We start from the raw sequence: 56,193 nt of genomic DNA on the forward strand, positions 1-56,193 counted from the left end.
TGGCGCGGGCAGCGAGTACCATTATTTGATGATTACTTTTGAGACACCACACTAGGTTGTTGGTTTTTTATTTTCTGGTGTACCCCAGGCAAGCGCCGGCGTTGGGCATGCCTTTGCATTCGCGGTACAGGCGCTTGTCACGTTGGGCGGGGCTCTCCTCTGACGAGCTTTTGGGGGCTGTGCGCTTGGTGGCTTGGTGTGTTTTTTGTGGCTGTTTGGTCTCTCGAGCTATGGCCAGTGCTGAGTGGCTTTGGGATAGTAAATAGCAGGCGCAAAGCAGTAGAGCTCTCAGTGTGCTGCGACGGGCGTTGTATTGGTTGGTCATGGGTCTGATGTTGCGATGTGTCTGGTTGAGTGCTTTTGGCATTTCTCGGCAGGGTTATAATGCACATGTTTTGCCTAACGCAAGGCGCACGTTCACGGCTAGTTCCGGCTGTTTACGCAAGTCCTCAACCAAACCCAATTTGGGTTCACAGGAAAATCATGATCGCATCCTCCATCAAGGCCGAAGTTGTCAAGGCCAACGCCCGCGCTGCCAACGACACTGGTAGCCCAGAAGTGCAAGTCGCTTTGCTGACTGCACGCATCAACGAATTGACTCCTCACTTCAAGATCCACGCCAAGGACCACCACGGTCGTCGTGGCTTGCTGCGTATGGTCAGCCGTCGTCGCAAGCTGCTGGACTACCTCAAGGCCAAGGACGCTGACCGTTACACCGCGCTGATCGCCAAGTTGGGTCTGCGCAAGTAATCGTTATTGCATGCAAAAACGCCTGGGTTAGTTCGCTAGCTCAGGCGTTTTTTACTTCGGAGTGGCAAAACAGAGCGAAGCTGTGTCATTCCAACGAGATTGCATTTGCTGCCAATGGGGCAGTCTCGCTGGAATGGCATCGTGTTCTGAATTCCGCTCCAGATCAAGCTGGTAAAGCGCTACCAGCTATTAAATTAGGAGCTAATAATGAGCATTTTCAACAAAGTCACCAAGTCTTTCCAGTGGGGTGACAAGACCGTCATCATGGAAACGGGCGAGATCGCCCGCCAGGCCTCCGGCGCCGTGCTGGTGAACATTGACGACACCGTGGTGCTGGCCACCGTGGTGGCTTCCAAGTCCGCCAAGCCTGGTCAGGACTTTTTCCCGCTGACGGTGGACTACATCGAGAAGACGTACGCCGCTGGCAAGATCCCCGGCAGCTTCTTCAAGCGCGAAGCCAAGCCCAGCGAACACGAAACCCTGACCAGCCGCCTGATCGACCGTCCGATCCGCCCGCTGTTCCCCGAAGGTTTCTTCAATGAAGTGCATGTGGTCGTCCACACCATTTCTTTGAACCCCGAAGTGGACGCTGACATCGCGGCGCTGATCGCTACCAGTGCGGCTCTGGCCATTTCTGGCATTCCGTTCAACGGCCCTATTGGCGCCGCTCGCGTGGGTTACATCAACGGCGAATACGTGCTGAACCCCGGCCAGACTGCGCGCAAGAACTCGCAGATGGACTTGGTGGTAGCGGGCACCGAAGCCGCTGTGCTGATGGTGGAATCCGAAGCCCAGCAACTGTCCGAAGAAATCATGCTGGGCGCCGTGGTGTTTGGCCACGAGCAAGGCAATGTGGCCATCAACGCCATCCACGAACTGGTGCGCGATGCTGGCAAGCCCGTGTGGCAGTGGGAAGCCCCCGCCAAGGACGAAGCCCTGATCGCCAAGGTGGTCGCACTGGCCGACGACAAGCTGCGCGCTGCCTACCAGATCCGCAACAAGCAAGCCCGCACCCAAGCGTGCCGCGAAGCCTACGCTGCCGTGATGGCTGGCCTGAAGGCCGACGGCGTGGAGTTCGACTCCGTCAAGGTCGAAGGCATGCTGTTCGACATTGAAGCAGGCATCGTGCGCAGCCAGATCCTGGCAGGTGAGCCCCGTATCGACGGCCGCGACACCCGCACCGTGCGCCCCATCGAAATCCGCAACAGCGTGCTGCCCCGCGCCCACGGTTCGGCCCTGTTCACGCGTGGCGAAACCCAGGCGCTGGTCGTGACCACGCTGGGCACCGAGCGTGATGCACAGCGCATCGACGCGCTGGCTGGCGAGTACGAAGACCGCTTCATGATGCACTACAACATGCCTCCCTTCGCCACCGGCGAAGTGGGCCGCATGGGCTCGACCAAGCGCCGCGAAATCGGCCACGGCCGTCTGGCTAAGCGTGCTCTGGTGGCTGTGCTGCCGACCAAGGAAGAATTCCCCTACACCATGCGTGTGGTGTCGGAAATCACCGAGTCCAACGGTTCCTCGTCCATGGCTTCTGTGTGTGGCGGCTGCCTGTCGCTGATGGACGCCGGTGTGCCCATGAAGGCGCATGTGGCGGGTATCGCCATGGGTCTGATCAAGGACGCCAACCGTTTCGCTGTGCTGACCGACATTCTGGGTGATGAAGATCACCTGGGCGACATGGACTTTAAGGTGGCGGGTACCACGGGTGGTATCACGGCCTTGCAGATGGACATCAAGATCCAGGGCATCACCAAGGAAATCATGCAGGTGGCACTGGCCCAGGCCAAGGAAGCGCGCATGCACATCCTGGGCAAGATGCAGGAAGCCATGGGTGAAGCCAAGGCCGAAGTGTCGAACTTCGCGCCCAAGCTCTACACCATGAAGATCAACCCCGAGAAGATCCGTGACGTGATCGGCAAGGGCGGCGCCGTGATTCGTGCGCTGACCGAAGAAACCGGTTGCCAGATCAATATCGAGGAAGACGGCACTATCACCATCGCTGCGACTGAAGCCGCCAAGGCTGACGAAGCCAAGCGCCGCATCGAGCAGATCACGGCCGAGGTGGAAATTGGCAAGGTGTATGAAGGTCCTGTGACCAAGATCCTGGACTTTGGCGCGCTGATCAACTTGCTGCCCGGCAAGGACGGCCTGCTGCACATCAGCCAGATTGCCCACGAGCGCGTGGAAAAGGTGTCGGACTACTTGGCAGAAGGCCAGATCGTCAAGGTCAAGGTCATGGAAACCGACGAAAAGGGTCGTATCAAACTGTCGATGAAGGCGCTGGCAGAGCGTCCTGCCGGCGGTAGCGATCGCCCTGCGCCTGCAGAGCGTGGTGAGCGTGAGCCACGCCATAGCCGAGAAGGTGGTCGCCAGTCGGCTGACCAGCAACAGCAGCAACAGCAATAAGGTCCGGCGGGTCTGCCGGCCCGCTAGTGGATTAAATTGCTATTGAATTTGTAGCTGCCAGCGCTTTATCCACAAGCGCTGGCAGCTTAAATTGGGCTCTTCTAGCGAATGCTAGTGATGCACTCGATAAATGTCGTACGTCGAAATCGTCGTTTACAGACGTGCGGCGATTTCCATCACTACTATTCGCTAGAAGAGCCTTAAATTGCTTTAAAGAGCTGAGACTTATGACCGAACGTTTGATGCGTGCTGTGGAGATTTCGTCCTTCGGTGCGCCCGACGTGCTCCGCCTCGGACAGCGGCCTGTGCCCCAGCCGGGTGTGGGTGAACTGTTGATCCGTGTGGCGGCGAGCGGAATCAACAGGCCTGACGTATTGCAGCGCGCGGGGCACTATGCTCCACCGCCGGGTGCGTCTGACTTGCCTGGCCTGGAGGTTGCTGGCGTGATTGAGGCTGGCGACACACAGGCCATGGCGTCTGCAGGTTTGAAGGTGGGCGACCGGGTCTGCGCCTTGGTGGCTGGCGGTGGGTATGCGCAGTGGTGTGTCGCGCCCGTCGGGCAGTGCCTGCCGGTTCCTGCGGGGCTCAATGACATCGAAGCGGCTTCTCTGCCGGAAACATTCTTCACCGTGTGGAGCAATGTCTTCGATCGGGGGCGTCTGCAAGCGGGTGAATTTCTCCTGGTGCAAGGCGGGAGCAGCGGGATCGGTGTGACTGCTATCCAACTGGCCCGTGCGTGGGGTGCCACTGTGATTGCTACGGCGGGCAGCGACGAAAAATGCGCAGCGTGCATTGAGCTGGGTGCCTCGCATGCCATCAACTACAAGACACAGGACTTTGTGGCGGAAGTTCAGCGAATCACCAATGGGCGTGGCGTGGATGTGGTGCTGGACATGGTTGCCGGTGACTATGTGGCACGTGAGGTGGAGTGCCTCGCTGAAGATGGGCGGCTGGTCATCATTGCCGTGCAGGGCGGGGTGAAGAGCTCTTTCAATGCAGGGCTTGTGCTGCGCCGCCGGCTCACCATCACGGGCTCTACCCTGCGACCCAGGTCTGTAGAGTTCAAGGCCGCCATAGCGCAGTCTCTCCGTTCCCGGGTCTGGCCGCTCATTGAGCAGGGTAAGGTTCGTCCTGTCATCTACCAGACCTTTGATGCGGGTGATGCTGCGGCTGCTCATGCATTGATGGAATCCAATCAACACACTGGCAAGATTGTTTTGACGTGGTAAACATGAAAAAGAAACTGATCGCAGGCAACTGGAAGATGAATGGCAGCCTTGCTGCCAATGAAGCTCTGCTCAAGGGGCTCCTTGCGGGGCTTGGAACGCCTGCTTGCGATGTGGCCGTGGCGGTGCCTTCGCCCTATTTGGCGCAAGTCCAGGGGTTGCTGTCCGGTGCCAGCATCGCATTGGGTGCGCAAGATGTCTCGGCCTTTGCTTCTGGGGCTTATACCGGTGAAGTGTCGGCGGCGATGCTGAAGGATTTCGGCGTTCGTTACGCACTGGTGGGGCACTCTGAGCGTCGTCAGTACCATGGTGAAACGGATGCGGTCGTTGCAGAAAAAGCCCGCCAGGCCTTGGCATCCGGCATCACGCCCATCGTGTGTGTGGGCGAGACTCTGCAAGAGCGTGAGGCTGGTCAGACGGAGTCTGTGGTCAAGCGCCAGCTGGCTGCCGTGATCCATGTGAATGGCCATTGCATCAGCGAAATCGTTGTGGCCTACGAGCCTGTGTGGGCCATTGGCACGGGTCGTACTGCTTCGCCTGAACAGGCGCAGCAAGTACATGCTGTGCTGCGTGCGCAGTTGGCGGCAGCCACTCCTCACGCGGATCGTGTTCGCGTGCTTTACGGCGGCAGCATGAACGCGGCGAATGCTGCCGAATTGCTTGCTCAGCCAGACATTGATGGCGGCCTCGTGGGAGGCGCCTCGTTGAAGGCGGAAGATTTTCTCAAGATCATCGCTGCAGCCCAGTGAGCTGAGCGCTAATAGCTATTAATTTAGGAGTGAACATGAGTGTTTTGGTGAACGTGATCCTGGCTGTACAAATCTTGGCTGCCTTGGGAATGATCGGTTTGATTCTGGTGCAGCACGGCAAGGGGGCAGACATGGGTGCTGCGTTCGGTAGCGGCTCGTCCGGCAGCTTGTTTGGTGCCAGCGGAAGCGCCAACTTCCTTTCCCGTACTACCGCCGTGCTGGCGGCCGTGTTTTTCATCACGACGCTGGCGCTGGCCTACTTTGGCAATTCGCGCCCGGCCAGCTCGGGCAGTGTTCTGGAAACCCCAGCCGCCGTCATCCCTGCCTCCGGAAGTGCTGCTGACGCAGTGCCTGCTGCCCCTGTCGCTCCAGCTTCTGGTGCTGCCCAGATTCCATCTAAATAATCTGCACTAAATTGGCTACCCTGATGCCTATCGAGGGTTTTCCGGGGTAGAATTCTGGATTGTTTGGAAAGCCAAAACCCTCGCGGTTCCTCATGCCATCCAAACATGCAACATCAGCCGTCGTGGTGAAATTGGTAGACACGCTATCTTGAGGGGGTAGTGGCGAAAGCTGTGCGAGTTCGAGTCTCGCCGACGGCACCAAAACAAAAGCCAGCCTGTGCACTTGTACAAGTCCCGCAGGTTTGGCTACAGCGGTGAGCATCCTCACGATGAACCTCGATCAGTACCTCCCCGTCCTTTTGTTCATCTTGGTTGGCATTGCCGTAGGCGTTGTCCCCTTGGTGCTTGGTTATGTGTTGGGCCCTAATCGCCCAGATGCAGCCAAAAACTCCCCTTATGAATGCGGCTTCGAAGCGTTTGAAGACGCTCGCATGAAGTTCGACGTGCGCTACTACCTGGTAGCCATTTTGTTCATTCTGTTTGATCTGGAAATTGCATTCCTCTTTCCCTGGGCGGTGACCCTGCATGAGGTGGGAATGACAGGCTTCGTAGCGGTCTCGATCTTCCTTGCCATTCTGGTTGTGGGCTTTGTCTACGAGTGGAAAAAAGGCGCGTTGGATTGGGAATGATCGAGCTTCAACAAGGACGAGTGCGATGATTGAAGGCGTGATGAAGGAAGGCTTTATCACCACGAGTTACGACTCGGTGGTGAATTGGGCCAAGACCGGTTCTTTGTGGCCCATGACGTTTGGCTTGGCTTGCTGTGCGGTGGAAATGATGCACGCCGCCGCTGCGCGTTATGACATTGGTCGATTTGGCGCGGAAGTGTTTCGTGCCAGCCCTCGTCAGTCGGATTTGATGATTGTTGCCGGAACCCTCTGCAACAAGATGGCTCCTGCGCTGCGCAAGGTGTACGACCAGATGTCCGAGCCGCGCTGGGTGCTCTCCATGGGCTCGTGTGCCAATGGTGGTGGTTACTACCACTACAGTTATTCAGTGGTGCGTGGCTGTGATCGCATCGTGCCTGTGGATGTTTATGTGCCTGGCTGCCCTCCAACAGCGGAAGCGCTGATTTACGGGATCATCCAGTTGCAGCAAAAAATCCGCCGCACCAATACGATCGCTCGCGCTTGAAGGGTTGATGATGACTGCTGTAGCCATTCGGCCTGAAGAGCTCAAAAAGAACATTGCCGCGGCCTTGGGTGCTAAGGCCCGTCAGGTCACGCTCGCCTTGGATGAGGTGACGGTGACGGTAGCTGCTGCGGACTACCTGGAGTCCATGCGTATCTTGCGTGACTCGGATGCATGCAAATTCGAGCAGTTGATTGACCTGTGTGGTGTGGACTATTCCACCTACGCAGATGCCGTTCAAGAAGGTGCGCGATATGCGGTGGTCTCCCATCTCTTGTCGGTCAGTCTGAACCAGCGTGTACGCGTCAAGGTGTTCTGTGCTGATGACGATTTTCCAATGGTGGCATCGGTGGCTGAGTTGTGGAACTCTGCCAACTGGTACGAGCGCGAGGCTTTCGATCTGTTTGGTATCGTGTTCGATGGTCACAATGACCTGCGTCGCATCTTGACCGACTATGGGTTTATCGGCCACCCCTTCCGCAAGGACTTCCCTTTGTCTGGCCATGTGGAAATGCGGTACGACGCCGAGCAACGCCGCGTGGTTTACGAGCCGGTATCCATCGAGCCGCGTGAAATCACGCCTCGCATCATTCGCGAAGACAAGTACGGAGGCCTGCACTGAGCTGCTTTGCGCTCATGTGAACCATCATGGCTGAAATCAAAAATTATTCCCTGAATTTTGGACCCCAGCACCCTGCGGCGCACGGTGTGTTGCGCTTGGTTCTGGAACTGGATGGTGAGGTTGTTCAGCGTGCTGATCCGCACATCGGCTTGCTGCACCGCGCGACTGAGAAGCTGGCTGAGCATAAGACGTTCATCCAGTCTTTGCCATACATGGACCGTCTGGACTATGTGTCCATGATGTGCAATGAGCACGCGTATTGCCTGGCCATCGAGAAGTTGCTCGGCATTGAGGTGCCTGTGCGTGCGCAGTACATCCGTGTGATGTTCTCGGAAATCACGCGTTTGCTGAATCACCTGATGTGGCTCGGCTCGCATGGTAATGATTGCGGCAGTTCCACCATCCTGATCTACACGTTCCGTGAACGTGAGGATCTTTTTGATATGTACGAGGCCGTTTCGGGTGCGCGCATGCATGCTGCGTACTTCCGTCCTGGTGGTGTGTACCGGGATCTTCCCGATACGATGCCCCAGTACAAAGTCAGCAAGATCAAGAACGCCAAAGCGCTGGAGGCGATGAATCAGAATCGCCAGGGTTCTTTGCTGGACTTCATCGACGATTTCACGAAGCGCTTCCCAGGCTGCGTGGATGAGTACGAAACTCTCCTGACTGACAACCGTATCTGGAAACAGCGTACGGTGGGTATTGGGGTCGTAAAGCCTGAGCGTGCTTTGAATCTGGGCATGACAGGGCCCATGCTGCGTGGCTCTGGTATCGCTTGGGATTTGCGCAAGACGCAGCCCTACGATGCTTACGATCGTGTCGATTTTGATATTCCGGTTGGCAAGACGGGTGACTGCTACGACCGATATCTGGTTCGCGTGCAGGAAATGCGCGAGTCCAATCGCATCATCAAGCAATGCGTGGATTGGTTGCGTGCCAACCCTGGGCCGGTCATCACTGACAACCACAAAGTTGCCGCCCCTTCGCGCGAATCCATGAAGTCCAACATGGAGGAGTTGATTCACCATTTCAAGCTGTTCACTGAAGGTTTCCACGTGCCTGAAGGCGAAGCCTATGCAGCGGTGGAGCATCCAAAGGGAGAGTTTGGTATCTACTTGGTGAGCGATGGCGCGAATAAGCCCTATCGTTTGAAGATCCGTGCCCCTGGTTTTGCGCACCTGGCCACGCTGGATGAAATGGCTCGGGGGCACATGATTGCCGATGCGGTGGCGATCATTGGCACCATGGATATCGTGTTCGGAGAAATTGACCGATGATTACCGAAGCGACGTTGGCGCGATTCGCGCGCGAAGTGGCGAAGTACCCGGCAGACCAGAAGCAGTCTGCCGTGATGGCTTGCCTTTCCATCGTGCAGCAAGAGCAAGGCTATGTGAGTGCCGAGAGCGAAGCCGTGATCGCCGACTACCTGGGCATGCCCCAGATTGCGGTGCATGAAGTCACGACTTTCTACAACATGTACAACCAGCAACCTGTTGGCAAGTACAAGCTCAATGTCTGCACCAATTTGCCATGCCAACTGCGTGATGGTCAAAAGGCCCTGCGCCATCTGGAGCAGAAGCTCGGTGTTTCCATGGGCGAGACGACTGCGGATGGTTTGTTCACTTTGCAGCAGTGCGAGTGCCTGGGCGCTTGTGCCGATGCGCCAGTGATGCTGGTGAATGACCGCACCATGTGCAGTTTTATGGACAACGACAAACTAGACCAGTTGGTGGACGGTTTGCGTGCAGCGGAGGGCAAGCAATGACCACTGCCGCAGAAATTCTTTCGCAATTCAAGGCGACAGGTGTTCAGACCTGTTTCCATGATCGCCATATCAACCCGCAGATTTATGCAGGACTGAATGGCAGCAACTGGAGCATCAAGGATTACGAGGCTCGCGGTGGCTACCAGGCACTTCGTCGCATCCTGGGTAAGGACGGCGGAGAAGGCTTGACGCAAGATCAAGTCATCACAACGGTCAAAGAGTCTGGCTTGCGTGGTCGTGGGGGCGCAGGCTTTCCTACGGGGCTCAAGTGGAGCTTCATGCCGCGCTCTTTCCCTGGTCAGAAGTATCTGGTTTGCAACTCGGACGAGGGTGAGCCTGGAACTTGCAAAGACCGCGATATTCTGCAATTCAATCCGCACATCGTGATTGAAGGCATGATCATTGCCGCCTATGCGATGGGCATCAGCGTGGGTTACAACTACATTCACGGTGAAATTTTCCAGTCTTACGAACGCTTCGAGGCGGCGCTGGAAGAGGCGCGTGCGGCGGGCTATTTGGGCGACGGCATCATGGGAAGCAACTTCAGCTTCCAGCTGCATGCGGCCCACGGTTTTGGAGCTTACATCTGCGGTGAAGAAACTGCGTTGTTGGAGTCCCTGGAAGGCAAGAAGGGACAGCCACGCTTCAAGCCTCCTTTTCCTGCGAGTTTTGGTTTGTACGGCAAGCCGACCACGATCAATAACACCGAGACATTTGCCGCTGTGCCATGGATCATCCGAAACGGCGGCGCAGCCTACTTGGAATGTGGCAAGGCAAACAACGGCGGTACCAAGATTTTCTCGGTGTCTGGCGATGTGGAGAAGCCCGGAAACTACGAGATTCCCCTGGGAACCCCCTTCTCCAAATTGCTGGAGCTGGCGGGCGGCGTTCGTAAGGGACGTCAACTCAAGGCCGTGATTCCTGGTGGATCCTCTTCCCCTGTGCTGCCTGCTTCCATCATCATGGAATGCACGATGGACTATGACTCCATCGCCAAGGCGGGGTCGATGTTGGGTTCTGGCGCCGTGATCGTGATGGATGATTCGCGGAGCATGGTGGAAAGCCTGCTGCGCCTGTCGTATTTCTATTCGCACGAATCCTGTGGCCAATGCACGCCTTGCCGCGAAGGCACGGGCTGGATGTGGCGTGTGATCGACCGCATTCAGCATGGGCAAGGCCGTGATGGCGATCTCGACTTGCTCAACTCTGTTGCCGACAACATCCAGGGTCGAACAATTTGCGCTTTGGGTGATGCCGCAGCAATGCCTGTGCGTGCCATGCTGAAGCATTTCCGTCCTGAGTTTGAGGCATTGATCCGGAACAAAGGCTCGCAAGCTGCCGCATCCGCCTGATTGCGAGAACACATATGGTTGAAATTGAACTGGACGGTCAGAAAGTAGAAGTTGCCGAAGGCTGCATGGTGATGCATGCGGCTGAAAAAGCAGGCACCTACATCCCACATTTCTGCTATCACAAGAAGCTCTCGATTGCTGCCAACTGCCGCATGTGCCTGGTAGACGTTGAGAAGGCTCCAAAGCCGATGCCAGCTTGCGCAACGCCCGTGACGCAAGGCATGGTGGTCCGTACCAAATCCGACAAGGCGATCAAGGCCCAGAAGTCGGTGATGGAGTTTCTCCTGATCAATCACCCGCTGGATTGCCCCATTTGCGATCAAGGTGGTGAATGCCAGTTGCAGGACTTGGCTGTAGGTTATGGCGGCTCTTCTTCGCGTTACGAAGAAGAAAAGCGTGTTGTGCTGCACAAAGACGTGGGCCCATTGATCTCCATGGAGGAGATGAGCCGCTGCATTCATTGCACCCGCTGCGTGCGCTTTGGCCAAGAAGTGGCTGGCGTCATGGAACTGGGCATGATCCATCGTGGTGAGCATTCCGAAATCACCACGGTGAGTGGTGACACGGTGGATTCCGAGTTGTCGGGCAACATGATTGATATCTGTCCCGTCGGCGCATTGACGAGCAAGCCCTTCCGCTACAGCGCGCGCAGCTGGGAGTTGTCCCGCCGCCGCTCTGTGAGCCCACATGACTCTACCGGTGCAAACTTGATCGTCCAGGTCAAAAACCACAAGGTGATGCGCGTCGTTCCGTTTGAGAACGAAGCAGTGAATGAGTGCTGGATCGCGGACCGTGACCGTTTTTCCTATGAAGCGCTCAATGGCGAAGATCGCCTCACTCAGCCCATGCTGAAGCAGGGCGGTGTTTGGAAGGAAGTGGACTGGCAAACAGCACTGGAGTACGTTGCCAACGGCCTCAAGAACATTCGCCATGACCATGGCGCCGAGTCCATCGGCGCGCTGGTGAGTCCGCACAGCACCGTGGAAGAGTTGTATTTGGCAGGTGCATTGGTACGCGGCTTGGGTAGTGACAACATCGACTACCGTCTGCGCAACGCTGAATTCAGCGCTCCAGAAGGTATCCGCTGGTTGGGCACCTCCATTGCATCGCTCTCCACGCTGCAGAGCGTTTTGGTGGTGGGGTCCAATTTGCGTAAGGATCATCCTCTGTTTGCACAACGGATTCGCCAGGCGGCTCGCCATGGTTGCCAAGTCATCGCACTGGATTCGGTTGAGCGTGACTGGGCCATTCCTGTCAAGCACCTCTTGAAGCACGCGGCCTCCCAATGGATGCAGGCACTGGGCGGTATTGCGGCAGCGGTTGCACAAGAAAAGGGTGTGGCGGGGCCCGCCGGTTCGTTTGTTATCGATGACGCTGCTACAGCTGTCGCGCGTTCGCTGATGGCGGGTGAGCGCAAAGCGGTGCTGTTGGGCAACGCCGCAGCACACCATGCCCAAGCTACGCAGTTGCTGGCTCTGGCCAATTGGATTGGTGAGCACACCGGTGCCACGGTTGGCTATTTGACTGAAGCTGCTAACACCGTCGGTGCACAGTTCGTGGGTGCCCATCCCGTCAAGGGTGGTTTGAACGCGGCCCAGATGTTGTCGGGTGGTCTCAAGGCGGTTCTCCTTCTGAACAACGAGCCTGTGCACGACTCTTCGGTCGGCGCACGCGCCACCGACGCGCTCTCAGGCGCCGAAATGGTTGTCACCTTGAGTCCGTTCAAAGCCAACATGGAGTTCAGCGATGTTCTCCTGCCTATCGCCCCATTCACCGAAACCTCGGGTAGCTTCATCAATGCGGAAGGGCGCCTGCAGAGCTTCCATGCAGTCGTGCGTCCTTTGGGCGATACGCGGCCTGCTTGGAAGGTGCTCCGCGTATTGGCCAATATGCTGGAGATTCCTGGCTTTGATTTCGAAACGTCGCAGGATGTCCTGGCTCGCGCCACGAACGCTGCACCTGGCGCGTTCTCCCGGATCGATGCGGCTCAATTGTCCAATGCGGTGACTGGCGGCGTGACTGCTTCGGTCTCCGGTGCTGTAGGTGAACCCGTGGTGGCTTCTATCTACCAGTTGGACGGTCTGGTGCGTCGCTCCCCATCTTTGCAATTGACCGCAGATGCGCGTATGGCACGTGAAGAGGTGGCAGCATGATTGACGCGCTCTATAACGCCGGCCTTGGCCTGCTTCCCTTCGGCTGGTGGACAGCTGCGGCATGGCCTGTTCTTTGGATCTTGCTGAAGATCGTTTGCATTCTGGCTCCCCTGATGGGCGCCGTGGCCTATCTGACGCTGTGGGAGCGCAAGCTCTTGGGTTTCATGCAAGTACGTCATGGCCCCAACCGTGTCGGACCGTTGGGACTGTTGCAGCCGATTGCTGACGCACTGAAGCTTCTGACCAAGGAAATTATTCAGCCCACAGCAGCAAGCAAGGGTTTGTTTGTTCTGGGGCCCGTGATGGCGATCATGCCAGCGTTGGCGGCCTGGGTCGCAATTCCCTTCGGTCCTGATGTGGCTCTGGCCAACGTCAATGCGGGTCTTTTGCTGGTAATGGCCATCACATCGATTGAGGTGTACGGCGTCATCATCGCGGGTTGGGCTTCCAACTCGAAGTACGCCTTCTTGGGTGCGCTGCGTGCGTCTGCGCAGATGGTGAGCTATGAAATTGCGATGGGCTTTTGCTTCCTGATCGTGATCATGGTGTCAGGCAGCATGAACCTGACAGAAATCGTTGCAAGCCAAGCCCGAGGTTGGGCGGCGTCGCACGGTTTTGGGCTGTTGTCCTGGAACTGGTTGCCCCTTCTGCCGATTTTCTTGGTTTATCTGATTTCCGGAGTTGCTGAGACCAATCGCCACCCGTTCGACGTGGTCGAGGGCGAGGCGGAAATTGTGGCCGGACACATGGTTGAATATTCGGGTATGGGTTTCGCCATTTTCTTCTTGGCGGAATACGCGAGCATGTGGCTGGTGTCCATTCTTGCCGTGCTGATGTTCCTGGGCGGATGGCTGCCTCCATTTGACGCCTTGGCCTTCATTCCCGGATGGGTGTGGTTGGCAGCCAAGACGTTCTTGGTCGTCTCGATGTTCATCTGGATCCGTGCCACGTTTCCTCGCTTCCGCTATGACCAGATCATGCGTCTGGGCTGGAAGATTTTCATTCCAGTCACGTTGGTGTGCCTGGTACTGGTGGGCGGGTGGTTGCTCTCGCCCTGGAATATCTGGAAATAAGCGGGGACACAAATGACTGCCGTTGTTGCTGCTGCACCTTTCTCTTTCAAAGACTTCCTCAAGAGCTTCATGCTCGTGGAATTGCTCAAGGGCATGGCCCTTACGGGGCGTTATGCATTCCGCCGCAAGGTGACCGTTCAATTCCCTGAGGAAAAGACACCTCTGTCCCCTCGGTTCCGTGGTCTTCACGCACTGCGTCGCTATGAAAATGGGGAAGAGCGTTGCATTGCTTGCAAGCTCTGCGAAGCTGTCTGCCCTGCGATGGCCATCACGATTGAATCAGACGTCCGTGATGATGGTTCGCGTCGCACCACCCGGTATGACATCGATTTGACGAAGTGCATCTTCTGCGGCTTTTGCGAAGAAAGTTGCCCAGTGGATTCCATTGTGGAAACGCACATTTTCGAATACCACGGCGAGAAGCGGGGCGACCTGTATTTCACGAAGGACATGCTCTTGGCAGTGGGTGACCGCTACGAAGGCGAAATTGCTGCAGCCAAGGCTGCAGACGCCAAATATCGCTGATCGGTGTTGGACTCAGCCTGTTTGCCAGACTTTCTATAAAGACCCGATCCATGGATGCCAAGACTGGTTTCTTTTATCTGTTCTCGGTTGTGCTGCTTTTTGCGGCCTTCCGCGTCATCACCGCACGCAACCCCGTGCATGCGGTGCTGTATCTCATTCTTGCTTTCTCTCAGGCGGCAGCTGTTTGGTTGCTTCTGAAGGCAGAGTTTCTCGCCATCGCACTGGTGCTGGTCTATTTGGGCGCCGTGATGGTGCTATTCCTTTTCGTGGTGATGATGCTGGATATTCACATCGACACTGTGCGCAAGGGTTTCTGGAAGCACTTCCCCTTGGCTGCTACGGTGGGTGCCTTGATTGCGCTGGAGATGGCTGCTGTTCTCATGGGCGGCTTCCGCGGCCTCGAGGAGCCCAAGGCGGCAGCGCCTTTGTTGGATGCTGCAGGGCAGGTCGTCCAATATTCCAACACCAAGGCGCTGGGTAAGCTGCTGTACACACAGTACCTGTACCCCGTTGAAATCGCTGCTGTGATTCTGCTGGTGGCCATGATCGCTGCCATCGCCTTGACGCTGCGTCAGCGCAAGGACAGCAAGGCGATCAACCCTGCGAACCAGGTTCGTGTTCGTGCTCGCGACCGTCTGGAAGTGGTGAAGGTGGCTGCTACGCAGAAACCATCCGAACCCTTGCCAGAAGCGGCGCCAGTCGAGGAGAAAAAAGCATGACTTTGACTTTGGGGCATTTTCTGTCGCTGGGTGCGATGCTGTTTGCTTTGTCGGTCATCGGCATTTTTCTGAACCGCAAGAACCTGATTGTTTTGTTGATGGCGATTGAGCTGATGCTGCTGGCCGTCAACATGAACTTTGTCGCGTTCTCCCATTATCTGGATGACATGCACGGGCAGGTGTTCGTGTTTTTTATCTTGACCGTGGCCGCAGCTGAGTCCGCTATCGGGCTGGCCATTCTGGTGCTGCTGTTCCGAAACAAGACCAGCATCAACGCAGAAGACCTCAACACCCTCAAGGGTTGATGAGCCACCCGTATTCCCTAGGTTCTCAAGAATGAGTCAAACCCTCTCTGCTTCAACGCTCCTGGCTGTTCCGCTGGCTCCGCTGGCGGGCGCTTTGCTGGCTGGCGTATTCGGTACAACCTTTGGCGGCAACTGGATTGGGCGTCGCCTCAGCCACACGCTGACGATCCTGGGTGTGCTGGTTGCCTTTATTCTCTCTGCCATGACGCTCAAGAGCGTTGCATTGGACGGCGCGCGTTTCAACGAGACGCTGTACACATGGATGGTGGTTGGTGGCCTCAAGATGGAAGTGGGCTTTCTGGTTGACAGCCTGACCGCAATGATGATGGTCGTGGTTACTTTTGTGTCGCTGATGGTTCACATCTACACCATCGGTTACATGGAAGAAGACGACGGCTACAACCGCTTCTTTGCCTACATTTCGCTGTTCACTTTCTCCATGCTCATGCTGGTCATGAGCAACAACCTGCTGCAGCTGTTCTTCGGCTGGGAGGCAGTAGGCCTGGTCTCTTATCTTCTGATCGGTTTCTGGTTCAACAAGCCGTCGGCCATTTTTGCCAACATGAAGGCTTTTTTGGTGAATCGGGTTGGTGACTTTGGATTCATTCTGGGTATCGGTTTGATCGCCGCATACACAGGCACCCTGAACTACGGTGAAATCTTCGCGAAATCGAACGAACTTGGCGCTCTGAACTTCCCAGGCACTGGCTGGATGCTGGTCACAGTGATTTGCATCTGCCTGTTCATCGGCGCCATGGGCAAGTCGGCGCAGTTTCCGCTGCATGTGTGGCTGCCTGACTCGATGGAAGGTCCCACTCCCATTTCTGCGTTGATTCACGCGGCCACGATGGTGACTGCTGGCATTTTCATGGTATCGCGCATGTCGCCTTTGTTTGAATTGTCAGACACCGCTCTGAATTTCATCCTGGTGATTGGTTCCATCACAGCGCTGTTCATGGGTTTCCTGGGCATCATCCAAAACGACATCAAGCGCGTGGTCGCTTATTCCACGCTGTCGCAGCTGGGTTACATGACGGTGGCATTGGGCGCTTCTGCTTATTCTGTGGCCGTGTTCCATCTGATGACGCACGCGTTTTTCAAGGCTCTGCTGTTCTTGGGCGCTGGCTCCGTCATCATGGGCATGCACCACAACCAAGATATCCGCTGGATGGGCGGGGTACGCAAGTACATGCCGATCACCTGGATCACTTCGTTGCTTGGTTCCCTGGCGTTGATTGGTACTCCGCTGTTCTCGGGTTTCTACTCCAAGGACAGCATCATTGAGGCCGTGCATTTCAGCCATCTTCCTGCTGCTGGGTTCGCGCATTTCGCGGTGCTGGCTGGCGTCTTCGTGACCGCGTTCTATTCGTTCCGCATGTATTTCTTGGTCTTCCATGGCAAGGAGCGGTTTGACCAGAACCCTGATGCTCACCATGGTGACCACCACGGGCATGATGACCATCATGAGCCCCACGAATCTCCTTGGGTGGTGACGGTTCCTCTCGTGCTACTGGCCATCCCATCGGTGGTGGTGGGTTTCATGTTCATTCAGCCCATGTTGTTTGGCGATTTCTTCAAAGACGTGATTTTTGTGGATGCAGCCAAGCACCCTGCAATGGCCAAACTGGGCGAGATTTTCCACGGCCCCGTGGCGATGGCGTTGCACGGTCTCCAAACTGCACCGTTCTGGCTGGCTTTAGCTGGGGTGGCCTTGTCGTACTACATGTACATGGTCAACCCCGCTTTGCCCGCAGGCATCAAGGCGCGCGTACAGCCTCTGTACCGCCTGCTGGAAAACAAGTACTACCTCGACTGGATCAACGAGAACATCTTGGCTAAGGGAGCTCGTGCCTTGGGTGTTGGCCTCTGGAAGGTCGGCGATCAGGCCATCATCGATGGAGGGGTGGTGAACGGCTCGTGGAAGCTGGTCGGCGCTATTTCTGGCGTGGTGCGCTGGGTTCAGTCGGGCTTTATCTTCCACTACGCCTTGGTGATGATTCTGGGTGTGTTCGCACTGATGACTTGGTTTGTCTGGGGCGACTTCTTCATGCAACTCATCAAATAAGGAAAACAACAAAATGAGTTCGTTGTTGAGTCTCGCAATCTGGACGCCTATCGTTTTTGGTGCCGTTTTGCTCGCTTTGGGGCGCGATGAGCACGCGCGTGCAGTGCGTTGGATTGCATTGATTGGTGCGCTGGCCGGTCTGCTGGTGACCCTGCCTTTGTATGGCGGCTTTCAGACGGGTACTGCTGCCATGCAGTTCGTGGAGAAAGCGGTTTGGATCGAGCGCTTCAATATCAACTACCACCTGGGCGTTGACGGTATTTCGTTTTGGTTCGTGCCCCTGACAGCTTTCATCACAGTGATTGTGGTGTTGGCCTCCTGGGAGTCCATTACAGAGCGCGTCAACCAGTACATGGGCGCTTTCCTGATTTTGTCGGGGCTGATGATTGGCGTGTTCACGGCCTTGGACGGCATGTTGTTCTACGTCTTTTTTGAAGCCACGCTGATCCCGATGTACCTGATCATCGGTATCTGGGGTGGTCCAAACAAGATCTACGCGGCCTTCAAGTTCTTCCTGTACACGCTGCTCGGCTCCCTGTTGATGCTGATCGCGCTGATCTACCTGTACAACCAATCAGGTGGCAGCTTTGATATTGCAGCCTGGCACAAGATGCCACTGAGCAGCACGGCCCAGACACTGTTGTTCTTCGCTTTCTTTGCAGCGTTTGCAGTCAAGGTGCCGATGTGGCCTGTGCACACTTGGTTGCCTGACGTGCACGTGGAGGCTCCTACGGGTGGTTCCGCCGTGCTGGCGGCCATCATGCTGAAGCTGGGCGCCTATGGTTTCCTGCGCTTCTCGTTGCCCATTGCCCCAGATGCCTCGCGCGAATGGGCATGGCTGATGATTGCACTGTCTTTGGTCGCTGTGATCTATGTCGGTTTGGTCGCCATGGTCCAGAAAGACATGAAGAAACTGGTGGCGTACTCTTCGGTCGCACACATGGGCTTTGTCACGCTGGGCTTCTTCATCTTCAATGACCTGGGCGTCTCTGGCGGCTTGGTTCAGATGATTGCGCACGGCTTTGTGTCGGGTGCCATGTTCCTGTCCATTGGTGTGTTGTACGACCGCGTTCACTCGCGTGAGATTGCTGCCTATGGTGGCGTCGTCAACACCATGCCCAACTTCACTGCGTTTGCATTGTTGTTTGCCATGGCCAACTGCGGGCTGCCGGGCACTGCCGGTTTTGTGGGCGAGTGGATGGTGATTCTGGGCGCTGTCAAAGCGAATTTCTGGATTGGCCTGGCTGCTGCAACCGCGTTGATTTTTGGCGCTGCCTACACACTGTGGATGTTCAAGCGTGTCTATCTGGGCCCCGTGGGAAACAGCCACGTCAAGGAACTGACCGATATCGGCAGCCGCGAGTTTCTGATTTTGTCGCTGTTGGCGATTGCCGTCCTGGCAATGGGCTTGTACCCACGCCCCTTCACGGATGTGATGGATGCCTCGGTGGCTGAATTGCTCAAGCATGTGGCCCTGCAAAAGCTGAACTGACCGACAGACAGAACAGAGAGATTTGAGATGATTGACAACATCAGCTGGCTTGCGGTCTACCCCGAGATCGTGCTTCTTGTGATGGCCTGCGTGATCGCGCTGGTTGACCTGTGGGTGAAGAGCCCCCGTCGCACGGCAACCTATGTGCTGACCATGCTGACACTGGCTGTGGTGGCTGCCCTCGAAGGTGTCTACGCCAGCAGTGGCAACACCTTTTATGGTTTCGGCAACATGGTGGTCAGTGACGCCATGGGCAATTGGCTCAAGTGCTTTGCCACGATTGCAGTCATGGTGACCTTGGTCTACTCACGCCCCTACGCTGCAGACCGCGACATGCTGCGCGGCGGCGAAATGTTCACGCTGTCGATGTTTGCCTTGCTGGGCATGTTCATCATGATCTCAGGCAACAACTTCCTGGTCATTTACCTGGGCTTGGAGCTGCTGACGCTGTCCAGCTACGCCCTGGTGGCCTTGCGCCGCGACAATGCGACCGCGACCGAAGCGGCCATGAAGTATTTCGTGCTGGGTGCCATGGCCAGCGGTTTCTTGCTCTACGGCCTGTCCATGCTCTACGGCGCCACAGGTTCTTTGGATATCGGGCAAGTGTTCAAGGCCGTGCTTTCGGGTCAGGTCAAGCACCAGGTGCTGGTGTTCGGTTTGGTGTTTGTCGTGGCTGGCTTGGCCTTCAAGCTGGGTGTGGTTCCCTTCCACATGTGGATTCCTGATGTGTACCAAGGTGCTCCCACAGCCATCACACTGATGATCGGTAGCGCACCCAAGCTGGCTGCGTTCGCCATCACCATGCGCTTGCTGGTAGACGGACTGCTGCCTTTGGCCATCGATTGGCAGCAAATGTTGGCGGTGCTCGCCATCGGCTCGCTGTTGATTGGTAATCTGGCCGCCATCGCGCAGACCAATCTCAAACGGATGCTGGCGTACTCGACCATTTCCCAAATGGGCTTTGTGTTGCTGGGTCTGCTGTCCGGGGTGATCAACGGGCAGGTGAATTCGGCCGTGGCGGAGAACGCATACAGCGCTTCGATGTTCTACGTCGTGACCTACGTGTTGACTACCTTGGCCACCTTCGGTGTCATTCTGCTGTTGGCTCGCGAAGGTTTTGAAAGCGAAGAGATCTCGGATCTGGCGGGTCTCAACCAGCGCAGCCCCTTGTACGCAGGTGTGATGGCTATCTGCCTGTTCTCCATGGCTGGTATTCCTCCACTGGTGGGCTTCTACGCCAAGCTGGCGGTGCTGCAGTCGTTGCTGGCTTCTGGGCAGACCGCTTATATCGCGCTGGCCGTGTTTGCCGTGGTCATGTCGCTGATCGGTGCGTTCTATTACCTGCGCGTCGTGAAGGTGATGTATTTCGACGCGCCATTGACCGCCACCAGCGTATCCGCTCCGCTCGACGTTCGGTTTGTCTTGACTTTGAACGGCGCACTGGTGCTGGTGTTGGGCTTGTTGCCAGGCGGTTTGATGGCACTGTGCGCTGACGCTATCGTCCGCGCCCTGGCGACCTGAGGCGTCTGTGTCACAGACCGGTGCCATTTGGCTGGTGATTTTGGCTGCTCTGGTGGCGGCCAACTTGCCTTTCCTCAACCACCGGGTGGCGTTGGTGGGGCCTGTGGCTTCGCCTCGCAAAGGGTTGCTCATCCGTTTGGTGGAACTGGTCGTCTTGTACTTTCTGGTGGGCGGCTTTGCGATGTTGCTGGAGCGTCGTGCTGGCCAGAATGCTCCCCAGGGGTGGGAGTTCTACGCCATCACCGGTACCTTGTTTCTCACGCTGGCGTTTCCGGGCTTTGTGTACCGGTACCTTTTGCGCCGCCATAGCTAAGCCTGCCGAGCTTTTTCCTTCTGAGCGACTGTCACCATGAAGGTGTTGGATCTGCACTGCCGTAGCGAACATGTCTTTGAAGGCTGGTTTGCGTCAGAGGAAGACTTCCAGTCCCAGCTTGGCAAAGGGCTGGTTCAGTGCCCTCTGTGTGGGGATGACCAGATACAAAAACGCCTCAGCGCTCCGCGCCTGAATTTGCGCGCTTCGGCGTCAGCCAGTGCGCAGGTGCCCACCGCCGAACCTTCGCCACCGCCTCAGCTACCCTCAGACGCTTCGCAGGCTGCGGCGTGGCTGCAGCGGATGCGGCAAGCTGTTGCTCAGTCTGAGGATGTGGGCGAACGCTTCACCGAAGAAGCCCGAAAAATGCATTGGGGTGAAGCTGACCAACGCCCCATTCGTGGGCAAGCAAACATTGATCAAACGCTGCAGCTGCTGGAAGAGGGCATTCCGGTGCTGCCGCTGCCCCCAGCACTGAAAGAGCCACTGCAATAGACGCTTGCCCGGGTCTGCGCCGCTGCTTTCGAGGGGGGAGGGCCGGGCGTGGTGCAAGAGCTCTGCCACTGTGCGTATCCAGCACGGTGGGGTGCTGTCTGCACCGAAGCTGTTCGCGCCATCTCTTCCTTTTATGCCCAGCTTAGGCCCGCCGTTGTGGGGTTTGGCCTTATATCGGTATCTTGCGAGCGGTAGCGTGCCGTCAGATCGGCCGCTCGCATCCGCGCAGCAACCATCCTGAAGTCGTGGAAATGCGTAGATACATGCAGGCGGGGGAACTTCATAATTTGCAAATGCTTACACACTTCAGTTGGTGATGTGTTTCAAACCCTGCGCGCCAGATTGATCGCTATTTGCGTAGCAATCACCGTTTTCTCTCTTTTGACGCTGGCCCTGGCCACCTTTTTCATGGTGCGCAAGGACACGCTGACGCAGCTCGATCACCGGGTGGGGCAGGTCACCCGATCACACGCCAACGAGTTGGCGGAATGGGTGCGTGAGAAGCAACGTATTACGGGCTCCCTGAAACTGGCGGTGGGCCAGTCAGAGCCTTTGCCATTTTTGCGGGCCGCCAAACAGGCCGGCGCGTTCGACGACACGTATTTTGTGTAAGCCGACAAGCGCAATATCTTTGACCACCCCATGCCCGAGGGCTACGACGGCACCGCCCGGCCTTGGTACAAGCAGGCAGCGCAGGCCGGTGCGCCGGTGCTGACGCCTGCCTATGTGGACGCGAGCCTGGCAAGCTCACCATCACCTTCGCTGAACCCGTAGGCCCCGCAGGTCAACCCACGGCTGAGGTGGGTACCGACATGCATCTGGACACGGTGACCAAAAAAGTGGCCGCCATTCGTCCCATCTCCAAGAGCTTTGCCTTCCTGATTGATGGGGAAGGCAAACTGCTGGCCCACCCCAAGGCGGATCTGGCCCTGAAGCCCGCCTCAGAAATTGCCAAAGGCATTGATGCTGGCATGCTCACGAACCTGGCCTCTGACAGCACGCGTGCCGATGTGTTGATCGACGGCGCAGACCAGATGCTCTACGCAGCCAAGGTGGAAGGCACTCCATGGACCCTGGCCATTGCCATCGATCGCGCCGAAGCCACCCATGCCGTCACCGTGATGCTGCAGATCGCTGGCCTGATCACCGTGCTCAGCGTCTTGGTGGCTGTGGCACTGCTGACAGTGGCCGTGAGCCGCCAGCTGCGTCGTCTGGGCCTGGTCAGCGATGCGCTGCGTGACATCGCATCGGGTGAGGGCGATCTCACACGCCGTCTGGAAACCCAGGGCAAGGACGAGCTGGCCGCCATTGCCACGTCGTTCAACCAGTTCGTGGACAAGATCGCCAAGGTGCTGGTCAGCATCCGCGAATCTTCGGAGTCGGTGCGCTTGGCCTCGACCGAGATTGCCAGCGGCAACCAGGATTTGTCGGCACGCACTGAACAGCAAGCAGGCTCGCTGGAAGAAACCGCCGCCGCCATGGAAGAGCTGACGGCTACGGTGCAGCAAAACGCCGCCAATGCCCGTCAAGCCAACGAGCTGGCCACTGGCGCTTCGCAAGTGGCTTCGCACGCCAGCACGGTGGTGGGCCAGGTGGTGGAGACCATGGGGGGCATCGATGCATCGGCCCGCAAGATCGTGGACATCATTGGTGTCATTGACGGCATTGCTTTCCAGACCAACATCCTCGCCTTGAACGCGGCCGTGGAGGCTGCCCGCGCGGGTGAGCAAGGTCGCGGCTTCGCCGTGGTGGCGTCTGAGGTGCGCACGCTGGCCCAGCGCAGCGCCACAGCCGCCAAGGAGATCAAGGAGCTGATCAGCGAATCGGCCTCGCAAGTGGAGGCAGGCAGCAAGCTGGTGCAAGAGGCTGGCGCCACCATGGACAAGGTGGTGGAAAGCGTGCGCAAGGTCACCACCATCGTGGCCGACATCAGCCTGGCCAGCCAGGAGCAAAGCACAGGCTTTGCCGAGGTGGGCAGCGCCGTGACGCTGATGGACCAGGCCACCCAGCAAAACGCTGCCCTGGTGGAAGAAGCCACCGCTGCCGCGCAATCGCTGCAACACCAGGCGGTGGCACTGGCAGAAGCCGTAGCAGGCTTCAAGCTTGACAACGGCACCGCTGGTTCATGGGGTAGCAGCGCTGCACCCCAACGGGGGAAGGCTTTGGCTTTGAGCCAGGACTGAGTTCTTCACGTTGGGCGCGTGGTGGCGCGCCGTTCAAAGAGCCTGCGGCTACCAGCCCCAGGCTCTTTTTTTCGGGCATGGCTTAACCCACCGCGCTGGGGTTGGCCCAAAGGCATTTCCGCTACAGCCGCATAGCCTTGGTGTACCCCGTCATCTCCAGATAACCACGGCCTGCCGCTTGGCCATTGGCATGGGTCAGATCCGACAACCCCTCCCAATACACTGCGCCGGTGGACGCACTGCTGTCCAGCTCTTGCGCATCCAGCAATGCATTCACCGTGTAGGTGCCGACCGGGGTTTGCACCTCCCACTGCACTGGGTAGCGGGCGTCGCTTTGGGGGCTGGTCCACCACCGCAGCGGGCGCCACGATACGTCGGTGGCTGAGAACACCTGTGGCGTTATCTGGCCCGCGCCTCTGAACGATCCACCAGCCCACAGCGCCGATCCATCGGCGCGCCGCAGCTGGAAGGCCGTGAGCGCATTGCCGTCGTGCAGGTTCATCCCGATCCAGTCCCACCCCACTGCATCGTCTGCCAGCAGGGCTTCGCTCCATTCATGGTCCATCCAGGCGCGTGCGGGCCGGGTGGGATCAATGGGCAGGGTGCGGCCGCCCACCACCATGCTGCCGCTCACGGCCAGCTGGGGCTGGCTGTAGTAGTAGCTGGCCTGCTCGGCCAACGGCCCCTTGCGCGACAAACCCCGCTGCCCTTGCAGCAACAAGGGTTGGGTGGATTCAAACTGCAATTGCAAGCCAAATTGCTCACCCGTGATCCGTGCGGTATAGCGGCTCGCAGTTGCATCCGCGCCAGGGCTCGGCGCGTTCTGCCGCAGCAAGCTCCAGTCGCGCAGTCGCACCGCCGTGTCGGCTTCGCTGGCTTCAGCCACGCCAAACCCGGCGCGCGCCACGCGCTGGTCGTGCAGCAGCTTTTGCCCCTGCACATCGGTAATGGCTGCGTGGGCAAACAGCAGCTGCTTGGCGGCAAACGCTGAGCGCATGGTTTGTGTGGCATCCATGCGCGAGCGGAAAAACGTCACCTGAAACCCCCATGGCCGCCCATCCGCAAACGCGTGCCCGGTGATGTACCACCACTCGGTGCGCAGGTCAGGGTGGCTGCCGTGGTCGCGCGGAAACCGCAAGGTCTTCGCTGGCAACGCCAAGCCATCACGCGCCGTGGTGGCACCGGCCACGGCCAATGCCCAGGCCAGCCACTGCCGCCGGGCAAAGCGTGGTGGCATGCCCGCCGCTGTGGGGGGCTGTGGCCAAGGGGGCAAGCCAGCCATGGCGTCAGGCCAGCAGCGCGTTCAGGCGCTGCTCTGCGCTGGCGCAGTCGCCCATCGTCTGGTGCACCCAGTCGCAGTTGTAGTACGTGGGCAAATACCGCTCCCCCGCATCGCACAGCAGTGACAAGATGGAGCCGCTCTCGCCCCGCTCGCGCATCTCATGCGCCAGCGTGAGCATCGCCACAAAGTTGGTGCCGGTGGATGGCCCCACGCGCCGCCCCAGCAGTTGCGACAGCACCCGCATCGCTGCCACCGAATCCACATCCGCTACATCCACCATGCGGTCTACCAGCGTGCGGACAAAGCTGGGCTCCACCCGTGGGCGGCCAATGCCCTCGATGCGCGAGCCGGGGGCCGTCAGGCTGGCATCGCCCGTGCGGTGGTAGGCGCTGAACACCGAGCCCGCCGGGTCGGCCACGCACACCTGCGTGGCGTGCCGCTGATAGCGCACATAGCGGCCAATGGTGGCGCTGGTGCCGCCCGTGCCTGCGCCCACCACAATCCAGCGCGGCACGGGGTGCCGCTCGCGCGCCATCTGGGTGAACATGCTCTCGGCAATGTTGTTGTTGCCCCGCCAGTCGGTGGCCCGCTCGGCATAGGTGAACTGGTCCATGTAATGCCCGCCCGTCTCCGCCGCCACGGCGCGGGCTGCGGCATACACCTCACCCGCACTCTCCACCAGGTGACAGCGCCCACCGTGAAACTCGATTTGCGCAATCTTCTCGGGCGAGGTGCTGCGCGGCATCACCGCCACAAACGGCAAGCCCAGCAGCCGCGCAAAGTAGGCCTCGCTCACCGCCGTGGAGCCGCTCGACGCCTCCACCACCGTCGAGCCCTCATGCAGCCAGCCATTGCACAGCGCGTACAAAAACAGCGACCGCGCCAGCCGGTGCTTCAGGCTGCCCGTGGGGTGCGTGGATTCGTCTTTGAGGTACAGGTCAATGCCGTGCGCAGCAAAGGCGAGCAGGCGCAGCGGGATCAGGTGGGTATCGGCGCTGCGTTGGTAATCGGCTTCGATGCGGGCGATGGCTTCGTGGAGCCAGGGGGAGGGGAAGGTCATGGGAGTGATTCTCGGACAGACGGCCAAAAAGCAGTCTGTAGACATTTACTTATCTGAAAGATTCAGATGGCGTTCGGTCATGCAGTCGTAGCGAACGTGCGACTGTAGCTCCGCGGGCTTTGGCCAACTTGCTTCGGTAGTGTTGATTGGTGGCCTCAAGGTTGGAGCTTCTTTAGAACCTCATCCGTTTCACGCCAAACCGCCAGGCCCAGCGCCGCGCCTGTGCTGCCAGCTAGGTTGAGACAGCGGATGCCGACGCTTCCGATCTGGCTCGCGTCACAGTGCCTTCGAATGCTATGAAAAAATAGCTGCCTGCGCTTTTGCATAGCGCGCTACAGGCACAAATCGTTAGAAATTTCGGGCCATACCATGTTGGGGCGCAGACTCGGCAGAGTCACAGCCTTTTCGCTGTCACCTGCCGATGGGTCATGAGCGCGCGCCGGATGAGGCGACGATGTAGCGCAGTAGGCACCTCCCGGAAAGAGGCTTGCCCCCAGCGTGCAAGCCGCAGCGCCTACTCAGCGCGTTCAATCCACCAAGTCACATCGCCGGGCGGAACCACGCCCAGCACCTTCCCGTCCTGTTTGACGAAGTTGGTGCAGCGCTCCTCCACGCGCTGTTTGTTCCAGCGCACGCAATACCCGGCGTCGCCGTTTCTGCGCCAGGTGCCGATGTCGTTGTAGCCCTTGCGGGCAACTGCGGAGTTATCGGGCTTCAGGTGGATTTCCACGATCAAGCCGCTTTTGCCATTGGTGGCTTTGAAGGGCTGGGCGATCATTTGGTCGAATTCGTCTTTCGACAAAGCAGGGTTGTTCGCAAACGCGTTGGCCGACAGCAAAAGGGCAGCGGTCAGCAGGGCAGGTCGAAGATTCATCGGTGGCTCCCTCAGTGGTTGGAGGGCCTCAGGGTAGTGAGTACCTGCAGGGCGGTCAAGGTGTGGGGCGGCGCATGGGGGTTGCGATTCGTTCAGCGCATCTCGGTGTGTCTGCGCAAACGGCGAGCCATGGGAAGGGCTGTCTCACCAATCCTCCTTCACCGCCATCACCGCATCCCTCCCCGCCGCCGCCCTTCCAGCCAGCCACGCCGTCACCGTCCCCGACACCACCACCGCAGCGCACAGCGCCCACAAGCGCGGCGCGGGGATGTTCATCTCCATCGTCCAGTGAAAGCTCTGCGGGTTGACCACATACACCAGCACCACGGACACGGCCAGGCCCAGCAGCACGCCAGCGATGGCCCCAATGCCCGTCCACGCTGCGCCTTCGCCCGCCACCACCGCCAGGATCTGGCGGCGGGTGAGGCCCAGGTGGGCGAGCAGGCCGAATTCTTTGCGGCGGGCCAGCACCTGGGCGCTGAAGCTGGCGGCCACGCCGAAGAGGCCGATGCCGATGGCCACGGCCTGCAGCCAGTAGGTGACGGCGAAGCTGCGGTCAAAGATTTGCAGCGAGCGTTCGCGGATGGATTGGGCGGAGACAAATTCGACCAGGGGCGGATTGCCATCCGCGCTGTGGTTGGCGGCACCCGAGTCGCTGGTGCCCGTTGGCGTTGCCGCGCTGGCTTGCTGCGCTGCGCTGCGAATGCGGCTTTGCAGTGCGGCCATGTCCACCCCGTCGGCAGGCCACAGGGCCAGGTCGCTGATGCGGGTGTCGCCGGTCAGGCGCTGGTAGGCGGCGCTGTCCAGGGTGATGGCGCCGGTCTGGCGCACATAGTCGCGCCACACGCCTGCTATAAAAAACGTAGCTGCCTGCGCTTGATTAGCGGGCGTTGCAGGCATAAAAGCCTTGGAAAGCTCGGGCCACGCCTGGCCGGGTCGCACGCCATACAGGTCCACCACCGCTTCGCTCACATACACGCCGATCTGCCCGGCAGGCACGGGCAGGGCGGCGCCGGTGAGGGGCAGCACCTGGGCGGGGTCGGTGCCCAGCGGGCGGCTGAGCACGGTGAGGGCGGGGCGGGCAGCGCTCAGCTGCAGGGGGCTGGTGCGCAGGGGCGATACCTTGTCCACGCCCGGCAGACGGGCCACGGCTTCGGCAAAGCCGGGGGGCAGCAGGGCGGCGTCGCCGCCCGCGGCTTGCAGGGGCGAGCGCACGTACAGCGGCGAGGGCAGCACCGCGTCCAGCCACTGGATGACCGAGCCGCGAAAGCTGGCCACCATCACCGTCAGCGCCACGGCCAGGCTCAGGCTAGCCACCACGCCGCCCACGGCAATGGCGGCGGTGCCGCGCATGCGGCGGGCACGCTCCAGCGCCAGCAGGGTGAGCGGGTGGCGCGCTGCCAGCGGCTGCAGCCGCTGCAGCAGCCAGGCCACGCCCCAGGGCAGCAGGGCAATGCCGCCCACCAGCAGCAGGCCAATCGCCACGTAGGCCGCCAATGGGATGCCAAAAATGGGCGGAAGCGCCGCCAATACAGCGCTAGCAGCTATCAAAAACATACCAACCCAGCCCCGCCCGGCGCGCCCGCTGGCACTGCCCAGGCCTTTCAGGGTCTGCGCGGGCGGCAGGGCCTGCGCGGCGCGGGCGGGCCACCAGCCGCCTGCCACGGCGGCGGCCACGCCCAGGCTGCCGTAGAGCAGGGCGGCGCTCAAGCTCCACTGCAGGCGGGGCTGCACCCCGGCAAAGTAGCCACCGCCCAGGTCACCGCCCAGTAACTGCAGTGCCGCGCTGGCCAGGGCCGTGCCCATTGCCAGCCCGGCCAGGCTGCCCACCACGCCCAGCAGCGCCGATTCGGCCAGCACCAGCGCCAGCCGCTGGCGCGGCGTGGCACCCAGCACGGCCAGCAGCGCAAACTGCGGCCCGCGCTGCGCCACGCTGAGGGCCAGCACCGAGAACACCAAAAACGCCCCGGTGAACAGCGCCACCAGCGCCAGCACGGTCAGGTTGACGCGGTAGGCGCGCGAGAGGTTGCTCACCCGCTGCGCCGCATCGCCGGGCTCGGCCAGCGTGGCTTGAGCGGGCCAGCCGGGCAGGGCTTGCAGCGCTTGTTTCAAGGCGCTGCGGTCGGTGCCGGGCTGCAGTTGCAGGTCGATGCGGGTGAGCTGGCCCACGCGGCCCAGCAGGTCTTGCGCGGCGCCAATGTCCATCACCGCCAGCGGTGCGCCGGGGGCGCTCACGGTGCCTGCGACTTGCACGGCCAGGGTGCGCAGGCCGGTTTGCAGTTGCAGCGTGGGGCGGGGCTGGCTGCCCTCGGGCGGCACGCCCAGCGACTGTAGCGCAGCGGGGTTGAGGTAAACGGTGGCGGGGGCAAAGAGGGCATCACGCGCCGCGCCTTCCCATGGCCTGGGCATGAGGGCTGGGGCCATGGCGGGCAGCAGCAGGGCATCGGCCCCCAGCAGGCGCAGGGCGGTGGGGGCTGTGGCCGGGCTGGTCTGCACCGCCGGGCTGGCCATGGCCGTGGCTTCCAGCACCGGGTTGGCGCGGGCTACGTCGGGGTGGGGGGCGATCTGGGCAAACAGGTCCTCGCCCAGCGTGCCCTGCATGGCGCGCACTTCCAGGTCGGGCTGGCCGTTCACGGCGCGCACGGCCTGCGAGAACTCGTCCAGCGCCGATGCGTTGATGACATGCACGGCAAACGCCAGCGCCACGCCCAGCATGACGGCGGCCACGGCGGCTGCGCTGCGCCAGGGGTGGTGGCGCAGGTCTTGCCACGAGAAGGTGCGAAGCAGTGCGAGCATGCGGGCATTGTGCAGGCCGACCTGCGCGGGGCGGTGACTGGGGCTTTTTGAGGCACATCAACCCGCGCATGTTGGCCCGGCAGGGGCTCTTGAAATGGCAGAACGCGGGCCGTAAATTGGAAGGGAAGGTGGTGGAGGTTTCTGCCTCTGGCTGCCTGCAGGTCTGGTGCCAGCCGTGCGCCAGAGATGTTGAATTCCACACAACTTTCAAGGAGCATCACCATGAGTTCTCTGATTCCCCGTGGCGGCAGTTTGCTGGACGAGTTCTTCAAAGATGTGGCGCCGGGTTTTTACGTGCGCCCGCTGCACGGCGACGGCCTGCCCTCGCCTGCACAGATCAAAGTGGATGTGAAAGAGTCTGATGGCGGCTACACCGTGCACGCCGAGGTGCCCGGCGTGGCCAAGGAAGACATTCATGTCTCGCTGGAAGGCAATGTGGTGAGCCTGCGCGCCGAGGTGCGCCAGCACGACCAGCAAACAGACGGCGAAAAGGTGCTGCGCTCAGAGCGCTACTTTGGCCAGGTGGCCCGCAGCTTTGCGCTGCCCGCCGATGTGGACGCCAGCCAGGCCAAGGCCAAGTACGACAACGGCGTGCTGACGCTGACCCTGCCCAAGAAGCAGGCCAGCAACGCGCAGCGCCTGCACATCGAGTAACCGAGGGCTTCAGCCCACCATGCCGCTGGCCGTCAGGCGCAGCACGCGGTCGGCCCGCGCAGCGGCAGCGTCAGAGTGGGTGACCAGCACCAGCGAGGCCCCTTGCTCGCGCGTCTGGGCGAGCAGCAAGTCCATGACTAGCGCGGCGGTGGTGGGGTCGAGGTTGCCCGTGGGCTCGTCGGCCAGCAGCAGGCCGGGGCGGTGCACCAGGGCGCGGGCAATGGCCACGCGCTGCAGTTGACCACCGCTGAGTTGTTGCGGCAGCCGGGTGCCCAGTGCGCCCAGGCCCACGGCATCGAGCATGGCCTGCACGCGGGCGGGGTCTGTCTGACCCAGCAGCATCAGCGGCAGGGCCACGTTCTGCGCCACGTCCAGGTGCGGCAGCACGTGAAAGGCCTGGAACACAAACCCCACATGGGCGCGGCGCCACAGGGCGCGGGCGGTGTCGTCCAAATCGGCCAGCCGGGTGGCGGTGCCATTGGCGGCGGTGTAAGTGATGTCGCCTTCGTCCCACTGGTCCAGCCCCGCCAGGCAGTTGAGCAGGGTGGATTTGCCCACCCCCGAGTCGCCCACGATGGCGACAAACTCGCCGGGCTGCACGGCGAAGTGGACCTGGGCAAACACGGGCGTGCCGCCGTAGTGCTTGCCCAGGTGCTGGACGGTAAGCGTGCTGTGGGTGGGCATGGGTGACAGGTCAGGCAGTGGCGGCGTTGCGCTCTGCCTGGTCCAGCCGAAGCAGCACGGCTTGCACCAGCTCGGCCACGGCGGTGGGGTGGTCGCAGGCAATGGCGTGGCGTTCGGGCATGCTGCGCAGCCATGTCACCTGGCGTTTGGCCAACTGGCGCGTGGCGACGATGCCGCGCTCGCGGAAGTGGGCGATGTTCAGCGGCGCATCGGGCCCCTTGCGGGCCTGGTAGTCCAGCTCTTCCCATGCCTGGCGGTAACCCACGCAGCGCATCGATGGCAGGTCGGCATGCAGGTCGCCGCGCGCACGCAGGGCGCGTACCTCGTCCATGAAGCCTGCCGCCAGCATGGCGTCAAACCTCTGGGCAATGCGTTCGTGCAGCCAGGCACGGTTGTTTGGTTCTAAGGAAAAAAGGGCTGTAGCGCTTGCTGCGCTTTCGCTGGATGCTCCTTTTTTTGTAGTGTGAAAGCTCGACAGCGGCTGGCCTGACACATGCCACACCTCCAGTGCGCGCTGAATGCGCTGGCTGTCGCCCGGTGCCAGGCGGGCGGCGGTGGTGGGGTCTACCTTGGCCAGCTCGGCGTGCATGCCGGGCCAGCCGATGGCCTGGGCCTGGGCTTCGAGCTGGGCACGCACCTCGGGGTTGGCGGCGGGCATGTCGTCAATGCCGTCCAGCAGCGCCTTGAAGTAAAGCATGGTGCCGCCCACCAGCAGGGGCAGGGCACCACGGGCGCGGATCTCGGCAATGAGGCGCGTGGCGTCTTGCACAAACTCGGCAGCGCTGTAGGCCTGCAGCGGGTCGCGGATGTCGATGAGGTGGTGGGGCACGGCGGCTCGCTCTGCCGCCGTGGGCTTGGCGGTGCCAATGTCCATGCCCCGGTACACCAGGGCCGAATCGACGCTGATGATCTCGACCGGCATGCGCCGCCCCAGCACGGCGGCCAGGGCCAGCGCCCCGGCGGTTTTGCCCGATGCGGTGGGGCCTGCCAGCGCAAGGTTGGGCAGGTGTTCAGGCAGCATGTCGCGGTTCTCCAAATTTTTGTACCAAGGTCCAGGACGTGGCGCCCAGCACCACCGACCACAAGAGCACGCCCTGCACCAGGGGCCATACGGTGCCATTGAGGTGCGAGCCCACCCAGCCACCGGTGGCAAAGGCGGCAAGCATCATCACGAACCCATTCATGGCCGATGCCACCCCAGCCGCTTGCGGAAATGGTGCCACCGAGCCTGTTTGCCCGCAGGGCTGGTGAATGCCATGCGCCACCATGAACAGGTAAAACGGTGCCAGCAGGGCCACCGGGTTTTGTGAGTCAGCCAACGCCACCAGGGCCAGGCCCGTGCCACCAGCCAGGCTCAAGGCCCCGGCAATGGCCACCGAGCGGCGCAGCCCCAGCCGCGCCAGCAGGTAGCGGCACACAAAGGTGCCGCAGAAGTAGGCCACGCTGGTGGACAGCATCACCCAGCCGTACTGCGTGCGGGTGAGCTGCAGCACTTCGATGAACACGAACGACGAGGCTGCGAGGAAGGTGAACAGACCGCCATAGGTGGCCGTGGTGAGCAGTGTGAAGGCCCAGAAGCTGGGGTGGCCCAGCACCAGGCGCCAGGTGCGCAGCAGTGTGCCGGGTTGCAGGGCCTGGGGGTTCTTGTGGGCAATGGTTTCGGGCATGCGCAGGGCCACCAGGGCCAGTGTGGCGGTGGCGTACACCGTCAGCGCCAGCAGGGCGGCGCGCCAGCCCAGCCACTGTGCCAGCAGGCCACCCACGGGGGCGCACAGGCAGGCCACGATGCCCAGCCCGGTAAGCGCCTTGGACATGGCACGCGCACCGGCCAGCGGGGTGTACAGGTCGCGCACGATGGCGCGTGCGCACATCACCACCGCGCCCATGGCTGCGCCTTGCAGCACACGCCACACGACCAGCAGGGCCATGCTGGGTGCCAGGGCGCTGCCCACCGATGCCGCCGCGTAAATGCCCAGGCCCGCCAGCAGCACAGGGCGGCGGCCAAAGCGGTCTGACAGCGGGCCCCACACCAGTTGCGAGCAGCCAAAGGCCAGCAGCAGGGCGCTGAGCGTGAGCTGCCCCGCTGCCACGGTGGCGCCCAGGTCGCGCGTCAAGGCGGGTAGCGCGGGCAGGTACAAATCGGTGGTGACGGGCTGAATGCTCAGCAGCAGCGCCAGCACCACGATGGCCAGGCTGGCGGAGGGACGGGAAGGCGTTGGAAGCGCGGCGCCGGCAGTGGCGGAAGGTGCAGACATAACCGGCTGAGCGTACCAGATGGTGCCGGGCCGCAGGCCCGTGCGGCCTTGTGATTCGCGGTGTGAATTCAGCGCGTGGGCAGGCGGAACAGCGAGGCCATCGCCTGCCGGTATTGGCCCTGGCCGATGGCGTTTGTGTTGTGGTGCGAGCCGCCTTCCACCAGCACGAATTGCTTGGGTTCCTGGGCGGCCTCGTACAGCTTGCGGCCCAGCGCGGGCTGGATCAGGCGGTCTTCGCTGCCGTGCACCACCAAGAGGGGCGAGCCAATCTCGCCCACCTTGCGCACCGACTCAAAGCGCTGCGTGATCAGCGGCGACACGGGCAGCCAGCCCCAGCGGAAGGTGCTCACCACGTTAGGAATGCTGGTGAAGGTGCCTTCCACCATCGTGCCCTGTTCGTCGTGCACCTGGTGCGCCAGTTCGATGGCAATGGCGCCGCCCAGCGAGTGGCCAAAGATGTAGCGGGGGCGGTTGGGGTATTGGGCGGCCAGCCATTGCCAGGCGGCGCGTGCATCCTCGGCGGAAGACGCTTCAGACGGCAGCCCGGCGCTGCTTTTACCAAAGCCCCGGTAGTCAATCGCCAGCACCGAAAAGCCCAGCTCGTGCATGCGCCGAATGCGGCCGGACGAGCCCGCCACGTTCCAGCGCGCGCCATGCAGGTACAGCAGCACGGGCGCATCAGCCTGCGGCTGCGGCAGCCACAGGCCATGCAGTTGCTCGGGCCTGCCGTCGGCCTGCGTCGGCAATTCAATCCACACATCCTGCATGCCTTCGGTGGACTGCGCGCCGCCCCAGCTGCGGTCGCTGGGCTGAAAAATCCATTCGCGCTGTTTGGCGTCAAGCGTGGCGCAGCCCACGCTCACGGCCGCTACCAGGGCCAGCGAGAGAACAAGAGGGGTTCTTTTCATCCTCGGGGTGACTCGCGCATCACCACAAAGTTCGCCATCCGTGAACTGCACGGTGAAGGGGCGAGGCGTGGCGTTGACTGCATGCCCGCCAGCCGCCTGGTAGCGCCGGGTGAGTTCCTCGTCAGAGGTCAGCACGATGGGCGGCATGAGCTGAATGCTCTTGATGGCCGAGAAAGGCAGCGTGATGGCGGCAGCCCCTTCGTGCGGCATCAGCACGGTCAGCTGTTCCTGAAGGTCAAACCGCTCCAGTGCACCGTGGCGGGTTTCGTCTGCCGTGGTGAAGACGATGGCCCCTGCCCCCGCAAGGGTGGCATCCCCTGCGGCGTCCCGAAAAAACGGCGGAAACGGCCAGTGCTGCATCAGCGCGCCTGCCGTCAAGCCAACCGTGCGGCCGACTGGATGGGCGAGGATGTGTCGATGGACAGATCGCCGACATCTTGCGTCGAAACCCCCGCTGCCAGTCGCACGCGCAGTGCCAGGTCGGTACGCGAATCGGCGTTGTGCAGCGCTTCGTCCAGCGAAATACGGTCTTCGGTGTAGAGCTGGTACAGCGCCTGGTCAAAGGTGCACATGCCAATCTCGGTGCTGCGTGCCATCGCTTCCTTGATGCCCGAGAACTCGCCTTTGGCGATCAGGTCGGAGATGTAGGAAGAGTTGAGCATCACTTCCACCGCCGGCACCAGCTTTTCGTGCAGACCGGGAATCAGCCGCTGCGATACCACGCCCGCCAGGTTCAGGCTCAGGTCCACCAGCAACTGCCGGTGCGCTTCTTCGGGGAAGAAGTTGATCACCCGCTCCATCGCCTGGTTGGCATTGTTGGCGTGCAGTGTGGACAGGCACAGGTGCCCCGTTTCGGCGTAGGCAATCGCCTGCTTCATGGTGTTGCGGTCGCGGATTTCGCCGATCATGATCACGTCGGGCGCCTCGCGCAGGGCGTTCTTCAGGGCTTCTTCGTACGAATGGGTGTCAATGCCCACCTCGCGCTGGTCTACCACCGAGAGCTTGTGGGCGTGCAGAAACTCCAGCGGGTCTTCAATGGTGAGGATGTGGCCCGTGGCGTTTTCGTTGCGGTAGTTGAGCATGGACGCCAGCGTGGTCGATTTGCCCGAACCCGTGGCGCCCGTCACCAGCACCAGGCCGCGCTTGCGCATCACCAGCTTTTCCAGCACAGGCGGCAGGCCCAGGGCCGCCAGGGGCGGTATCTTGTTCTTGATGTAGCGAATCACCATGCCGGTCTCGCCGCGCTGCACGAACACGTTCACCCGGAAGCGCCCCAGGTTTTCGGCCGAGATCGAGAGATTCATCTCCATCTTGGCTTCGAACTCGCTGATCTGGCGCTCATTCATCGAATAGGCCAGTTGCTTGACCTGCCCCAGGCGCAGCGCGGGCATTTTCAGCGGGTGGGTGATGCCCTCGATCTTCAAGTTGACGGGGGCCCCCACACTGAAGAACAGGTCAGAACCTGCCTTCTCGACCATGAGATTGAGGAAGCTGAAAATTTCCACGCGCGCATCTCCCACGCGCGCGTCTACGACTTGAGGAAAGGGGTTACCTTTGCTGACATGTCGTCCAGCGGGTGAGCATACTGGTATCGGTATATCCAACGCCACGCCCATGAAAAAAGGGGCCGAAGCCCCTTGGTGTTGACCGGCAGGCGCCACTCGGCGCCTTGTGCGGTACTTGGCGTCAGACCACGCCTTGTGCCAGCATGGCGTCGGCCACCTTCACGAAGCCCGCCACGTTGGCGCCGTCGATGTAGCTCACGCTTCCATCGGCGCGCTTGCCGTACTTCAGGCAGGCGCCGTGGATGCCTTGCATGATATGCAGCAGACGGGCATCCACTTCTTCGCGGGTCCAGCTCATGCGCATGGCGTTCTGGCTCATTTCCAGGCCGGAAGTGGCCACGCCACCGGCGTTGGATGCCTTGCCGGGGGCGTACAGCACGCCAGCGGCTTCGAAGGCCTTGGCCGCTTCGATGGTCGAAGGCATGTTCGCGCCTTCAGCCACGCACAGCACGCCGTTCTTGATGAGCAGCTGGGCGTCGTTCTCGTCCAGCTCGTTCTGCGTGGCGCAGGGCAGGGCGATGTCCACGGGCACATGCCAGGGGCGCACACCCGCTTCAAACTTCACACCGGTGCGGGCAGCGTAGTCACTCACGCGGCCGTAGTGGTGGTTCTTCACGTCCATCAGGATGGCCAGCTTCTCTGGGGTGAAGCCGTCTTCATCAATGATGGTGCCGCTGGAGTCGGACACGGTGACGACCTTGGCGCCCAGTTCCATGGCCTTTTCGACGGCGTACTGGGCCACATTGCCCGAGCCGGACACCGACACGCGCATGCCCTTGAAGGACTTGCCGCGGGTCTTGAGCATTTCGTCGGCAAAGTACACGGTGCCGTAGCCCGTGGCTTCAGGGCGGATCAGCGAGCCGCCGAAGCTCAGGCCCTTGCCGGTGAACACGCTGGCAGCGTTGTTGGCCAGCTTCTTGTACATGCCGGCCATGTAGCCCACTTCGCGGCCACCTACGCCGATGTCGCCTGCAGGCACATCGGTGTCGGGGCCCACGTGGCGGTACAGCTCGGTCACGAAAGCCTGGCAAAAGCGCATGACTTCTGCGGGGCTCTTGCCCTTGGGGTCGAAGTCGGATCCGCCCTTGCCGCCGCCCATGGGCAGCGTGGTCAGCGCGTTCTTGAAGGTTTGTTCAAAAGCCAGGAACTTCAGCACCGACAGGTTCACCGAGGGGTGGAAGCGCAGGCCGCCCTTGTAGGGGCCAATGGCCATGCTGTGCTGGATGCGATAGCCGCGGTTGACCTGCACGGTGCCGTGGTCGTCCGTCCAGGACACGCGGAACATCACCACGCGCTCGGGTTCGACCAGACGCTCCAGCAGACCTTGCTCTGCGTAGCGAGGATTCTTCTCGATGAAAGGCCACAGGCTTTCCATCACTTCCGTGACAGCTTGCAGGAATTCAGGTTGACCGGGATTGCGAAGAGCCACCTGCGAAAGGAAGCTGCCAACGGAGTCGTATTTCATGGTTGAAGAGGCTTGTGGAGGTCAAAAAAATGCAGCCGTTGCATGCTGCAATGCGACATTATGTCAAAGCGTCATAAGGTCATGCTGAAGATCTGCACAAGCTTGGTGAATGGGTGGCTTCTTTGCATTGAATTGGTGCTCGAATGCACCGCCGTGGGGTGTGAATGGCGGCGGCCAAGGTAGGGTGCTTACCCCTATGCACCGTCATGGTGTTGTCACAGAATGCCTCCACAGTCGGCCGGTTCACTACACGCATACCAAGAGGAGAAGCGCTCATGCACACATTCAGCATTCGTCCTGCGGCCCTGGCGCTGACGGCAGCCCTGGCGTTGGCAGCCTGCGGCGGCAGCGACAGCCCCAGCTACCCCACACTCAACGGCGACACCCCCTTGGTGATTGGCCACCGCGGCGCCAGCGGCTACCGGCCTGACCACACGCTTGAAAGCTACAAGCTCGCCATCGACATGGGTGCCGACTTCATCGAGCCCGACCTGGTGGCCACCAAGGACGGCGTGCTGGTGGCCCGCCACGAGCCCAACATCACCGGTACCACCGACGTGGCCACCCGCCCCGAATTCGCCAGCCGCAAGACCACCAAGAACGTGGACGGCGTGAACGAAGAAGGCTGGTTCGTCTCTGACTTCACCCTGGCCGAACTCAAGACCCTGCGCGCCGTCCAGCCCCTGTCGGACCGTGACCAGTCGTACAACGGCAAGTTCCAGATTCCCACGTTTGAAGAAGTGCTCGACCTGGCCAAGGCCGAAGGCACCAAGGCCGGCCGCACCGTGGGCGTGTACCCTGAAACCAAGCACCCCACCTTCCACGCCAAGCTGGGCCTGCCGCTGGAAGACCGCCTGCTGGCCGTGCTGGCCAAGTACGGTTACACCACCAAGGCATCGCCGGTGATCGTGCAGTCGTTCGAGGTGTCCAACCTCAAGTACCTGCGCACCAAGACCCAGGTTCGCCTGGTGCAGCTGGTGGATGCCAACGACGTGAACGCCGATGGCAGCATGGACCTCACGGCCCCCTACGACAAGCCCTATGACTTTGCCGTGGCCGGCGACTCGCGCACCTTTGCCAGCCTGCTGACCCCTGCAGGCCTGAAGGAAATCAAGACCTACGCCGATGGCATTGGCCCCTGGAAGCCATACCTGATCCCTTCCAAGCAGGTGGACGCCAACAAGGACGGCAAGCCCGACGACTTGAACGGCGACGGCAAAATCGACGAGCGCGATCGCGTGATGATGCCTGCTACTTCCGTGGTGAAGGACGCCCACGCCGCAGGCCTGTTCGTGCACGCCTACACCTTCCGCAATGAAGCCAAGCGCCTGGCGTCGGACTTCAAGGGCGACCCGAAGGCCGAGTACAAGCTGTTCTTCAACCTGGGCGTGGATGGCGTGTTCAGCGACTTCACCGACACTGCCAAGGCTGCGCGCGACAACTGATCGCGCCAGCGCTGCCAATCAACAAAAGCCCGCGATTGCGGGCTTTTGTGTTTTCGCAGACGCGTGGAGCTCAGCGCCCGCGCAAAAACAGCCCGTCCAGCTCTTTCATCGTGAGCTGCCGCCAGGTGGGGCGGCCGTGGTTGCACTGGTCGGACCGATCCGTGGTTTCCATCTGCCGCAGCAGGGCGTTCATCTCGTCCAGCGTGAGCTTGCGGTTGGCCCGCACCGCGCCGTGGCAGGCCATGGTGGCCAGGATTTCATTGCGGGCGCGTTGCACCACGGTGGTGGCGTCGTGGGCGGCCAGCTCGGCCAGCACGCTGCGGGCCAGTTCCACAGGGTTGCCGTGGGCCAGCGTAGTGGGCACGGCGCGCACGGCCAGGGTCTTGGGCGAGAAGGGGACCACCTCCATGCCCAGCAGGGCCAGCACGTCGGTGGATTCCTCGGCCGTGGCCACTTCCTGCGGGGTGGCGGCAAAGGTGGCGGGGATCAGCAGCGGCTGGCTGGCAATGCGGGCGCCGCTGTCCACCTGGGATTTGAGGCGTTCGTACACGATGCGTTCGTGGGCCGCGTGCATGTCCACCACCACCATACCCTGGGCGTTTTCGGCCAGGATGTAGATGCCATGCAACTGGGCCACGGCGCGGCCCAGGGGCCAGGTGGATGCGTTGTCGCTGCGCTGCTCGGGCCACACCATGGCATCGGCGCGTGTCGCATCGTCCACGGCGCTGTTCGCGGCATTGGGCGTTGGGGCCGCTGCGCTGGGGCTGGCTTCTGCAGACGGAACCCCCGCAGGCTGTGCAGAAGGGGCCCAGAGCCCGCCCAGCGCAGCGTCCGGCACGCTGGGGGTTATCTCGCGGGGTGACCACAGGGCCTGCAGGTCTTGCACGCGGTGGCCTCGGTCTTCAAATTTCATAGCAGCTTGCGCTTGCCACATGGGCGCTACAGGCTGTTTTCGCTCTAAACCTTGAGGGTGCGGTGCGGTGGCGGCTGGCGCACCAGCAGCATGTGCTGCCTGGGCCGCTGCCAAGGCTGCGCGGGGCGCAGCCAGAGCGTTTTCCACCGCATGGCGCACGGCCTGGTGCACCTCGCGGCTGTCGCGAAAGCGCACTTCGATCTTGGTGGGGTGCACGTTCACGTCCACGCGGGCGGGGTCGATCTCGACATACAGCGCGTAGATGGGCTGCTTGTGGCCGTGCAGCACGTCCTCATAGGCGGCGCGGGCGGCGTGGGTGAGCACCTTGTCGCGCACAAAGCGGCCGTTGACGTAGCAGTATTGGTGGTCAGGCCGCGAACGGGCGGCGTCGGGCAAGCCTGCGCGGCCGGTGACCGTGACGGGCCCCACGCGGTGCTGCACGGCGACCGACTGGGTGACGAAGTCCTCGCCCAGCACGTCCGACAGGCGGCGGGCCAGTGCGTCTTGCGGGTTGCCTTCGCCGGGCACAAAGGTGGCGCGCCACTGCTCCACCAGCTTGCCTTCGTGCCAGATGGCAAAGCCCACATCGGGCCGCGCCAGCGCGTGGCGGCGCACGGATTCAATGCAGTGCGCCAGCTCGGTCGCATCGGTTTTCAGGAACTTGCGGCGGGCGGGGGTGGAGAAGAACAGCTCTTTCACTTCCACCGTCGTGCCCTGGCTGCGCGCGGCGGGGCGCAGCTCGCCGCTGCGCGCGTCCAGCAAAAAGGCGCTGGCCTGCGTGGGCGGGCGCGAGAGCAGGGCCATCTCCGATACCGAGCTGATGGCCGCTAGTGCCTCGCCCCGAAAGCCCATGGTGGCCACGGTTTCCAGGTCGTGCAGATTGGTGATCTTGCTGGTGGCGTGGCGGCGCAGTGCCACGGGCAGCTCTTCGGGCGGAATGCCCAGGCCGTCGTCTTCCACCGCAATCAGGCGCACGCCACCGGCCAGCAGTCGCACGGTGATTTGCGTGGCCCCCGCGTCCAGCGCGTTGTCCACCAGCTCGCGCACCACCGAGGCGGGGCGCTCCACGACTTCGCCAGCGGCAATCTGGCTGATGAGTTCGTCAGGCAGGTCGCGGATCGGGCGGCGCGTGCCGGGCAGGGATGCTTCGGGCGCGGAGACTTCGGAGGTGGGCTGGGTTGGGTTCACCCGCCAGATTTTAGGCGTCGGCCCCATGGGGATTTGATAGCAGGGTGATGGGGATAATGCGCGCTGCTTTCAACCTCCTCACCCCAGCCACGCAAGGCCCGTTCATGGAAATAGTGACCTTTCTGATCGATTTCATTCTGCACGTAGACAAATACCTGGAGGCGTTCGTGCAGAGCTACGGCATGTGGGTGTACGCGCTGCTGTTCCTGATCGTGTTTGTGGAAACCGGCGTGGTGGTGATGCCCTTTCTGCCGGGGGATTCGTTGCTGTTCATCGTGGGCGCGCTGTGCGGTGCGGGCCTGATGAACTTTCCGCTGGCGTGCGTGGTGCTCATCGTGGCGGCTATCCTGGGCGACCAGTGCAACTACACCATCGGGCGTTACTTTGGCCCCAAGGTCTTCCAGTGGGAAGACTCGCGCTGGTTCAACAAGCGCGCGTTTAACCAGGCGCATGACTTTTACGAGCGCTATGGCGGCATCACCATCGTCATTGCGCGTTTCATGCCGTTCATTCGCACCTTTGCGCCCTTTGTGGCGGGCGTGGCGGAAATGAGCCGCACCAAATTCACGGCCTACAACGTGGGCGGTGCATTGTTGTGGGTGCTAGGCATTGCCACGGCAGGCTACTTCTTTGGCAACCTGCCTTGGGTGAAGGAAAACCTGGACAAGATCATCTGGGCGCTGATCCTGGTGCCGGGCCTGATTGCGATTGCCGGAGCCTGGAAGGCGGGGCGCAACCAGCCTGCACAGTCCTGAGTTTGCTATTGAATTAAGAGCTGCTAGCGCTTTTGGGATAAGCGCTAGCAGCTCTTTTTGCTTGTAGTCTGCTTATCGGCGCGGCGCGCGGCGCTGGTCCTTGTCTTCGCCAATTTCGTGGCCGATCAGTGCGCCCGCTGCGGCACCACCCACGGTGCCCAGCGTGCCGCCAAAAACCGCATTGCCCACCAGGCCGCCAGCGGCGGCACCTACCCCCGTGCCGATTTGTGCATTGGTGGGGTTGGACGCGCAGCCGCCCATGGCCAGGGCAGCAACCAGGGCCGTGGCCCCGATGAGATGACGTGTTTGCAGCATGGTGTGTTCCTTTCGCAAGTGGAGGTGGGCCAGTGCCTTCGCGTTTGGCAGCCGGTGGTCTGGCCCATGGCTTCACTGTGAATCGCTGCCGCCCGGTGCGGTGTCAGCCCTGGGCTTGCGCTTCTGTAGGAATTGGGGTGAACACGGGGGTGGGATGGGCTTGTCACCGCACCGGCAGAGGTTCATCGTGGCTTGGGTTGCTTCACGAAATCATCAGGGCCCGACCGGGCTGGTGCACACGTCAAGGAGTGCGTCACGCGGATGAACCGGCCTACAACAAGAAGGGAAAGTGCTACATGTCTGAACACACCTCTCATCCCGCCCAGGGGCTCAACCGGCTGACCATTGCCCAGCAGATCAGCCTGCTGGCCGGGGTGGCCGTGCTGGCCCTGGTGGTCATCCTGGCGCTGAGCCTGGTGCGGGTGCAGCAACTGGGCGCCACGGTGGAAGAACTGGGCCACGAACAGGTGGAGCGCCTGCAACTGGCGCTGCGCTGGCGCAGCAACATTGCGGTGAACGCCACGCGGGTGCTGTCCATCGCACAAACCGATGGGGACGACTTGCAAGGCTATTTCAAGGACGTGATGGGCAGCACCACGGCCGACACGACCAAGGTGCAGCGGTGCTACACCGAGCTGGAGAAAAGCCCCGGTGGGCTGCGCATTCAGGAAGAACTGGCCACCGTGCGCAAGTCGTACCTGGAAACGCGCGACAAGGCGCTGGCCATGAAGAAGGCGGGCGACGTGGCGCAGGCCAGGGACTTTGCCTTGAAGGAGTTTGCGCCAGTGGTAGACCGCTACAACGCCGTGGCCGACAAGATGGTGGCCTACCAGATTGAGCGCTCGGAAGCCCAGGCGGCTGAGGCCAATGCGCTCATCCGCTCGTACCGCATGGCGGTGGTGGTGGCCGGTGTGGCGGGGCTGGCGTTGCTGGTGGTGCTGTCCTGGGTGCTGGTGGCGCGCATCCGCCAGTCGCTCAGCGAAGTCAGCGGCGTGGCGCGCCGTATCGGCGAGGGCGACTTGTCCCGCCCTGTGCAGGTGAGTGGCCGGGGCGAGGTGGCCGAGATGATGCTGGCCATGCAGCAGATGCAGGCCTCGCTGGTGCGTATCGTGGGCGAGGTGCGCCTGAGCAGCGACAGCATTGCCACCGGCTCCAGCGAGATTGCGACGGGCAATGCTGACCTGAGCCAGCGCACGGAAGAACAGGCCAGCAACCTGGAAGAAACTGCCGCGTCGATGGAAGAGCTGACCAGCACCGTCAAGAACAATGCCGATACCGCACACAAGGCGGCCGCGTTGGCGGGCGAGGCCTCACGCGCGGCCGTGCAGGGCGGCGAAGTGGTGGCGCAGGTGGTGAGCCCCATGGAAGAAATCTCCGCTGCCTCGCGCAAGATCACCGACATCATTTCCGTGATTGACGGCATTGCCTTCCAGACCAACATCCTGGCGCTGAACGCTGCCGTGGAGGCCGCCCGCGCAGGCGAGCAGGGGCGGGGCTTTGCGGTGGTGGCCATCGAGGTGCGCAGCCTGGCCCAACGCTCGGCCGATGCCGCCCGCGAGATCAAGACCCTGATCGGCGCCAGCGTCGAGAAAGTGGAAAACGGCACCCAGCTGGTGAGCGAGGCCGGGCGCAGCATGGAGGGCATCGTGGCCCAGGTGCAGCGCGTGAGCGACCTGATTGGCGAAATCTCCAGCGCCACGAGCGAGCAGACCACCGGCATCGGCCAGGTGGGCGAAGCCGTCACCCAGCTGGACCAGGTGACCCAGCAAAACGCTGCGTTGGTGGAACAAAGCGCCGCCGCTGCCGACAGCCTGCGCCACCAGGCGGCCAAGCTGGCCGAGGTGGTGAGCGTTTTCCGTCTGGCGTCTTAACCTGGCAGTTCTTTGCGCCAGCGAGGTCCTGTTCACGGTGCCCGAAAGGATCGTGAACAGGTTCAAACCTCACACCGACCGGCTGCGTGCCAGCGGCGGGTTCTTGGCGAAGTAGCGGGTGATGCCGCGCATCAGCGCATCGGCCAGCTGCTGCTGGTAGGCGCTGCTGCGCAGGCGGGCTTCTTCTTCGGGGTTGCTGATGAAGGCAGTCTCTACCAGCACGCTGGGAATGTCGGGTGCCTTGAGCACGGCAAAGCCCGCTTGTTCCACGCGGGGCTTGTGCAGCCGGCCGATGTTGCCAATCTCGCCCAGCAGCACGGTGCCCAGGGCCAGGCTGTCGTTGATCTGCGCGGTGGTGCTCATGTCCAGCAGGGCGCGCTGCACATGGCGGTCTTTGCTCTGCACGTTCAGGCCACCCACCAGGTCGGCCTGGTTTTCCTTGTTGGCCAGCCAGCGTGCGGCCGTGCTGGATGCGCCGCTTTGGCTCAGCGCAAACACGCTGGCACCGCGCGCGGCGGGGGTGGTGAAGGCATCGGCATGGATGCTGACGAACAGATCGGCCTGCACGCGCCGCGCTTTTTCCACCCGCGTGCCCAGGGGCACGAAGTAGTCGCCGTCGCGGGTCAGAAACGCGCGCATGGGGTTGCCGCCCACGGTGGTGGCGTTGATGCGGTCGCGCAGCAGGTGGGCCACGCGCAGCACCACGTCTTTTTCGCGCGTGCCCGCCGGGCCGATGGCGCCGGGGTCTTCACCGCCATGGCCGGGGTCCAGCGCCACGATGATGATGCGGTCGGTTTGGGTGGCTGTGGCCCGGCCACCCGGGCGGTTGGCCGCCACGGGCGGAGCCGCCGGGGTAGGCGCGGCCGGGGTGGGGGTGGCGCTGGGCCCGGGGCGGTGGGCGTGCTGGGCAATCAGGTCGCCCAGGGGGTCGGCCGGTTCGTGCGGCTTGGCGGGCTGGGCTGTGGTGGCGCCTGCTGTGGGCGCTGCGGGTGTGGTGTCGCGCAAGCGCTCGGCAATCAGGGCTTCGAGCGGGTCCACCGGCTCTGCCGGGTACAGGTCGAACACCAGGCGGTGCTGGTAGGCCGCGATGGGCGGCAGGGTGAACACCTGGGGCTGTGCGGCCTGCTTCAAATCGACCACCAGTCGCACCACGCCAGGGGCGTTTTGCCCCACGCGGATGCCGGCAATGTTCGGATCGTCGGGCTTGACCTTGGCGACCAGTTCGCGCAGCTCGGGGCTCAGGTCAATGCCTTCGATGTCCACCGCCAGCCGGGGCGGGGTGGTCACGAAAAACTGCTTGGCCACCAGCTTGGTGTCTGACTCGATGGTGACGCGCGAATATTCGGGCGCTGGCCACACCCGCACGGCCAGGATGCTGGCGCCGCGCGCAATCTGCTGCGTGCCCAGCAGCAGCACCAGGCTGCCGGCTTGCAAGAGGCTGCGCCGGCTGGGCGCGCGCGGTGGGCGGGCGGGGTGTGCGTCAGCGGTCATGCGCTCAATCCTTGGAGCAGGCTGCGGCCGGTGGCGGTGCCTGCACGCAGGGTGACTTGCCTTTCGGTTTCGTCCATTGCTTCAATGTGTATAGCAAGGTCTGCAGGCGGAGTAAGCGCTGCAGCCTTTTCTGGCCATTCTGCCAGCTTGAGCCCGGGGCTGGCAAAGATGTCCCGAAAGCCCGCGTCTTCCCACTCGCGCGGGTCGTCGAAGCGGTAGAAGTCGAAGTGCCAAATGGACAGACCGGCGGTCTCGTGCGGCTCCACCACGGCGTAGGTGGGGCTCTTGATGCGGCCTTGCACACCCAGCGCGCGCAGCAGATGGCGCACCAGCGTGGTTTTGCCCGCGCCCAGGTCGCCGTGCAGGGTGATGAACGCGTTGGTCAGCGCAGGCTGTGCGGCCAGCCGCTGGGCCCAGGCGGCGGTGTCGTCCTCGCTGCGCCAGGTGGTGGTGGCCTGGGCTGTGCCGGGGCTTTCTACAATCTGGCCGGTATGTGGTGCAACAGTCAACTCGTTCCTCAAATTCAGGAGTGGGCCCGCGAGCTGGGATTCTCCCAAATCGGCGTGGCCGGGGTGGATTTGTCTGCGTCAGAACCGGGATTGATGCAGTGGCTGGCGCAAGGGTTCCATGGTGACATGCATTACATGGCCGCCCACGGCCTGAAGCGCGCCCGCCCGGCCGAGCTGGTGCCCGGCACCGTGAGCGTGATCACCGCGCGCATGGACTACCTGCCCCGCGACCGGGACAGCGCCCCCGCTGTGGCCCATGCGGGCGGCTGGCAGGCCATGGAGCTGCAGCGCCTGCAGCGCCCCGCAGAAGGCATTGTCTCGATGTACGCCAGGGGGCGCGATTATCACAAGGTATTGCGTGCCCGCCTGCAAAAACTCAGCGACCGCATTGCCGAAGCGGTGGGGCCTTTTGGCCACCGGGTGTTCACCGATTCAGCCCCGGTGCTGGAGGCCGAGCTGGCCGCCCGCAGCGGCCAGGGCTGGCGCGGCAAGCACACGCTGGTGCTCAACCGCGAGGCGGGCTCCACCTTTTTTTTGGGTGAGATCTACGTGGACATGGCCTTGCCTGCCACCGAGCCCGTCACCGCCCACTGCGGCAGCTGCAGCGCCTGCATCGATGCCTGCCCCACGCAGGCCATCGTGGCGCCCCACCGTGTGGATGCACGGCGTTGCATCTCTTACCTGACCATTGAATACGCTGGCCCCATTCCGCTGGAATTGCGCCCCCTGATGGGCAACCGCATTTACGGCTGCGACGATTGCCAGCTGGTGTGCCCCTGGAACAAGTTCGCCCAGGTCAGCCGCCTGCCTGATTTTGACGAGCGCAAGGGCTTGTCGGGCCAGCAGCTGGTGCACCTGTTTGCGTGGGACGAGCCCACCTTTTTGCGCATGACCGAGGGCGGCCCCATTCGCCGCATCGGCCACGAGCGCTGGTTACGCAACGTGGCCGTGGCGCTGGGCAACGCACTGCGGCAGGCTGACAGCGCTGAGCTGCGCGGCGCCCTGCAGTCACGCGTGCAAGACCCGAGCGAGCTGGTGCGTGAACATGTGGCCTGGGCGCTGGCAGTTTGAGGTGAAATCAGGCTATAGCGCTTGATGGATAAGCGCTGGCAGCTACTTTTTTGATAGCAATCCGGTGCTTTGCAGCGTCTGCACCAGCCCATCGGTAAAACGCGCGTAACCGGCCGCATTGGCATGCACGCTGTCGGCGCGCAAGCGGGCGTCTGCCAGCACGGTAGACCAGCCATAGGCATGCAGCGGAATCTTCAGCGCCTTGGCTGTCTCTGCATACACCTCGTGGTCGCTCAGGTGGCCCGCCGCCGCCATGAGCGACAGCCCGGGCCCAGCCACCAGCAACACCTGCGCGCCGCTGGCACGCGCCTGCTCGCCAATGCGGCGAAGGTTGGTGCGCGTGGTTTCGAGCGGCAGGCGCCGCAAAAAGTCATTGCCGCCGATGCTCACGATCACCAGCGCGGGCCGGTGCTCTTGCAGCAGGGCGGGCAGCCGCTCCAGCGCCTGGGCCGAGGTGTTGCCAGAAACGCCTGCGTTGATCACGTTCCAGCCGGTGCGGGCTGCCAGCAGGGTGGGGTAGGCGGCGTCGGCCGATGCCCCAACGCCCGAAGTCAGCGAATCGCCCAGCGCCAGCACGGTGGCCCCTGCAGGCACAGGCTGGGTGGCAGGCTTTCGGCTGCAGCCGGGCAGCCCTGCGCCCGCTGCCAGCAGAACCAGGGCACCCAGCAAGGCGCGTCGTTGCATGGTCGGTTTCATCGCAAAAATCCCAGTGCGAATGGCAGGCTGGCCACCCCTAGCACGGTAGACAGCGTGACGAGCCCGGCCACATAGGGCCCGTTGTAGCCCATGCGCGCCGCCAGCACGTAGCAGGTGGACGCCGTGGGCAGGGCCGAGAAGGCCAGCAGCACCGTGGTTTGCACGGCGTCGAGCTGGAACCAATGCGCCATGCCCCAGGCAATCAGCGGTTGAATCAGGTGGCGAATGGACAGGACCGACACCGTGAGCAGGCGGCTGCGGCCCAGCAGCCCAAACTGCATGCCCGCGCCTGCCGCCATCAACCCCAGGGCCAGCGATGATGCGCTGATGCGGCTCACCGTGGGCTCCATCCACCCCGGTATGCGAAAGCCCAGCAGGTTGGCCACCAGGCCCGACGCCGTGGCGATGATGAGCGGATTGCGCAGCAGTTCGCGCACAAAGCCCTGGCCGCCGTGGCGTGCCATGGGCCACACGGCGGCCACGTTGAACAGCGGCACGCACACGCCAATCAGCACGGCAATCATCAGCAAGCCTTGCGCGCCTGCCAGGCGCTCGGCAATTGCCAGGCCAATGAACGAATTGAAGCGGAACGCCACCTGTGCGCTGGCGGCATGGTCGCGGCGCTCCATGTGCGAGCCCAGCCAGGGCCAGTAGGGCAGCGAATACGCCAGCGCAATGCCCGCCACGCCCGAGAGCAGCCCCGCCGCCATCAGGCTGGATGCAGCGCCCACGTCAATCGGGCTTTTGACGATGGACTGGAACAGCAACACCGGAAACAGCAAGTAATACACCAGGCTCTCGACGGGTTGCCAGATCGATCGGTTCAGGGGGGTGTACCGGCACAGCAGGTAACCGAACAGGATGAGGGAGAAATCTGGAAGCAGGAGCTGGGCGTAATTCACGTTTCGAGAATACCTGAAGCGCCTGCCCCGGGTGGGCTGGCAGGCTATCAGCCGGCTGCTGCATCGGGCACCACGCACCGGCGCGTATGCCCCGGGTCTCTGTGCGAAATCCCTAGGACCTGCCGGAAAAACATTCGCATAACATTGCAGACGTACGAAAACCCCACAAGGAGAAATCGATGGACCGTCGCCACTGGATCGCGCTGGTACTGGCCACTGCTGCAGGATCTGCAGCCGCACAAGCCTACCCGAACAAAATCATCAAGCTGCAGGTGCCCTTTGCACCCGGCGGCACCACCGACATCATTGCCCGCGTGATCGCCGACCCGCTGGGCAAGGCCCTGGGCCAGAGCGTGATCGTTGAAAACAAGGCGGGTGGCGGTGGCATCGTGGGCGCCAATGAAACGGCCAAGTCAGCCCCGGACGGCTACACGCTGGGCATTGCCACGGTTTCCACCACAGCGGCCAACCCGGCCATCAACCCCAAGACGCCCTACAACCCGCTGACGGACTTCACGCCCATCATCAACATCGCGGCCACGCCCAACATCATTGCGGTGCACCCCAGCTTTCCGGCCAAGGACTACAAGGGCTTTGTGGCTGAGCTGAAGAAGTCCGCAGGCAAGTACTCGTACTCGTCTTCGGGCACCGGCGGCATCGGCCACCTGCAGATGGAGCTGTATAAGAGCCTGACCGGTACGTTCGTGACGCACATCCCCTACCGGGGTGCAGGCCCCGCCCTGAATGACACGGTGGCGGGCCAGGTGCCCATGATTTTTGACAACCTGCCTTCGGCGCTGCCCTTCATCAAGGAAAACCGCCTGGTGCCCATCGTGGTGGCCGCACCCCAGCGCGTGGCAGCGCTGCCCAACGTGCCCACCTTCAAGGAGGTGGGGCTGGAGCCGGTGAACCGCATGGCCTACTACGGCATCGTGGGCCCCAAGGGCTTGCCCAAGGAGGTGGTGGACAAGGTGAACGCTGCCGTGCGCAAGGCGCTGGAAGACCCGGCCGTGAAAAAGCGCATCGAGGACACCGGCTCCATCGTGGTGGGCAACACGCCCGAGCAGTTTGCTGAACAGATCAAGGCCGAGTTCAGCGTCTATAAAGACGTGGTAGCCAAGCAAAAGCTCACGCTCGACTAAGCACTGCACTGAAGCAAAGCCGCGCGGGCCTGGCCTGCGCGGCTTTTTTTCATGGCGCGTACTGTGGGCGTGCTATCGTTTTTGGATGCTTGAAGACAGCCTGCGCGCGATCGATACCTTTGTAGATGCCCTGTGGCTGGAGGACGGCCTCTCGCGCAACACCCTGGCGGCGTACCGCCGTGACCTCACGCTCTACGCACAGTGGCTGGCACAGCAGCAGCCCCCGCTGGCGCTGGACGCCACAGCCGAAATGCACCTGAGCGGCTACTTTGCCGCCCGCCATGCGCAAACGCGGGCCACCTCGGCCAACCGGCGTCTGACGGTGCTGCGCAGGTACTTTCACTGGGCCTTACGCGAACGCCGCATCACCCAGGACCCGACCCTGCGCCTGCAGGCCGCACGCCAGCCTCTGCGGGTGCCCAAAACCCTGTCGCAGGCCCATGTGGAGGCCTTGCTCAGCGCGCCTGACCTGGGCAATCCACTGGGCCTGCGCGACCGCACCATGCTGGAGCTGATGTATGCCAGCGGCCTGCGCGTGACGGAACTGGTCACGCTCAAGACCTTTCAGGTGGGGCTGAATGAAGGCGTGCTGCGCGTGATGGGCAAAGGCAATAAGGAGCGTCTGGTGCCTTTTGGCGAAGAAGCGCGCAGTTGGCTGCAGCGCTACCTGCAAGAGGCGCGCGGCGCCATCCTGGCCGGGCAGCAGACGGACGACCTGTTCGTGACCCATCGCGGCGAGGGCATGACGCGCGTGATGTTCTGGGTGATTGTGAAAAAGTGGGCACAGGTGGCGGGCATCACCGTGCCCCTGTCGCCGCACACGCTGCGCCACGCCTTTGCCACCCACCTGCTCAACCACGGGGCGGATTTGCGCGTGGTGCAACTGTTGCTGGGGCATGCCGATATCTCCACCACCACCATCTACACCCACGTGGCGCGGGAGCGGCTCAAGGCGCTGCATGCGCAGCACCACCCGCGCGGCTGAGACCTGCGTTTGGATGGGGGCCGTGTTGCACCCCGCAAGCAAAAAGGGCTCCGTTGCTCGGAGCCCTTTTTGATTTGTTGGGGGAGATGCTCGGTCAGTCTGCGTTCAAGTCTTCGGCCCAGGCCAGCGCCTGCAAGTGGGCCCAGTTGACCTGGCGGTTCGATAGATGCAGTTCGTCGGCCATGCGGGCAAACGTCACGTCATCGCCAGATTCACAGGCTTTGGTCAACTCCAGGAAGGGCGCGAACACGCCGGTGCCGTGCAGCAGGGCATCTGTCACCGGCTGGGGCAGGGCCACGGATTCGAGGGCCTTTTCCAGCGGCACGTTCAGCATGGTGTCGAGCAGCGAGAACACGCCCACCACGAAGGCGTTGTCGCATTCTTCCGGGGGCAGCAATTCGGCCGCCAGCAGCTCCATCAGGCGTCCGCGCACCACGGCGGTCTGGCCCACGGCAGGAGGGGCTCCATCGCGTGAGGTGGTCATGAGCAGCGCCGCCCAGCGGAACAGCTTCTTGAGGCCCAGGATCATCACCGCGTGGCGGAAGGAAGTCACTTCGCACGACAGGCCAAACCCCGAGGAGTTGATGAAGCGCAGCAGGTTGAAAGACAGGGTGGGGTCTTTCTTGAGCAGGTCTTCGATCTCGCTGGTGTCCGCCTGTTTGCGCACCAGGTTGATGAGCTGAATGATGGTGGCTTGCGAAGGGCGGATGGTGGTGGCTTTGACCAGGGAGGACTTGGCAAACCAGAAGCCCTGGAACAGTTTCACGCCCAGGTCCGACATCATCTGGAACTGCTCGGCGGTTTCCACCTTTTCAGCCACCAGCGTGGCCTTGGCGTATTGGCTTGCAAACTTCACCAGCGGGCCTGCCAGCTCGGGCTTGAAGGTCTGCAAGTCCAGCTTGATGAAGGAGGCCAGGGGCATCCAGCTGGCGTAGGGCTTGCGCAAGGCGTTCTGGTTCAGCGCCAGGCGAAAGCCGCGTTCGCACAAAGCCTGCAGCACGGGCACGCGCTGGTCGATTTCTTCCTGTGTGGCGGTGTCGGGCAGTGGGGGCACTTCCAGTACCACCTTTTCGGGGTGGATCAGTTCCAGGTGGCCGCCCGCCAAGCTCTCGTGCGTGCAGTTGATGAACACCGTTTTCTTGCCCACCAGGGCTTCGGTGCCAGCGTACGACAGGGCATTGAACAGCAGCGCGGCATCGCTGGCGGCGGTGTGGGCATCCGATGCGGTGGAACGGTCGAACAACTCGTAACCGTAGACCGCACGGTTGTGGTCCACGATCGCCTGGCGCGCAATGACGGCCATGTTGCTCGCGTCCACATCTTCCTGCGGGACAGCGGTATCGGCGGGCGGGATGTTTTGTTCGGTGGTGCTCAACATGATGCGGCTAGAAAAGGATTGAGCGGAACGCTTCGTCACATTCTAGGCGCTGTCTTGACGGGGGCGGTGCAATGCCCGAGCACACGGGGCAACCCTCCGGTGGTCGGTATCCGCCCCGCCGCGCGTTGCCGCCAGCGGCGCCATGCAAGCGGGCCGCTGGGCAGTTCACTCGGTCATCTGGTCTGCCCAGGCCAGGGCTTGCAGGTGGGCCATGTTGATCTGCTGGCTGCTCAGGTGCAGGGTCCCAGCAGCCTTGTGGAAAACGGCGTCGTCGCTCGATTCGCAGGCTTCAGCCAGCGTGAGCAAGTCGCCCAGCACGCCTTCGCGGCGCAGCAGGGCGGCGGCCACGGCGTCAGGCACGGTCAGCAGCTTGAGGGCCGATTCCATGGGAATGGACAGCATCACATCCAGCAACGAGAAGATACCCACCACGAAGGCCTGGTCGGCTTCTTCCGGGGGCATGCTTTCCAGCGCCAGCAATTCCATCAACCGGCCGCGCACCACGGCGGTCTGGCCCACCGAAGACGGCGCTGCACCCGTGCGTGCGGCCGTGAGCAGCAGGGCCGCCCAGCGGAACAGCTTTTTCAGCCCCAGCAGCATCACAGCCTGGCGGAAGGAGGTGATCTCCCGGTTCAGCCCAAACCCGGCCGAGTTGATGAGGCGCATGAGGTTGAACGCCAGACCGGCATCCTTCTTCAGCACCTCTTCAATATCGTCGGTGCTGGCTTGCTTGCGCACCAGGTTGATGAGGTGGATGATGCTGGCCTGTGCAGGCGAGAGCAGCTTGGTCTCTACCAGCGAGGGGCGCGCGAACCAGTAGCCCTGGAACAGTTGCACCCCTTGGCTGGAAACCATGTCGTATTGCTGGGCCGTCTCGACCTTCTCGGCAATCAACTCTGCCTGGCTGTTGCGTGCGGCGTAGCGGATCAGCACGGCCAGTTGGTCAGGGGCCAGCACCGACAGATCCAGCTTGATGTAATCGGCCAGGGGCAACCAGGCGGCGTAAGCCGATTCGAGCACGGTGTGGTTGAAGGCGAGGTGGAAGCCGCGTTCGCGCAGGCCCATGAGGATGGGCAGGCGCGTTTCCACCTCCTGCGCAGCTGCGTGGCCCAGCGGCGGAATCTCCAGCACCACCTTGTCGGGGTCCAGCAGTTCCAGGTGGCCGCCCGAGAGGCTTTCGTGGGTGCAGTTCACAAAAATCAGCTTCTTGCCGACCAGCTCTTCCGTGCCCGCATGCGACAGCGCTGTGAACACCAGAATCACATCGGTGGCGGCGGTGTGCCCGATGCCGGTGCGCGAACGGTTGAACAGCTCATAGCCAATCACTGCCTGCTGGGCATTGACGATGGCTTGGCGCGCGATCATGGCCACAGTGGCTTGCCCCGATGTGTTGCTTGCAGGATAGGCCGCTGCATTGGCGGGTGTAGTGGACATGGCTGGCTACTCACGTGTGAACGATTCAAAAGATGCAAAAACAACCGACTCATTTTAGGGAGCGCCCAATTCCCGGGCGTTTCGCTCAGCCCTGCTGCAGCCATTGAAGTTCCGTTTCGGTGAAACCAGCGCGGCGGCGGGCTTCGTCGTTGAACGGCGGTTTGAGGCGCGGGGCTTCGTATTGCCGCACCAGGACGGCGTAGTGCGTTTCCGGGTTCAGCCCCTCGCGCTCGCACAGCCACCGGTACCAGTGGTTGCCGATGGCCACGTGGCCCACCTCGTCGTGCAGGATGGTATCGAGGATGGTGGCGGCAGCCAACGCATCGGACGTGCCCACCTGCCGAAGCTTGCGCTGAATCAAGGGCGTGGCGTCCAGCCCGCGGGCTTCCATGGTGCGCGGCACCAGGGCCATGCGCGCCACGATGTCGTGCTGCGTTTTCTCGCACATGGTCCACAGGCCCTGGTGCGCCGGGAAGTCGCCATAGTCATGGCCTTGTGCACGCAGGTGGCTGCGCAGCATTTCAAAGTGCGTGGCCTCTTCGGCGGCCACCCGCAGCCAGTCGTGGTAGTAAGCCGGCGGCATGCCGTCAAAGCGCCAGATGGCGTCGAGTGCCAGATTGATGGCGTTGAATTCAATATGGGCAATGGCATGCACCAGCACAGCGCGCCCTTCAGGGGTGGCGGGTGAGCGCCGGGCCAGCTCAGTGTGGCGCAGCAGCAAGGGGCGCTCGGGGTGCCCCGGCAGGGTGCCGATCTCAGCCGGGCTGGGCGTGAATTTTTCTGCTATCGAATATGTAGCTAGTTGCGCTTGTAGGGCAAGCGCTGCAGCCGATTTTTGATCAGGGTCGGCAAGTTGCAAAACCTGCAATGCACATTGGCGAAGCTCCATCCGTACAATTCTAGGCCCTGCTGCTGAGCGCACTGCACACGCTTTGTAACCAATTGGCAGCCCCTTTGTTTTCTCACCGGAGTGTGTTGCATGGCTTTGTATGAACTGGATGGTGTGGCGCCGCTGGTGCCGGGTTCCGCATGGGTGGCAGACAGTGCCCAGGTCATGGGCGATGTGCATCTGGGTGAAGACGCCAGCGTATGGTTTGGCGCCGTGGTGCGGGGCGATACCGCACGCATCAGCATTGGCGCGGGCACCAACATCCAGGACGCCAGCGTGCTGCACGCCGATTTTGGTCAGCCGCTGGTGGTGGGCGAGCGCGTCACCGTGGGGCACCAGGTCATGCTGCATGGCTGCACCATTGGCGATGAATCGCTGATCGGCATTGGCGCAGTGGTGCTCAATGGCGCCAAGATCGGCAAGAACTGCCTGGTGGGCGCGGGTGCACTGGTCACCGAAGGCAAGGAATTCCCCGATGGATCGATGATCATCGGCGCCCCTGCCAAGGCCGTGCGCGAATTGACGCCCGAGCAGATCGAGGGGCTGCGCCAAAGCGCACTGCACTACATCGAGAACGCCCGCCGCTTCAAGCAGGGCCTGCGCCGCATTGATTGAGATCTTCGCGCCTTCTATTTTTGTTTTTCTGGAATCCCCGAGTGTCTGAACTCCATAAGTTTTTGTTTGAAGGCCTGCCCGTGCGCGGCATGATCGTGCGGCTGACCGATGCCTGGACCGAGGTCCTGCAGCGCCGCAACAGCAATTCGGCCACCGGCGCCTATCCCGCACCCGTGCAGGAGTTGTTGGGCGAGATGGCTGCGGCTGGTGTGCTGATGCAGTCCAACATCAAGTTCAACGGCGCGCTGGTGCTGCAGGTGTTCGGGGATGGCCCGGTGAAGGTGGCGGTGGCTGAGGTGCAGTCGGACCTCAGCCTGCGCGCTACCGCCACCATCAACGGCGACATCGCTGCCGATGCCCGGCTGAGCCAGATGGTCAATGTGGGCGGCGGCGGGCGTTGCGCCATCACGCTGGACCCCAAGGACCGCCTGCCAGGCCAGCAACCCTACCAGGGCGTGGTGCCGCTGCACGGCGACCATAACGAAAAACTCGAACGCCTGTCGGATGTGCTGCAGCACTACATGCTGCAGTCGGAGCAGCTGGACACTGTGCTGGTGCTGGCGGCCAACAGCGAGGTGGCTGCGGGCTTGCTGATCCAGCGCATGCCTTTGAAGGGCGAGGGCAATCTGGCCCAGGGGTTGTCGCACCGCGAGAACGAAGACCAGATTGGTCACAACGAAGACTACAACCGCATCGCTCATCTGGCTTCCAGCCTGACCCGTGACGAGTTACTGACCCTGGATGTAGACACCATCCTGCGGCGCTTGTTCTGGGAAGAAAAGCTGCTGCGCTTCGAGCCCTTGGAGGGCGAGCGCGGTCCGCGCTTTGCCTGCACCTGCAGCCGCGAACGCGTGGCCAACATGCTGCGCGGCCTGGGCGCTCAAGAGGCTGAAAGCATTCTGGCTGAGCGCAGCGAGATCGAGGTGGGTTGCGAGTTCTGTGGCCAGCAATACCGCTTCGATGCGGTGGATGCTGCGCAGCTCTTCCTGCAATCTGCTGCCGCCCAACCGCCTGCGCCATCGGGCGTTCAATAAGCCCGCGCCGCTTGCCCCAGGCCGATGGGGCGGGTGTGGTGTGCCGCCCCAAGGTGCTGATCGGAGCCCGCCCAGAGGGTGACGATTGTTGACAGATAGTTTGACGGACCTCTCCTAAGATCCTTCCCAGAAGGAAGGGTTTGCATGGATTTTTTCCGTCGATTTTTGGGAGTGTCGGCATCCAACGCAGGGGCTCAGGCTGGCCCTGCTGGCGAGGCCATCGCCCTGGCTTCGCCGCCAGAAGATTCGGTGCCTGCCGAGCTGGATGTGGACGCCGCCATCAACGCGCACGAACGCTGGAAAGCCCGCTTGATGGACTACCTGGAAGGGCGCCTGCCAGTGGGGCTGGACCCTGACGTGATCCGCCGGGATGACTACAGCGCCTTGGGGCGCTGGTTGCATGGGGTGGGCGCCGACCTACTGGGCCCCCACCCTGCCTACCCTTTGCTGATGGCCCGGCACCGCTACTTTCACGAACAGGCTGCCGAGATGGTGCAATGGGCCCAACAGGGGGAGTGGGACCATGTGGTCGCCATCCTCAACGGCCGCTACCGGTTTGCTTCGAACCAGATCGTGCTTTTGCTCAAGTCCATCCGGCAGGGTGTGAAGCAGGAAGCCTGAGGAACGTTTCGGCCTCAGTCCGAGGCTGCGGTGTTTTCGTCACCGCGTGGCAGCCAGCCGCAGTGATGTGAACAGGCGGTGCTCGCAAATCGGGTCACTGCATTTTTCGCAGCCCCAGGAGCGCATTTTCAGACGCCCCTG

Annotated in this window: 51 protein-coding genes, 1 tRNA gene and 1 pseudogene (1 of these 53 only partly in view); 33 read left to right on the top strand and 20 right to left on the bottom strand. The window is 62.0% G+C overall.

The window, feature by feature from the left end:
- The first annotated feature begins 483 nt into the window (after window positions 1-483).
- The 23 genes and pseudogenes from rpsO (at window position 484) to IHV84_RS20660 (ending at window position 23,255) form a co-directional block, all read left to right on the top strand.
- On the top strand, window positions 484-750 hold the full coding sequence (gene rpsO, locus IHV84_RS05650) for a 30S ribosomal protein S15 (RefSeq protein ID WP_198846170.1): 267 nt from the start codon (window positions 484-486) through the stop codon (window positions 748-750).
- 207 nt (window positions 751-957) lie between these two features.
- Window positions 958-3,162, top strand: a complete 2,205-nt coding sequence (pnp, locus tag IHV84_RS05655) for a polyribonucleotide nucleotidyltransferase (protein ID WP_198846171.1) — start codon at window positions 958-960, stop codon at window positions 3,160-3,162.
- Between the two features lie 242 nt (window positions 3,163-3,404).
- Window positions 3,405-4,391: an NAD(P)H-quinone oxidoreductase gene (locus tag IHV84_RS05660; RefSeq protein ID WP_198846251.1), complete on the top strand. Its 987-nt coding sequence runs from the start codon at window positions 3,405-3,407 to the stop codon at window positions 4,389-4,391.
- A gap of 2 nt (window positions 4,392-4,393) precedes the next feature.
- Window positions 4,394-5,137 (top strand): triose-phosphate isomerase, encoded by a 744-nt coding sequence (gene tpiA, locus IHV84_RS05665; RefSeq protein WP_198846172.1) that lies wholly within the window; start codon window positions 4,394-4,396, stop codon window positions 5,135-5,137.
- A 35-nt stretch (window positions 5,138-5,172) separates the two neighbouring features.
- Complete coding sequence (gene secG, locus IHV84_RS05670) at window positions 5,173-5,541, top strand: preprotein translocase subunit SecG (RefSeq protein WP_044401342.1); 369 nt, start codon at window positions 5,173-5,175, stop codon at window positions 5,539-5,541.
- Between the two features lie 116 nt (window positions 5,542-5,657).
- Window positions 5,658-5,742: transfer RNA gene (locus tag IHV84_RS05675), tRNA-Leu, on the top strand.
- Window positions 5,743-5,810: 68 nt separating this feature from the next.
- Entirely contained in the window at window positions 5,811-6,170 is a 360-nt protein-coding gene (locus tag IHV84_RS05680; protein WP_198846173.1) for an NADH-quinone oxidoreductase subunit A, read from the top strand.
- A gap of 25 nt (window positions 6,171-6,195) precedes the next feature.
- A complete protein-coding gene (locus tag IHV84_RS05685; RefSeq protein WP_005793239.1) occupies window positions 6,196-6,675 on the top strand; it encodes an NADH-quinone oxidoreductase subunit B family protein in 480 nt (159 codons plus the stop codon).
- A 10-nt stretch (window positions 6,676-6,685) separates the two neighbouring features.
- Window positions 6,686-7,294 (top strand): NADH-quinone oxidoreductase subunit C, encoded by a 609-nt coding sequence (locus IHV84_RS05690; protein WP_198846174.1) that lies wholly within the window; start codon window positions 6,686-6,688, stop codon window positions 7,292-7,294.
- A gap of 26 nt (window positions 7,295-7,320) precedes the next feature.
- On the top strand, window positions 7,321-8,574 hold the full coding sequence (locus IHV84_RS05695; protein WP_044401349.1) for an NADH-quinone oxidoreductase subunit D: 1,254 nt from the start codon (window positions 7,321-7,323) through the stop codon (window positions 8,572-8,574).
- Window positions 8,571-9,062 carry an NADH-quinone oxidoreductase subunit NuoE gene (gene nuoE / locus IHV84_RS05700; RefSeq protein WP_044401352.1) on the top strand — a complete coding sequence of 164 codons (492 nt, stop codon included), beginning with the start codon at window positions 8,571-8,573 and terminating at the stop codon, window positions 9,060-9,062. Before IHV84_RS05695 ends, nuoE begins: the two co-directional genes overlap by 4 nt.
- Window positions 9,059-10,414 carry an NADH-quinone oxidoreductase subunit NuoF gene (nuoF, locus tag IHV84_RS05705; RefSeq protein ID WP_198846175.1) on the top strand — a complete coding sequence of 452 codons (1,356 nt, stop codon included), beginning with the start codon at window positions 9,059-9,061 and terminating at the stop codon, window positions 10,412-10,414. The genes nuoE and nuoF overlap by 4 nt, the downstream gene beginning before the upstream one ends.
- A gap of 14 nt (window positions 10,415-10,428) precedes the next feature.
- Window positions 10,429-12,567 carry an NADH-quinone oxidoreductase subunit NuoG gene (nuoG, locus tag IHV84_RS05710; protein ID WP_198846176.1) on the top strand — a complete coding sequence of 713 codons (2,139 nt, stop codon included), beginning with the start codon at window positions 10,429-10,431 and terminating at the stop codon, window positions 12,565-12,567.
- Window positions 12,564-13,640, top strand: a complete 1,077-nt coding sequence (gene nuoH / locus IHV84_RS05715; protein ID WP_044401361.1) for an NADH-quinone oxidoreductase subunit NuoH — start codon at window positions 12,564-12,566, stop codon at window positions 13,638-13,640. Before nuoG ends, nuoH begins: the two co-directional genes overlap by 4 nt.
- A 12-nt stretch (window positions 13,641-13,652) precedes the next feature.
- The gene (gene nuoI, locus IHV84_RS05720; RefSeq protein WP_044401364.1) at window positions 13,653-14,165 is read left to right on the top strand and encodes an NADH-quinone oxidoreductase subunit NuoI; all 513 of its coding nucleotides are present in this window, start codon (window positions 13,653-13,655) and stop codon (window positions 14,163-14,165) included.
- A gap of 50 nt (window positions 14,166-14,215) precedes the next feature.
- Complete coding sequence (locus tag IHV84_RS05725) at window positions 14,216-14,884, top strand: NADH-quinone oxidoreductase subunit J (RefSeq protein WP_198846177.1); 669 nt, start codon at window positions 14,216-14,218, stop codon at window positions 14,882-14,884.
- Entirely contained in the window at window positions 14,881-15,189 is a 309-nt protein-coding gene (gene nuoK / locus IHV84_RS05730; RefSeq protein ID WP_044401370.1) for an NADH-quinone oxidoreductase subunit NuoK, read from the top strand. Before IHV84_RS05725 ends, nuoK begins: the two co-directional genes overlap by 4 nt.
- A 31-nt stretch (window positions 15,190-15,220) precedes the next feature.
- Window positions 15,221-17,254, top strand: coding sequence for an NADH-quinone oxidoreductase subunit L (gene nuoL / locus IHV84_RS05735; RefSeq protein ID WP_066691299.1), 2,034 nt, complete (start codon window positions 15,221-15,223; stop codon window positions 17,252-17,254).
- Window positions 17,255-17,267: 13 nt separating this feature from the next.
- Window positions 17,268-18,746, top strand: coding sequence for an NADH-quinone oxidoreductase subunit M (locus tag IHV84_RS05740; RefSeq protein WP_066691296.1), 1,479 nt, complete (start codon window positions 17,268-17,270; stop codon window positions 18,744-18,746).
- A 27-nt stretch (window positions 18,747-18,773) separates the two neighbouring features.
- Entirely contained in the window at window positions 18,774-20,267 is a 1,494-nt protein-coding gene (gene nuoN / locus IHV84_RS05745; RefSeq protein WP_044401377.1) for an NADH-quinone oxidoreductase subunit NuoN, read from the top strand.
- 7 nt (window positions 20,268-20,274) lie between these two features.
- Window positions 20,275-20,580 carry a DUF2818 family protein gene (locus tag IHV84_RS05750; protein WP_044401380.1) on the top strand — a complete coding sequence of 102 codons (306 nt, stop codon included), beginning with the start codon at window positions 20,275-20,277 and terminating at the stop codon, window positions 20,578-20,580.
- A 36-nt stretch (window positions 20,581-20,616) separates the two neighbouring features.
- Window positions 20,617-21,072, top strand: a complete 456-nt coding sequence (locus tag IHV84_RS05755; RefSeq protein WP_066691290.1) for a DUF1178 family protein — start codon at window positions 20,617-20,619, stop codon at window positions 21,070-21,072.
- A gap of 318 nt (window positions 21,073-21,390) precedes the next feature.
- Window positions 21,391-23,255 (top strand): annotated as a pseudogene (locus IHV84_RS20660) (methyl-accepting chemotaxis protein).
- Window positions 23,256-23,376: 121 nt separating this feature from the next.
- Here the strand turns inward: IHV84_RS20660 and IHV84_RS05765 are convergent.
- The 4 genes from IHV84_RS05765 to IHV84_RS05780 form a co-directional block, all read right to left on the bottom strand.
- Entirely contained in the window at window positions 23,377-24,492 is a 1,116-nt protein-coding gene (locus tag IHV84_RS05765) for a lipocalin-like domain-containing protein (protein ID WP_198846252.1), read from the bottom strand.
- Between the two features lie 49 nt (window positions 24,493-24,541).
- Window positions 24,542-25,597 (bottom strand): PLP-dependent cysteine synthase family protein, encoded by a 1,056-nt coding sequence (locus IHV84_RS05770; RefSeq protein ID WP_198846178.1) that lies wholly within the window; start codon window positions 25,595-25,597, stop codon window positions 24,542-24,544.
- A 514-nt stretch (window positions 25,598-26,111) separates the two neighbouring features.
- Complete coding sequence (locus IHV84_RS05775; RefSeq protein ID WP_198846179.1) at window positions 26,112-26,471, bottom strand: hypothetical protein; 360 nt, start codon at window positions 26,469-26,471, stop codon at window positions 26,112-26,114.
- 144 nt (window positions 26,472-26,615) lie between these two features.
- Window positions 26,616-29,267, bottom strand: coding sequence for an FtsX-like permease family protein (locus tag IHV84_RS05780; protein WP_198846180.1), 2,652 nt, complete (start codon window positions 29,265-29,267; stop codon window positions 26,616-26,618).
- A 222-nt stretch (window positions 29,268-29,489) separates the two neighbouring features.
- On the opposite strand from IHV84_RS05780, the gene IHV84_RS05785 reads away from it, so the two are divergent.
- Complete coding sequence (locus IHV84_RS05785; protein WP_198846181.1) at window positions 29,490-29,921, top strand: Hsp20/alpha crystallin family protein; 432 nt, start codon at window positions 29,490-29,492, stop codon at window positions 29,919-29,921.
- Window positions 29,922-29,930: 9 nt separating this feature from the next.
- Here the strand turns inward: IHV84_RS05785 and IHV84_RS05790 are convergent, their stop codons facing one another.
- The 6 genes from IHV84_RS05790 to gdhA form a co-directional block, all read right to left on the bottom strand.
- The gene (locus IHV84_RS05790; protein WP_066696238.1) at window positions 29,931-30,605 is read right to left on the bottom strand and encodes an ABC transporter ATP-binding protein; all 675 of its coding nucleotides are present in this window, start codon (window positions 30,603-30,605) and stop codon (window positions 29,931-29,933) included.
- 10 nt (window positions 30,606-30,615) lie between these two features.
- A complete protein-coding gene (gene miaA / locus IHV84_RS05795) occupies window positions 30,616-31,626 on the bottom strand; it encodes a tRNA (adenosine(37)-N6)-dimethylallyltransferase MiaA (protein ID WP_198846182.1) in 1,011 nt (336 codons plus the stop codon).
- Window positions 31,616-32,860: a multidrug effflux MFS transporter gene (locus tag IHV84_RS05800; RefSeq protein WP_198846183.1), complete on the bottom strand. Its 1,245-nt coding sequence runs from the start codon at window positions 32,858-32,860 to the stop codon at window positions 31,616-31,618. Before IHV84_RS05800 ends, miaA begins: the two co-directional genes overlap by 11 nt.
- A gap of 68 nt (window positions 32,861-32,928) precedes the next feature.
- Entirely contained in the window at window positions 32,929-33,768 is an 840-nt protein-coding gene (locus tag IHV84_RS05805) for an alpha/beta hydrolase (RefSeq protein ID WP_066789461.1), read from the bottom strand.
- A gap of 374 nt (window positions 33,769-34,142) precedes the next feature.
- Window positions 34,143-35,273 (bottom strand): PilT/PilU family type 4a pilus ATPase, encoded by a 1,131-nt coding sequence (locus IHV84_RS05810; RefSeq protein ID WP_198846184.1) that lies wholly within the window; start codon window positions 35,271-35,273, stop codon window positions 34,143-34,145.
- Window positions 35,274-35,454: 181 nt separating this feature from the next.
- Window positions 35,455-36,798 (bottom strand): NADP-specific glutamate dehydrogenase, encoded by a 1,344-nt coding sequence (gene gdhA / locus IHV84_RS05815; protein WP_198846185.1) that lies wholly within the window; start codon window positions 36,796-36,798, stop codon window positions 35,455-35,457.
- Window positions 36,799-37,073: 275 nt separating this feature from the next.
- Between gdhA and IHV84_RS05820 the strand changes: the two genes are divergently transcribed.
- Complete coding sequence (locus tag IHV84_RS05820) at window positions 37,074-38,243, top strand: glycerophosphodiester phosphodiesterase (RefSeq protein ID WP_198846186.1); 1,170 nt, start codon at window positions 37,074-37,076, stop codon at window positions 38,241-38,243.
- Window positions 38,244-38,313: 70 nt separating this feature from the next.
- On the opposite strand, the gene mutL is transcribed toward IHV84_RS05820, so the two are convergent.
- Window positions 38,314-40,344 carry a DNA mismatch repair endonuclease MutL gene (gene mutL / locus IHV84_RS05825; protein ID WP_370541206.1) on the bottom strand — a complete coding sequence of 677 codons (2,031 nt, stop codon included), beginning with the start codon at window positions 40,342-40,344 and terminating at the stop codon, window positions 38,314-38,316.
- Window positions 40,345-40,448: 104 nt separating this feature from the next.
- Here mutL and IHV84_RS05830 point away from each other — a divergent pair, with 104 nt between their 5' ends.
- Window positions 40,449-41,099, top strand: a complete 651-nt coding sequence (locus IHV84_RS05830; RefSeq protein WP_066696275.1) for a DedA family protein — start codon at window positions 40,449-40,451, stop codon at window positions 41,097-41,099.
- Window positions 41,100-41,171: 72 nt separating this feature from the next.
- On the opposite strand, the gene IHV84_RS05835 is transcribed toward IHV84_RS05830, so the two are convergent.
- Window positions 41,172-41,414, bottom strand: a complete 243-nt coding sequence (locus IHV84_RS05835) for a glycine zipper 2TM domain-containing protein (RefSeq protein WP_044401408.1) — start codon at window positions 41,412-41,414, stop codon at window positions 41,172-41,174.
- A 296-nt stretch (window positions 41,415-41,710) separates the two neighbouring features.
- Here IHV84_RS05835 and IHV84_RS05840 point away from each other — a divergent pair, with 296 nt between their 5' ends.
- Window positions 41,711-43,285, top strand: coding sequence for a methyl-accepting chemotaxis protein (locus tag IHV84_RS05840; RefSeq protein WP_198846188.1), 1,575 nt, complete (start codon window positions 41,711-41,713; stop codon window positions 43,283-43,285).
- A gap of 69 nt (window positions 43,286-43,354) precedes the next feature.
- Here the strand turns inward: IHV84_RS05840 and IHV84_RS05845 are convergent, their stop codons facing one another.
- Together IHV84_RS05845 and tsaE are read right to left on the bottom strand one after the other, a co-directional pair.
- Window positions 43,355-44,776 carry an N-acetylmuramoyl-L-alanine amidase gene (locus IHV84_RS05845; RefSeq protein ID WP_198846189.1) on the bottom strand — a complete coding sequence of 474 codons (1,422 nt, stop codon included), beginning with the start codon at window positions 44,774-44,776 and terminating at the stop codon, window positions 43,355-43,357.
- A complete protein-coding gene (gene tsaE / locus IHV84_RS05850; RefSeq protein ID WP_198846190.1) occupies window positions 44,773-45,285 on the bottom strand; it encodes a tRNA (adenosine(37)-N6)-threonylcarbamoyltransferase complex ATPase subunit type 1 TsaE in 513 nt (170 codons plus the stop codon). The genes IHV84_RS05845 and tsaE overlap by 4 nt, the downstream gene beginning before the upstream one ends.
- Between tsaE and queG the strand changes: the two genes are divergently transcribed.
- A complete protein-coding gene (queG, locus tag IHV84_RS05855; protein WP_233099810.1) occupies window positions 45,268-46,356 on the top strand; it encodes a tRNA epoxyqueuosine(34) reductase QueG in 1,089 nt (362 codons plus the stop codon). The genes tsaE and queG overlap by 18 nt on opposite strands.
- A 42-nt stretch (window positions 46,357-46,398) precedes the next feature.
- Here the strand turns inward: queG and IHV84_RS05860 are convergent, their stop codons facing one another.
- Entirely contained in the window at window positions 46,399-47,040 is a 642-nt protein-coding gene (locus IHV84_RS05860; RefSeq protein WP_233099812.1) for a GDSL-type esterase/lipase family protein, read from the bottom strand.
- A gap of 8 nt (window positions 47,041-47,048) precedes the next feature.
- Window positions 47,049-47,954, bottom strand: coding sequence for an AEC family transporter (locus IHV84_RS05865; protein WP_198846192.1), 906 nt, complete (start codon window positions 47,952-47,954; stop codon window positions 47,049-47,051).
- Window positions 47,955-48,133: 179 nt separating this feature from the next.
- Here IHV84_RS05865 and IHV84_RS05870 point away from each other — a divergent pair, with 179 nt between their 5' ends.
- Complete coding sequence (locus IHV84_RS05870; RefSeq protein WP_198846193.1) at window positions 48,134-49,096, top strand: tripartite tricarboxylate transporter substrate binding protein BugE; 963 nt, start codon at window positions 48,134-48,136, stop codon at window positions 49,094-49,096.
- A gap of 85 nt (window positions 49,097-49,181) precedes the next feature.
- Window positions 49,182-50,081: a site-specific tyrosine recombinase XerD gene (xerD, locus tag IHV84_RS05875; protein WP_066693714.1), complete on the top strand. Its 900-nt coding sequence runs from the start codon at window positions 49,182-49,184 to the stop codon at window positions 50,079-50,081.
- Window positions 50,082-50,175: 94 nt separating this feature from the next.
- Here xerD and IHV84_RS05880 read toward each other — a convergent pair whose 3' ends face one another.
- From IHV84_RS05880 to IHV84_RS05890, 3 genes are all read right to left on the bottom strand, one after another.
- Window positions 50,176-51,459 (bottom strand): EAL and HDOD domain-containing protein, encoded by a 1,284-nt coding sequence (locus IHV84_RS05880; protein WP_198846194.1) that lies wholly within the window; start codon window positions 51,457-51,459, stop codon window positions 50,176-50,178.
- A 165-nt stretch (window positions 51,460-51,624) separates the two neighbouring features.
- Window positions 51,625-52,893, bottom strand: coding sequence for an EAL and HDOD domain-containing protein (locus tag IHV84_RS05885; protein ID WP_198846195.1), 1,269 nt, complete (start codon window positions 52,891-52,893; stop codon window positions 51,625-51,627).
- 85 nt (window positions 52,894-52,978) lie between these two features.
- The gene (locus IHV84_RS05890) at window positions 52,979-53,782 is read right to left on the bottom strand and encodes a ferritin-like domain-containing protein (RefSeq protein ID WP_198846196.1); all 804 of its coding nucleotides are present in this window, start codon (window positions 53,780-53,782) and stop codon (window positions 52,979-52,981) included.
- A gap of 90 nt (window positions 53,783-53,872) precedes the next feature.
- On the opposite strand from IHV84_RS05890, the gene IHV84_RS05895 reads away from it, so the two are divergent.
- From IHV84_RS05895 to IHV84_RS05905, 3 genes are all read left to right on the top strand, one after another.
- Window positions 53,873-54,397, top strand: coding sequence for a gamma carbonic anhydrase family protein (locus IHV84_RS05895; protein ID WP_066785023.1), 525 nt, complete (start codon window positions 53,873-53,875; stop codon window positions 54,395-54,397).
- 41 nt (window positions 54,398-54,438) lie between these two features.
- Window positions 54,439-55,431: an Hsp33 family molecular chaperone HslO gene (locus IHV84_RS05900; protein ID WP_198846197.1), complete on the top strand. Its 993-nt coding sequence runs from the start codon at window positions 54,439-54,441 to the stop codon at window positions 55,429-55,431.
- A gap of 144 nt (window positions 55,432-55,575) precedes the next feature.
- On the top strand, window positions 55,576-56,052 hold the full coding sequence (locus IHV84_RS05905; RefSeq protein ID WP_198846198.1) for a CZB domain-containing protein: 477 nt from the start codon (window positions 55,576-55,578) through the stop codon (window positions 56,050-56,052).
- Between the two features lie 39 nt (window positions 56,053-56,091).
- Here the strand turns inward: IHV84_RS05905 and IHV84_RS05910 are convergent, their stop codons facing one another.
- Window positions 56,092-56,193, bottom strand: partial view of a hypothetical protein gene (locus IHV84_RS05910; RefSeq protein WP_198846199.1) — the end only. 429 nt of this gene lie beyond the right edge of the window; 102 of the gene's 531 nt are visible here — the last part of the coding sequence; its start codon lies beyond the right edge, outside the window; the stop codon is at window positions 56,092-56,094.

The sequence above is a fragment of the Acidovorax sp. IB03 genome, from assembly GCF_016406015.1.
In the GTDB taxonomy this organism is placed as follows: Bacteria; Pseudomonadota; Gammaproteobacteria; order Burkholderiales; family Burkholderiaceae_C; genus Acidovorax; species Acidovorax temperans.

Excerpts from the sequence above, each read along its gene's own strand:
- rpsO (WP_198846170.1), top strand. The coding sequence starts at position 484 with ATGATCGCATCCTCCATCAAGGCCGAAGTTGTCAAGGCCAACGCCCGC.
- pnp (WP_198846171.1), top strand. The coding sequence starts at position 958 with ATGAGCATTTTCAACAAAGTCACCAAGTCTTTCCAGTGGGGTGACAAG.
- IHV84_RS05660 (WP_198846251.1), top strand. The coding sequence starts at position 3,405 with ATGCGTGCTGTGGAGATTTCGTCCTTCGGTGCGCCCGACGTGCTCCGC.
- tpiA (WP_198846172.1), top strand. The coding sequence starts at position 4,394 with ATGAAAAAGAAACTGATCGCAGGCAACTGGAAGATGAATGGCAGCCTT.
- secG (WP_044401342.1), top strand. The coding sequence starts at position 5,173 with ATGAGTGTTTTGGTGAACGTGATCCTGGCTGTACAAATCTTGGCTGCC.
- IHV84_RS05680 (WP_198846173.1), top strand. The coding sequence starts at position 5,811 with ATGAACCTCGATCAGTACCTCCCCGTCCTTTTGTTCATCTTGGTTGGC.
- IHV84_RS05685 (WP_005793239.1), top strand. The coding sequence starts at position 6,196 with ATGATTGAAGGCGTGATGAAGGAAGGCTTTATCACCACGAGTTACGAC.
- IHV84_RS05690 (WP_198846174.1), top strand. The coding sequence starts at position 6,686 with ATGACTGCTGTAGCCATTCGGCCTGAAGAGCTCAAAAAGAACATTGCC.
- IHV84_RS05695 (WP_044401349.1), top strand. The coding sequence starts at position 7,321 with ATGGCTGAAATCAAAAATTATTCCCTGAATTTTGGACCCCAGCACCCT.
- nuoE (WP_044401352.1), top strand. The coding sequence starts at position 8,571 with ATGATTACCGAAGCGACGTTGGCGCGATTCGCGCGCGAAGTGGCGAAG.
- nuoF (WP_198846175.1), top strand. The coding sequence starts at position 9,059 with ATGACCACTGCCGCAGAAATTCTTTCGCAATTCAAGGCGACAGGTGTT.
- nuoG (WP_198846176.1), top strand. The coding sequence starts at position 10,429 with ATGGTTGAAATTGAACTGGACGGTCAGAAAGTAGAAGTTGCCGAAGGC.
- nuoH (WP_044401361.1), top strand. The coding sequence starts at position 12,564 with ATGATTGACGCGCTCTATAACGCCGGCCTTGGCCTGCTTCCCTTCGGC.
- nuoI (WP_044401364.1), top strand. The coding sequence starts at position 13,653 with ATGACTGCCGTTGTTGCTGCTGCACCTTTCTCTTTCAAAGACTTCCTC.
- IHV84_RS05725 (WP_198846177.1), top strand. The coding sequence starts at position 14,216 with ATGGATGCCAAGACTGGTTTCTTTTATCTGTTCTCGGTTGTGCTGCTT.
- nuoK (WP_044401370.1), top strand. The coding sequence starts at position 14,881 with ATGACTTTGACTTTGGGGCATTTTCTGTCGCTGGGTGCGATGCTGTTT.
- nuoL (WP_066691299.1), top strand. The coding sequence starts at position 15,221 with ATGAGTCAAACCCTCTCTGCTTCAACGCTCCTGGCTGTTCCGCTGGCT.
- IHV84_RS05740 (WP_066691296.1), top strand. The coding sequence starts at position 17,268 with ATGAGTTCGTTGTTGAGTCTCGCAATCTGGACGCCTATCGTTTTTGGT.
- nuoN (WP_044401377.1), top strand. The coding sequence starts at position 18,774 with ATGATTGACAACATCAGCTGGCTTGCGGTCTACCCCGAGATCGTGCTT.
- IHV84_RS05755 (WP_066691290.1), top strand. The coding sequence starts at position 20,617 with ATGAAGGTGTTGGATCTGCACTGCCGTAGCGAACATGTCTTTGAAGGC.
- IHV84_RS05765 (WP_198846252.1), bottom strand. The coding sequence starts at position 24,492 with ATGCCACCACGCTTTGCCCGGCGGCAGTGGCTGGCCTGGGCATTGGCC.
- IHV84_RS05770 (WP_198846178.1), bottom strand. The coding sequence starts at position 25,597 with ATGACCTTCCCCTCCCCCTGGCTCCACGAAGCCATCGCCCGCATCGAA.
- IHV84_RS05775 (WP_198846179.1), bottom strand. The coding sequence starts at position 26,471 with ATGAATCTTCGACCTGCCCTGCTGACCGCTGCCCTTTTGCTGTCGGCC.
- IHV84_RS05780 (WP_198846180.1), bottom strand. The coding sequence starts at position 29,267 with ATGCTCGCACTGCTTCGCACCTTCTCGTGGCAAGACCTGCGCCACCAC.
- IHV84_RS05785 (WP_198846181.1), top strand. The coding sequence starts at position 29,490 with ATGAGTTCTCTGATTCCCCGTGGCGGCAGTTTGCTGGACGAGTTCTTC.
- IHV84_RS05790 (WP_066696238.1), bottom strand. The coding sequence starts at position 30,605 with ATGCCCACCCACAGCACGCTTACCGTCCAGCACCTGGGCAAGCACTAC.
- miaA (WP_198846182.1), bottom strand. The coding sequence starts at position 31,626 with ATGCTGCCTGAACACCTGCCCAACCTTGCGCTGGCAGGCCCCACCGCA.
- IHV84_RS05800 (WP_198846183.1), bottom strand. The coding sequence starts at position 32,860 with ATGTCTGCACCTTCCGCCACTGCCGGCGCCGCGCTTCCAACGCCTTCC.
- IHV84_RS05805 (WP_066789461.1), bottom strand. The coding sequence starts at position 33,768 with ATGAAAAGAACCCCTCTTGTTCTCTCGCTGGCCCTGGTAGCGGCCGTG.
- gdhA (WP_198846185.1), bottom strand. The coding sequence starts at position 36,798 with ATGAAATACGACTCCGTTGGCAGCTTCCTTTCGCAGGTGGCTCTTCGC.
- IHV84_RS05820 (WP_198846186.1), top strand. The coding sequence starts at position 37,074 with ATGCACACATTCAGCATTCGTCCTGCGGCCCTGGCGCTGACGGCAGCC.
- IHV84_RS05830 (WP_066696275.1), top strand. The coding sequence starts at position 40,449 with ATGGAAATAGTGACCTTTCTGATCGATTTCATTCTGCACGTAGACAAA.
- IHV84_RS05835 (WP_044401408.1), bottom strand. The coding sequence starts at position 41,414 with ATGCTGCAAACACGTCATCTCATCGGGGCCACGGCCCTGGTTGCTGCC.
- IHV84_RS05840 (WP_198846188.1), top strand. The coding sequence starts at position 41,711 with ATGTCTGAACACACCTCTCATCCCGCCCAGGGGCTCAACCGGCTGACC.
- IHV84_RS05845 (WP_198846189.1), bottom strand. The coding sequence starts at position 44,776 with ATGACCGCTGACGCACACCCCGCCCGCCCACCGCGCGCGCCCAGCCGG.
- queG (WP_233099810.1), top strand. The coding sequence starts at position 45,268 with ATGTGGTGCAACAGTCAACTCGTTCCTCAAATTCAGGAGTGGGCCCGC.
- IHV84_RS05860 (WP_233099812.1), bottom strand. The coding sequence starts at position 47,040 with ATGCAACGACGCGCCTTGCTGGGTGCCCTGGTTCTGCTGGCAGCGGGC.
- IHV84_RS05870 (WP_198846193.1), top strand. The coding sequence starts at position 48,134 with ATGGACCGTCGCCACTGGATCGCGCTGGTACTGGCCACTGCTGCAGGA.
- xerD (WP_066693714.1), top strand. The coding sequence starts at position 49,182 with ATGCTTGAAGACAGCCTGCGCGCGATCGATACCTTTGTAGATGCCCTG.
- IHV84_RS05880 (WP_198846194.1), bottom strand. The coding sequence starts at position 51,459 with ATGTTGAGCACCACCGAACAAAACATCCCGCCCGCCGATACCGCTGTC.
- IHV84_RS05885 (WP_198846195.1), bottom strand. The coding sequence starts at position 52,893 with ATGTCCACTACACCCGCCAATGCAGCGGCCTATCCTGCAAGCAACACA.
- IHV84_RS05890 (WP_198846196.1), bottom strand. The coding sequence starts at position 53,782 with ATGGAGCTTCGCCAATGTGCATTGCAGGTTTTGCAACTTGCCGACCCT.
- IHV84_RS05895 (WP_066785023.1), top strand. The coding sequence starts at position 53,873 with ATGGCTTTGTATGAACTGGATGGTGTGGCGCCGCTGGTGCCGGGTTCC.
- IHV84_RS05905 (WP_198846198.1), top strand. The coding sequence starts at position 55,576 with ATGGATTTTTTCCGTCGATTTTTGGGAGTGTCGGCATCCAACGCAGGG.